This is a genomic window from Pedobacter sp. UYEF25, from assembly GCF_054061655.1.
Window position 1 is genome coordinate 1 of the sequence record NZ_JBSSEL010000018.1, and the last position, 57671, is coordinate 57671.

The 57671-nt window shown below is 38.5% G+C and carries 47 protein-coding genes and 1 tRNA gene (1 of these 48 running past the window's edge); 32 read left to right on the forward strand and 16 right to left on the reverse strand.

The features are described from left to right. The 5 genes from ACVWYG_RS15260 to ACVWYG_RS15280 all read right to left on the reverse strand — a co-directional run. Nucleotides 1–740, reverse strand: a 740-nt coding sequence (locus ACVWYG_RS15260) for a collagen-like triple helix repeat-containing protein (RefSeq protein WP_457271220.1), incomplete at its 3' end; no start/stop codon positions are given. Between the two features lie 1308 nt (nucleotides 741–2048). After that, nucleotides 2049–2567, reverse strand: coding sequence for a DUF2911 domain-containing protein (locus ACVWYG_RS15265; RefSeq protein ID WP_457271222.1), 519 nt, complete (start codon nucleotides 2565–2567; stop codon nucleotides 2049–2051). Between the two features lie 25 nt (nucleotides 2568–2592). Then, nucleotides 2593–4281: a sodium:solute symporter gene (locus ACVWYG_RS15270; protein WP_457271223.1), complete on the reverse strand. Its 1689-nt coding sequence runs from the start codon at nucleotides 4279–4281 to the stop codon at nucleotides 2593–2595. Between the two features lie 100 nt (nucleotides 4282–4381). Beyond that, nucleotides 4382–6850: a PIG-L family deacetylase gene (locus ACVWYG_RS15275; RefSeq protein WP_457271225.1), complete on the reverse strand. Its 2469-nt coding sequence runs from the start codon at nucleotides 6848–6850 to the stop codon at nucleotides 4382–4384. A 58-nt stretch (nucleotides 6851–6908) separates the two neighbouring features. Then, nucleotides 6909–7289, reverse strand: a complete 381-nt coding sequence (locus tag ACVWYG_RS15280) for an OsmC family protein (protein WP_457271227.1) — start codon at nucleotides 7287–7289, stop codon at nucleotides 6909–6911. Between the two features lie 100 nt (nucleotides 7290–7389). On the opposite strand from ACVWYG_RS15280, the gene ACVWYG_RS15285 reads away from it, so the two are divergent. After that, nucleotides 7390–7797, forward strand: a complete 408-nt coding sequence (locus tag ACVWYG_RS15285) for a YtxH domain-containing protein (protein ID WP_457271229.1) — start codon at nucleotides 7390–7392, stop codon at nucleotides 7795–7797. A gap of 247 nt (nucleotides 7798–8044) precedes the next feature. On the opposite strand, the gene obgE is transcribed toward ACVWYG_RS15285, so the two are convergent. The 4 genes from obgE to ACVWYG_RS15305 form a co-directional block, all read right to left on the reverse strand. Next, on the reverse strand, nucleotides 8045–9040 hold the full coding sequence (obgE, locus tag ACVWYG_RS15290) for a GTPase ObgE (protein WP_457271231.1): 996 nt from the start codon (nucleotides 9038–9040) through the stop codon (nucleotides 8045–8047). Between the two features lie 42 nt (nucleotides 9041–9082). Next, nucleotides 9083–9652: an adenylate kinase gene (locus ACVWYG_RS15295; RefSeq protein WP_457271233.1), complete on the reverse strand. Its 570-nt coding sequence runs from the start codon at nucleotides 9650–9652 to the stop codon at nucleotides 9083–9085. Nucleotides 9653–9722: 70 nt separating this feature from the next. Further along, nucleotides 9723–9799 (reverse strand) — tRNA-Arg (locus ACVWYG_RS15300). Between the two features lie 167 nt (nucleotides 9800–9966). Further along, a complete protein-coding gene (locus ACVWYG_RS15305; RefSeq protein WP_457271235.1) occupies nucleotides 9967–10431 on the reverse strand; it encodes a redoxin domain-containing protein in 465 nt (154 codons plus the stop codon). A 514-nt stretch (nucleotides 10432–10945) separates the two neighbouring features. Between ACVWYG_RS15305 and atpD the strand changes: the two genes are divergently transcribed. The 17 genes from atpD to ilvA all read left to right on the forward strand — a co-directional run bounded on the left by atpD (nucleotide 10946) and on the right by ilvA (nucleotide 31018). Further along, complete coding sequence (gene atpD / locus ACVWYG_RS15310; RefSeq protein ID WP_457271237.1) at nucleotides 10946–12448, forward strand: F0F1 ATP synthase subunit beta; 1503 nt, start codon at nucleotides 10946–10948, stop codon at nucleotides 12446–12448. Nucleotides 12449–12543: 95 nt separating this feature from the next. Further along, nucleotides 12544–12789, forward strand: a complete 246-nt coding sequence (atpC, locus tag ACVWYG_RS15315) for an ATP synthase F1 subunit epsilon (RefSeq protein WP_457271239.1) — start codon at nucleotides 12544–12546, stop codon at nucleotides 12787–12789. A gap of 1042 nt (nucleotides 12790–13831) precedes the next feature. Then, nucleotides 13832–14722, forward strand: a complete 891-nt coding sequence (ilvE, locus tag ACVWYG_RS15320) for a branched-chain-amino-acid transaminase (RefSeq protein WP_457271241.1) — start codon at nucleotides 13832–13834, stop codon at nucleotides 14720–14722. Between the two features lie 85 nt (nucleotides 14723–14807). Next, complete coding sequence (ilvD, locus tag ACVWYG_RS15325; RefSeq protein ID WP_457271243.1) at nucleotides 14808–16490, forward strand: dihydroxy-acid dehydratase; 1683 nt, start codon at nucleotides 14808–14810, stop codon at nucleotides 16488–16490. Between the two features lie 55 nt (nucleotides 16491–16545). Further along, on the forward strand, nucleotides 16546–17088 hold the full coding sequence (locus ACVWYG_RS15330) for an ORF6N domain-containing protein (RefSeq protein ID WP_457271245.1): 543 nt from the start codon (nucleotides 16546–16548) through the stop codon (nucleotides 17086–17088). Between the two features lie 32 nt (nucleotides 17089–17120). After that, nucleotides 17121–18866 (forward strand): biosynthetic-type acetolactate synthase large subunit, encoded by a 1746-nt coding sequence (ilvB, locus tag ACVWYG_RS15335; RefSeq protein ID WP_457271248.1) that lies wholly within the window; start codon nucleotides 17121–17123, stop codon nucleotides 18864–18866. Nucleotides 18867–19030: 164 nt separating this feature from the next. After that, nucleotides 19031–19663: an acetolactate synthase small subunit gene (gene ilvN / locus ACVWYG_RS15340; RefSeq protein ID WP_457271249.1), complete on the forward strand. Its 633-nt coding sequence runs from the start codon at nucleotides 19031–19033 to the stop codon at nucleotides 19661–19663. 111 nt (nucleotides 19664–19774) lie between these two features. Next, nucleotides 19775–20239, forward strand: coding sequence for a DinB family protein (locus ACVWYG_RS15345; protein ID WP_457271250.1), 465 nt, complete (start codon nucleotides 19775–19777; stop codon nucleotides 20237–20239). Between the two features lie 203 nt (nucleotides 20240–20442). Continuing rightward, nucleotides 20443–21924, forward strand: coding sequence for a ketol-acid reductoisomerase (gene ilvC, locus ACVWYG_RS15350; RefSeq protein WP_457271252.1), 1482 nt, complete (start codon nucleotides 20443–20445; stop codon nucleotides 21922–21924). A gap of 135 nt (nucleotides 21925–22059) precedes the next feature. Further along, entirely contained in the window at nucleotides 22060–23460 is a 1401-nt protein-coding gene (gene leuC / locus ACVWYG_RS15355) for a 3-isopropylmalate dehydratase large subunit (RefSeq protein WP_457271345.1), read from the forward strand. A 114-nt stretch (nucleotides 23461–23574) separates the two neighbouring features. Next, nucleotides 23575–23868, forward strand: coding sequence for an antibiotic biosynthesis monooxygenase family protein (locus tag ACVWYG_RS15360; protein WP_457271254.1), 294 nt, complete (start codon nucleotides 23575–23577; stop codon nucleotides 23866–23868). An 89-nt stretch (nucleotides 23869–23957) separates the two neighbouring features. Further along, nucleotides 23958–24725 (forward strand): class I SAM-dependent methyltransferase, encoded by a 768-nt coding sequence (locus ACVWYG_RS15365; protein WP_457271256.1) that lies wholly within the window; start codon nucleotides 23958–23960, stop codon nucleotides 24723–24725. 180 nt (nucleotides 24726–24905) lie between these two features. Next, nucleotides 24906–25511, forward strand: coding sequence for a 3-isopropylmalate dehydratase small subunit (gene leuD / locus ACVWYG_RS15370; protein WP_457271258.1), 606 nt, complete (start codon nucleotides 24906–24908; stop codon nucleotides 25509–25511). 4 nt (nucleotides 25512–25515) lie between these two features. Then, nucleotides 25516–27069: an ATP-binding cassette domain-containing protein gene (locus ACVWYG_RS15375; RefSeq protein WP_457271260.1), complete on the forward strand. Its 1554-nt coding sequence runs from the start codon at nucleotides 25516–25518 to the stop codon at nucleotides 27067–27069. A 12-nt stretch (nucleotides 27070–27081) separates the two neighbouring features. Beyond that, entirely contained in the window at nucleotides 27082–28182 is a 1101-nt protein-coding gene (leuB, locus tag ACVWYG_RS15380) for a 3-isopropylmalate dehydrogenase (protein WP_457271262.1), read from the forward strand. Further along, nucleotides 28179–29684, forward strand: a complete 1506-nt coding sequence (locus ACVWYG_RS15385; protein WP_457271263.1) for a 2-isopropylmalate synthase — start codon at nucleotides 28179–28181, stop codon at nucleotides 29682–29684. The genes leuB and ACVWYG_RS15385 overlap by 4 nt, the downstream gene beginning before the upstream one ends. Before the next feature lie 71 nt (nucleotides 29685–29755). Further along, nucleotides 29756–31018: a threonine ammonia-lyase IlvA gene (ilvA, locus tag ACVWYG_RS15390; protein WP_457271347.1), complete on the forward strand. Its 1263-nt coding sequence runs from the start codon at nucleotides 29756–29758 to the stop codon at nucleotides 31016–31018. A gap of 607 nt (nucleotides 31019–31625) precedes the next feature. Here ilvA and ACVWYG_RS15395 read toward each other — a convergent pair. The 3 genes from ACVWYG_RS15395 to uvrA form a co-directional block, all read right to left on the reverse strand. Continuing rightward, entirely contained in the window at nucleotides 31626–32597 is a 972-nt protein-coding gene (locus tag ACVWYG_RS15395; RefSeq protein ID WP_457271265.1) for a glycosyl hydrolase, read from the reverse strand. A 153-nt stretch (nucleotides 32598–32750) separates the two neighbouring features. Next, nucleotides 32751–33518 carry a TatD family hydrolase gene (locus ACVWYG_RS15400; protein WP_457271267.1) on the reverse strand — a complete coding sequence of 256 codons (768 nt, stop codon included), beginning with the start codon at nucleotides 33516–33518 and terminating at the stop codon, nucleotides 32751–32753. A gap of 137 nt (nucleotides 33519–33655) precedes the next feature. After that, nucleotides 33656–36496, reverse strand: coding sequence for an excinuclease ABC subunit UvrA (gene uvrA / locus ACVWYG_RS15405; RefSeq protein ID WP_457271268.1), 2841 nt, complete (start codon nucleotides 36494–36496; stop codon nucleotides 33656–33658). 282 nt (nucleotides 36497–36778) lie between these two features. On the opposite strand from uvrA, the gene ACVWYG_RS15410 reads away from it, so the two are divergent. Then, nucleotides 36779–37684: a prohibitin family protein gene (locus ACVWYG_RS15410; protein ID WP_457271269.1), complete on the forward strand. Its 906-nt coding sequence runs from the start codon at nucleotides 36779–36781 to the stop codon at nucleotides 37682–37684. A gap of 146 nt (nucleotides 37685–37830) precedes the next feature. Next, nucleotides 37831–38082 (forward strand): hypothetical protein, encoded by a 252-nt coding sequence (locus ACVWYG_RS15415; protein ID WP_457271271.1) that lies wholly within the window; start codon nucleotides 37831–37833, stop codon nucleotides 38080–38082. A gap of 96 nt (nucleotides 38083–38178) precedes the next feature. Here the strand turns inward: ACVWYG_RS15415 and ACVWYG_RS15420 are convergent, their stop codons facing one another. From ACVWYG_RS15420 to ACVWYG_RS15430, 3 genes are all read right to left on the reverse strand, one after another. Continuing rightward, the gene (locus ACVWYG_RS15420; protein WP_457271273.1) at nucleotides 38179–38361 is read right to left on the reverse strand and encodes a hypothetical protein; all 183 of its coding nucleotides are present in this window, start codon (nucleotides 38359–38361) and stop codon (nucleotides 38179–38181) included. A 149-nt stretch (nucleotides 38362–38510) separates the two neighbouring features. Continuing rightward, on the reverse strand, nucleotides 38511–38783 hold the full coding sequence (locus ACVWYG_RS15425; protein ID WP_457271274.1) for a DUF1304 domain-containing protein: 273 nt from the start codon (nucleotides 38781–38783) through the stop codon (nucleotides 38511–38513). A gap of 45 nt (nucleotides 38784–38828) precedes the next feature. Beyond that, nucleotides 38829–39518, reverse strand: a complete 690-nt coding sequence (locus tag ACVWYG_RS15430; RefSeq protein ID WP_457271277.1) for an arylesterase — start codon at nucleotides 39516–39518, stop codon at nucleotides 38829–38831. An 88-nt stretch (nucleotides 39519–39606) separates the two neighbouring features. Between ACVWYG_RS15430 and ACVWYG_RS15435 the strand changes: the two genes are divergently transcribed. The 4 genes from ACVWYG_RS15435 (at nucleotide 39607) to ACVWYG_RS15450 (ending at nucleotide 46096) form a co-directional block, all read left to right on the forward strand. Next, nucleotides 39607–40296 (forward strand): ABC transporter ATP-binding protein, encoded by a 690-nt coding sequence (locus ACVWYG_RS15435; RefSeq protein ID WP_457271279.1) that lies wholly within the window; start codon nucleotides 39607–39609, stop codon nucleotides 40294–40296. Continuing rightward, nucleotides 40289–42832: an ABC transporter permease gene (locus tag ACVWYG_RS15440; RefSeq protein ID WP_457271281.1), complete on the forward strand. Its 2544-nt coding sequence runs from the start codon at nucleotides 40289–40291 to the stop codon at nucleotides 42830–42832. Before ACVWYG_RS15435 ends, ACVWYG_RS15440 begins: the two co-directional genes overlap by 8 nt. Before the next feature lie 475 nt (nucleotides 42833–43307). Continuing rightward, nucleotides 43308–44960: a DNA repair protein RecN gene (gene recN / locus ACVWYG_RS15445; protein ID WP_457271282.1), complete on the forward strand. Its 1653-nt coding sequence runs from the start codon at nucleotides 43308–43310 to the stop codon at nucleotides 44958–44960. Nucleotides 44961–45028: 68 nt separating this feature from the next. Next, nucleotides 45029–46096 (forward strand): PA0069 family radical SAM protein, encoded by a 1068-nt coding sequence (locus ACVWYG_RS15450; RefSeq protein ID WP_457271284.1) that lies wholly within the window; start codon nucleotides 45029–45031, stop codon nucleotides 46094–46096. Between the two features lie 161 nt (nucleotides 46097–46257). Here ACVWYG_RS15450 and ACVWYG_RS15455 read toward each other — a convergent pair whose 3' ends face one another. Beyond that, nucleotides 46258–46767, reverse strand: coding sequence for a hypothetical protein (locus tag ACVWYG_RS15455; protein ID WP_457271285.1), 510 nt, complete (start codon nucleotides 46765–46767; stop codon nucleotides 46258–46260). A 129-nt stretch (nucleotides 46768–46896) separates the two neighbouring features. Here ACVWYG_RS15455 and pgi point away from each other — a divergent pair, with 129 nt between their 5' ends. The 8 genes from pgi to ACVWYG_RS15495 all read left to right on the forward strand — a co-directional run. Then, nucleotides 46897–48543, forward strand: coding sequence for a glucose-6-phosphate isomerase (pgi, locus tag ACVWYG_RS15460; RefSeq protein WP_457271287.1), 1647 nt, complete (start codon nucleotides 46897–46899; stop codon nucleotides 48541–48543). 374 nt (nucleotides 48544–48917) lie between these two features. Then, complete coding sequence (locus tag ACVWYG_RS15465; RefSeq protein ID WP_457271289.1) at nucleotides 48918–50231, forward strand: M16 family metallopeptidase; 1314 nt, start codon at nucleotides 48918–48920, stop codon at nucleotides 50229–50231. A gap of 28 nt (nucleotides 50232–50259) precedes the next feature. After that, complete coding sequence (locus ACVWYG_RS15470; RefSeq protein WP_457271291.1) at nucleotides 50260–52338, forward strand: M16 family metallopeptidase; 2079 nt, start codon at nucleotides 50260–50262, stop codon at nucleotides 52336–52338. A gap of 153 nt (nucleotides 52339–52491) precedes the next feature. Next, complete coding sequence (locus ACVWYG_RS15475; RefSeq protein WP_457271293.1) at nucleotides 52492–53022, forward strand: DUF4251 domain-containing protein; 531 nt, start codon at nucleotides 52492–52494, stop codon at nucleotides 53020–53022. Nucleotides 53023–53207: 185 nt separating this feature from the next. Then, on the forward strand, nucleotides 53208–53663 hold the full coding sequence (locus ACVWYG_RS15480) for a MarR family winged helix-turn-helix transcriptional regulator (RefSeq protein WP_457271295.1): 456 nt from the start codon (nucleotides 53208–53210) through the stop codon (nucleotides 53661–53663). Between the two features lie 30 nt (nucleotides 53664–53693). Further along, nucleotides 53694–56099, forward strand: coding sequence for a 3-hydroxyacyl-CoA dehydrogenase NAD-binding domain-containing protein (locus ACVWYG_RS15485; RefSeq protein ID WP_457271297.1), 2406 nt, complete (start codon nucleotides 53694–53696; stop codon nucleotides 56097–56099). 59 nt (nucleotides 56100–56158) lie between these two features. Then, a complete protein-coding gene (locus ACVWYG_RS15490; protein ID WP_457271299.1) occupies nucleotides 56159–56524 on the forward strand; it encodes a four helix bundle protein in 366 nt (121 codons plus the stop codon). Between the two features lie 67 nt (nucleotides 56525–56591). Continuing rightward, nucleotides 56592–57671 carry the 5' portion of an acetyl-CoA C-acyltransferase gene (locus ACVWYG_RS15495; protein ID WP_457271301.1) on the forward strand. Its footprint extends 96 nt past the window's final position, so 1080 of the gene's 1176 nt are visible here — the first part of the coding sequence; its start codon is at nucleotides 56592–56594; the stop codon falls past the right edge of the window.

A 57671-nucleotide genomic window follows, 5' to 3' on the forward strand; every position in this document is an offset into this window, starting at 1 on the left:
GGAAGCCCTGAACCAGGTTTCCCAGGTGTGCCGGTTGTACCAGGTAAGCCTTGAACACCTACCACGCCTGCATCACCCTTATCACCCTTTGGACCGTTGATTCGGGTATATGTCTGGGTAGTTGAGTTATAAACATAGGTCCCGCTGTCGTTGGTTACAATGGTAACTCCCGGACCGGGGGCGCCAGGTAATCCTGAGCCAGGTTTGCCAGGTGTACCAGTTGTACCAGGTAATCCCTCAACTCCAACCATTCCCGCATCGCCTTTATCTCCTTTAGCATTTATTAAAGTATAAGTGTTTGTTGTCGGATTAAAAATAAAAGTACCTGTATCGTTGATCACGATATTAGTTCCGAGACCAGGACCGCCCGGCGTACCGGGTAATCCCGGCATTCCTGTTTGCCCAGGTTGATTTACAACAATTATTGTTGCATTGCCGCCCTTAGCAGAAATCCATTTTGTACCATCATTATAGTAAACCCCCGCAACTACATCATTTACTGTTGCAGTATTATATACCATCATACCAGCAACGTGAGCTGTGAGTGGCGATGGATTGTTAGTCTGAACCAATGCCACGCGCGCCTGTAGTAAACCCTTATTGGCTGTTTCTAATTCCAATATAGCATCTTTATTGGGGAGCGCATCACCGGCGACTGTTCCATCTTTTACCTTCTGCTGAGCGATGGCAGCAGAGAAACTAAATAAAATACAGATTCCAAGGAGTAGAGATTTTTTCATATTTTACTATAATTTAATTTTCTTTCTTTTTTATTAAAACTTTAAAATTTACTCAGGAAGCAAAATAACTGTTGGTAAAATTTATACTGTTGTAATGTCACAGTGTGAACAGACGTGGAAGCGGTTCCTTTATTGACTTACTATTTCTACAATTATCAAGCAAAATACCCCCATGCTGTCCGATAAACAACGCAATGTACAATTAAATAAATTCCTTAAAAACAATAAATAAAAAATTATTTCGTTAATAATTTTTAACTAACTCACAATCAATTAAATAAAAAATAAATAACCCTGTATTTTATACGTACTTAATAGATAAAAATACTCCCATTTGAAGTTTTACTACACCTTTGCTCATTTTGAATGATTTTGAATTTAGCATTTTGGTCAAAAGGCAACCTCTAAATCTCCCAAAATATTATTTACTTGCATTTGCATGAGGTCTGCCTTAAATGGCCTTTCCGATTTAAAGGGTTAACGAGACTTTCGTAGTCGCTGAAAACTATTTTATGACTTCTAAATTATATGAACGGGAACCTATCATCCAGCTGACAACGAATGCCTTAATGGAACTCCTATAATTCTAAAGTATTGCTGGCATCAGTGCTAGTTTGCTAATTACAGCCAAAGGAGCTGTAATTGTTAAAATTGATTGCGAACAGGTCGATCGAGTTTTTTTCACCACACAACCGGGTCTAAATCCCCAAAAGAACAATCAATTTAATTACTATTTTATTTTTTCATGAACATCCATATTTTGTTCCTTTCCGATAACGGTGGATTAGACGATGTGATAAATACTCTCTTGCCGCCAACACTAATAATTTTATTGAGTTTTGAAATTCTACTACTGTACGCTCCCATTTAAAAGCAATTCCTTGTTATGCTAAGCGTTTTTTTGGCCTTCGGATAACTTCTACTGTTTGTAAATTAATTAAAATTTTAGCGCCCGAGAAAGTGCTGTCCATTTCTTCGAAAAAGTTCCACCTAAATCTTTCGACAACCTAGGCCAATATTTGCAACCTGTATGTATTCTTGGATAAATGTTAGACTCAATGCCAATGACACCTAATGGATAAGTTGTTAAGGATGACAATCAGGTTGCGAGATGCAGCTGAATATATGTCGGCTAAATACGTTGATCTATATTTATTTGAAGTGGATATGCATTGAGTGCTATCGCTTATAAAAAGAAAAATAAACGTCTCAATTTTTTTTATGTTAAAAAGAAAAATAAACCAGCCGTAAATTCAAAAAAAAACCATCTTCTTTTCAAGAAGATGGTCTTGTAGAAAAAAAATAAATTTATTTAATCATGACAGGAACAGAAATTTTATCCCAATTCATGGAAAAACCTTTTTTGTTAACGTTATATACTAAACGTTCTTGTGTTGCTTTCATTGCTTTTGTCTTTACATCAACGCGTATTGCATCTTCGCCTTCTTTATATTTAAAAGCCCCCCATTGTTTGGCTTCCTTATTAAAAATAGCTGTCCAAGTACCGCTTTCTTTCGGCACCAAAAAGAAACTGTAGGTTCCTGCAGGAAGCTTCTTTCCTTCGACCATAATGTCTTTACTTGTTTGAAAAGTAGTCGCTTCGTTTGCACCTGCACGCCAAACTTTATCGTAAGATTCTAACCCGCCCCATATTTTGCGACCTTTAACCGCAGGGCTACTATAGTTAATTGTTATTTCTGACCCGTTTACCATGCCTTTTGCTGTCGCAGCCGGGCTAGGTTTAGGTGCAGCGTCTTGTGCAGACGCTGTAAAAGCGATAGCTGTTACGGTGAACAACAACGCTATTGATTTAAATGCCTTTTTCATAGTGAAATTTATGCTAGTTATCTTGCTAAGATAGTATTTTAGGTTTGTAAAACAATAATCCTACGGCAGAAAACCCGCCAACTGCAGCCGCCCCAACCACGTTAAGCCATAAGAAAGAAATGATGTCGAAATTATATATTCCTATCACCGTGACTTCTGCTAAAATTGCGGAGAAAAACACCACTTGACCAGGTATACTTTTGTAGTAAAATGCAACTAAGAAAATCCCTAATATTGGACCATAAAACAAGGATCCTAGAATATTAACGGCCTCTATTAATGAGCCCATTTGTGTTGCAAACATGGCAACTCCGATAGAAAATATTCCCCAACCCAATGTGTGCAGTCTACTCAATCGCAATTCTTTTTTCTCATTTGGAGCTTCCTTAAAAAAAATCAAATGCACGTCTTTTACCGAGCAGGCGGCCAAAGAATTTAGCGCTGCCGAAATAGAGCCCCAGCTTGCCAAAAATATCACGGCAAATAACATCCCAACCATACCTACGGGCAAAGTGTTCTTTACAAAATATAAAAAAATGTAGTTTGTATCTGTTCGCTCTGCGTTGTAATTAGCCTTATTGATCGCTTCTTCAACCCTCCCATGCAAATTTGCTATGTCCTTTTCCGTTTTTTTAAAAGCCGTAACAGCATTAGGCAAGGCCGATGAATTTGTTTTTCGCTCAGCCAAAATACTTTTTGATTGCAGGTTAAATTGATTTTGCAACTTTTTATGCTCTTGCTCTAAGTGAGCAGCTTGTTCTGGCTTCGTTTCTTTTAAGTATTGATAGGATCTCTCATTAAAATAGATTGGCGCAGGTTTTAGCGTATAAAAAGCGAAAAGAAGTGCACCAATTAGCAAAATAAAAAACTGCATTGGTATTTTCACTAAACCATTAAGCAACAATCCCTTACGACCTGTTGAGGTATCTTTTGCGGTAATATAGCGTCCCACCTGACTTTGATCAGTACCAAAATAAGAAAGCGCTAAGAAAAAACCACCAATCACACCGCTCCATATGTTGTACTTATCTTTCCAGTCGAAATTTGTGGTGATTACATTTAGCTTTCCAGATTTCCCGGCTAGGTAGAGAGAATCGCTAAAAGTCGCACCATTGGGCATATTTTTAATTAGAAGATATCCGGCGAAAGCCATCACGCCAAGAATAATTAAAAACTGGAGTTTTTGCGTATGTGCAACCGCTTTTGCTCCGCCTATATAAGTGTATATCAAAAGTATTCCGCCCGTAAGCACATTGGTAATATAAATGTTCCAATCTAGCATTGTCGATAAGATGATGCTGGGTGCATAAATACTTATCCCAGTAGATAAACCCCGAGAAAACAAAAATAGTAGCGACGTGAGGACGCGGGTTTTCCGATCGAACCGACTTTCTAAAAACTCATAGGCCGTATACACTTTTAACCGCCGGAAAATGGGGATAAAAGTGATAGAGATGACAATCATTGCCAATGGCAACCCAAAATAATACTGCACAAAGCGCATCCCGTCTGTATAGGCTTGACCGGGTGCCGATAGAAAAGTAATGGCACTTGCTTGAGTGGCCATAATGCCCAAAAGCACCACATACCAAGGTAAATTGCTATCGGCTTTTAAATAAGATTCATTGCTTTTTTGCCCCCGACCAGCATAAACGCCATAGAGTACGATGCCCGCCAGAGTGAAAATAAGCACCACCCAATCTATTCCACTCATGCCCAGTGTTTAGTAAACAAGTAGTATAAAACGATTTGGATAATTAATGCCACAAAGAGAAAAAAATACCAGATGTTCCACTTAATTTCCTTTTTCGACATTATTTCCCTGCCGACAAAAAGTTAAAGAATAATCTGGCAGCACCGATGTTACCAGCTGGCAACTCTCTAAAAAACACTAACGGGGAATAGATAAATGTTCCCTTTCCAAACTTAGCGACTAAAGTACTGCCTTTTTGCTCACCCTCTCCAGTGTCGTGCATTTCGAAGAGTGTTGTGTAACGGCTATCCCAATTCTCGGGAAAGTAAGTTCCCCGTTCTTGCACCCAATCGTCAAAATCTTTAGCTGTTATTTTATTTGGGTAGTTTAACAAACGATTACCTGGATCTAAAAACGTGACTGTTGCATGCTCTTCTGTAACCCGCCCACGACCGATAGTTAATGGATACACGGCAAAATTTTGAGTGGCCATATCTTGAGTTGTGTTGTATTGCATAACCAGCGTACCTCCATTTTTTACGTAATTTTGTAGCGCAGATTGCCAATTACCATAATGCTTTTCGGTATTTACCACCCGGATGCCCGTCACTACCGCATCGTAACTAGCCAATTTTATAGGGTTTAAAATATCGCTTTCGCTCAATAAATCAACCTTTAATCCTGCCTGCCTTAAAAATTCAGGAACTAAGTCGCCCGCTCCTTTTATATAGCCTATGTTTTTGGCCGTTACTTTTAAATCACCCTTCAGTAACCAACTTTCTGCTTTCGTAAAGTATTGTAGTGTTGGCAAATGCGGATATTGAATAATTTCTTGTGTCCTATCATAATCTATCCCCCCAGCTTTAAAAACGACATGCAATTTGCTCTGATCTGCTTTTATCCTACCCAATGCAGCTGTATTAATGGTAAATGTTTCGTTAAAGATGGCAGCCGCCTCAAGCTTTATGTCTTTAAAAGTTGCTACTAACACATCTCCATCCAAAATTTCCACTTCCCCATCTGGCACATTCTCTTTTGATTTAAACTGAACATGAATTGTTAAATCTTCATTCTTTTTTGCAAAGTATACCTGCTCCATAATCTTAACATCAACTATAGGCACAATCCTTAACCCTTCTACAACGTCTCCACGAACTGGATCTAATTTTTTATAGGAAAGAGGCAACTTCACATCAAAATCGTCGCCGCCGAGGGTTAATGTAACCGTTACATTTTGTTGAGCGGGTGCTTCGGGCAAGCCAATTAATGAATCTGCCGTAACACTAAAAGTTGCTTCATTTTTTGGCGATTTTGCCAACCAATATGGCTGAGTTAAAGATGCACTTTTGGCGATTTGAATATCACGTTTGTAGGAAACCAATTCATCATTGGGTAGAGTTTGGTCAAATGCCTGTTTTTGTCCCAACCAATTGATACTTTTTAATTTAACTTTATTTGAGTCTCTAACAATAAGATTTAATTGAAAAGGATAAGTCTTTCCTGCAATTGCCTCCGGTTCATCTGTAATAACTTCGCCCATAAAACCTAGGCAACTCAATATAATTTTATCAACTGCCTTTAATTTATCATGCTTCAAATCATTATTTCTTATTGAGGCTATTTTTTTTCGCAACTCGAGTAGCCTTGGTAAAATTATTTCTGGGCGACCGAAGTCAAAATCGGCAATTATTTTCTGCAATCCTTCTCCAATTGCATCTTGTCTATTTTCTTTCCAATCCATTTCTAAGCCGTCAAACAAGGTGTGATGAGCAGGCTTACCATCAACCAATGAAAAATACTCCGTCTTTTTACCTGCTATTGATCTAGTTCCTGCACCCTGGCTTTTGTGTAGGCTTCTGCTAATGCCAGCCAATTCACCGTAGCCCAAACCCAGTAGAGGGTCGTATTGTCCAACCTCAATTTTAAGTTGCTCTTCTGATGTAGTATTTACGCTTCCAAAGTTAAATGTGTTCCATAACAACCTTGTTGATTGCCAAGGTGTAACAAATTTTAGTTGCTCGGGAAATGCGCTTGCCTCGCCGGCGAGCTTAAATGCTTTGGCCGCAACAACGGCAGATGCCGCGTGTTGGCCATGCCCAGCGGCAGCTGTTGGCGGAAAACGGCAAATAATCACATCAGGTTTAAATTTTCTAATTACCCAAACCACATCGGCAGTAAGACTGTCGACATTCCACTGATTAAAAGTATCTGTGGTATTTTTAGAAAAACCAAAATCTATCGCCCGAGTAAAAAACTGCTCGGCGCCATCTAGCTTTCTTGCTTCTAATAACTCGTGCGTTCTAATTAAACCTAGTGCTGCGCCCTGTTCAGCCCCTAACAAATTTTGCCCTCCATCTCCTCGGGTTAAAGACAAATATGCCGTTTGTACGTGTTGATTATTTATTAACCAAGCCAATAATCCAGTATTTTCATCATCTGGATGTGCCGCGATGTACAACACTTTTGGCAGATGGTTTAGTGTTTTTAGCGCGTTAAAAATATCGGCAGACTTTTCTGGCCTAACTTGTTGGGCAGAAATCGACGTGCAGTAAAAAACAATTAGGGCAACAATTAAAAGGTATTTTAACATTTAATTAATTTAGGTGGATCTCAGACTCACAGTTTTAAATGGCAAGATAAAAAATGTTTTATAAAACACGGGATACGATTGTATTCCCTTTTGTTAAAATTTTTGCAATTGGGCATTTAAGTGCTACCATTTCCAATCTCTCTTTTTGCGCTTCGGTTAGTGCGCCCCAACAAGTAATTTCTTCGTAAAAAACATCTTCGCCGTTTTCGCTATCCATACGAATGTTTACTTCAATTTTCTCAACAACCCACTCTTTTCTATCAATATACATGCGTAATGTTATCGCCAAACAGCTGCCCAAAGCAGACAATAAAAGGTTTAGCGGTGTAAAACCTTCTTCTTTTCCCCCCATATCTCGAGGTTCATCTGCTTTAATTTCCTGTGCCCCGTCTGTAATAATGCAGGTATAATGATCGTTTCTAATGTTAGCGGTTATCATGTTATTTTGTTAACTAATTTGACATTAATTCTGTTACAAACAGAAGCTAGAACTTACAAAACTTTAATATTTCTTTTTTGTTAAAGATAAAACAAACGTTATGAAATACAGAAAATTGATAGGGAATTGCCTACAGAAAAAATCAGATGACAACCTTAAAGTAGCGCTTGCATTAGTAGCTGGTATAGCAGTTGGTACTATAGTTAGTGTGTTGTTTGCGCCAAATAAAGGCGAAGATACAAGAGAAAAAATTGCCGATAAAGCTAGAGATTTACAATACGGCATTAAGGATAAGTACAACTTGGTGCGTGAAAAGGTTTTTGGTGTAGAAGCAATTGAAGAAGACATAGAGAATGAAATCCCCCATTTCGTTCAGAAAACTGCCAAAAAAGCAAAGTCAGATATAAAAGATGTAGTAGAAGTTACAAAGGAAAAACTGGCTGAAGAAAAAGATCATGTGGAGCACACGGTTGAAGAGGCTAAACATGAGCACGAAAAGAATAGCTAGTTTTTAAAGAAGAATTATTGTCAAATAAAAAACCGGGAATTTTAAGTTCTCGGTTTTTTATTAGAATTTCTTAGGGAATTTCAGCACTTTATAAATCAGATTGTAAACGACCTATAGCGCTTTTAGCATTAACAAACAAAAAAAACCACCACAGCTGCCACCTTCTACGGAAGGTGTTTTATCGGTGAATTGTAAGGTGAAGCGTCAGGTCTTCTTTGGCCTATTATTCTTTGATCTAAAAATTTCGCTATGACTCTATCGCTTTCCAGATCATATCTTTCAATTCTGTCAAACCTTTCTGCGCAACTGAAGAAATAAATAGACTTGGGACATTAGGCAAATCCAATTTCATCTCTGCAGTAAGTTCCTCATCTAACATATCAGATTTGGTGACTGCCAGAAGATGTGGCTTCTGCATCAATTCGGGATTGTACTTTTCGAGCTCGTCTTTCAGTATCTCGTACTCTTCTTTGATGCTTCTTTGCGTATCCGCAGGTACCATAAAAAGCAGTACCGAATTCCGTTCTATATGTCTTAAAAAACGGTAGCCCAAACCTTTTCCTTGCGAGGCACCTTCGATAATTCCCGGAATGTCTGCCATTACAAAAGATCGATCATCACGATACCTGACGATGCCTAGGTTCGGCACAATTGTAGTAAAAGGATAGTCAGCAATCTCGGGTTTTGCGGCGCTTACCACAGAAAGAAGGGTAGATTTACCGGCATTTGGAAATCCTACCAATCCTACATCTGCCAACACTTTCAATTCTAATACATTCCAAACTTCTTCTCCGGATTCTCCAGGTTGAGAGTACCTAGGTGTTTGCTGTGTAGGCGTTTTAAAATGAGCATTTCCCTGCCCACCGCGGCCACCTTTTGTTAATATTTGTATTTCGCCATCCGCAGTAATTTCAAAAATCACCTCACCAGTTTCAGCGTTTTTTGCAATGGTTCCTAAGGGAACTTCTAAAACTTCATCTTTTCCTTGTCTGCCTGATTTGTGCGAGCTTCCACCAGCCAAACCGTCTTCGGCAATAATGTGCTTGCGATATTTTAAATGAAGCAAAGTCCAGATATTTGCACTTCCTTTTAAGATGATGTGGCCGCCGCGTCCACCGTCGCCACCATCTGGGCCGCCCATAGCAGTTAATACATCTCGGTGCAAATGTGATGATCCCTGGCCACCCTTACCAGATCGGCAACAGATTTTAACGTAATCTACAAAATTAGAACCTTGCGACATGGAAGTGAAAAAGAAATAGGATAAAAAATTTTAAAATGTTTTCTAAAAGCTATCAATAACCGCGCAAAGATCTTTGTAAACGGTCTCAATAGAGTTCATTCCGTTAACCTTTGTTAGCTTACCTTGTTCTTCATAATAAGGCAATACATGTATCGTTTTTTCGAAGTATTCGGATATTCTCTTATGCAGTTTCTGCGCATCATCATCTGGTCGGCCACTTGTTTTATGCCTTTCAGCGATGCGTTTAGTCAACTCGGTTTGATCTACATCTAGCGCAATAACGCCGTCTATCTTGCTGCCTTTACGTTTTAAAAATAGATCTAACTCCCTTGCTTGTGGCACGGTACGGGGAAAACCATCGAAAACGAAACCAATTGCATCAGGATTTTTATCGACTTCCTCCTCTAACATAGAAATGGTAATGGCATCTGGAACAAGTTCTCCATCGGCCATCAACTTGCTTACCATTAAACCGAGTTCTGTTTCGTTGTTTACATGCGCTCTAAAAATATCGCCTGTAGACACATGAATAAGTTTGTATTTATTTATCAGATTTTCAGACTGGGTACCTTTACCCGCCCCCGGAGGGCCAAAAAGAACTAAATTAAGCATCGAACTTGTTTAGATTTTTAATTAAGAAAATAAAGCCTTGCCGCCAAGGAGCGACAAGGCTTCATAAAAATGGTGCACTTGTAGGGATTCGAACCCCAAACCTCCTCATCCGTAGTGAGGTGCTCTATCCAGTTGAGCTACAAATGCATCTAATCTATTTGAAACGCTTTCCAAGCAACTTCATCTTCTAAAAGACTCGAGACGATTATTTTTAAACCAAAAAATCGAAACGCCCCCCTGCTGACTGGATTGCAAAAGTAAGCCTTGCGATTCGATTTAGCAATTTTTATTTGAAAAAAATTTGGCTAATCTTTTTAAGCTTTCAATGCATCATCAATAGCCTTGAAATTTGGAAGATTTCCAGCGTCTTCTAAGACCTCCGAATAAGCAATTTTGCCCTGCTCATCAATTACAAAAGCAGCTCTCTTTGCAACCCCCCTTAATCCGAAAACAAACTCCTCGTACAGGCAACCGTAAGCGCTAGAAACTTCTTTATTGAAATCCGATAGCAATAAAAATTGATAATGTTGATCTTCTTTAAACTTCGCAAGAGTAAATGGAGAGTCCACAGAAATACCCAACACTTGAGCGTTGATACCTTCGTAAAAGCTAAAATTATCACGAGCCGCGCAAAGTTGCTCGGTGCAAATTCCGGTAAACGCCATCGGGAAAAAATGAATAATTACTTTCTTTCCTAAAAAACTACTTAACGAAACTTTAGCAAGTTCTGAGTTATACAAGGTAAAATTTGGGGCGGTATCGCCAATCTGTAGTGACATATTTTTATTTTAATGCAAAGATACTGTTTAATACATATAATCTAAGTATTCGGAGATTGCCAAAATCCGAAATGGTAATCAAAAATTTATTCATCTAACTCGTTTTTTTCATTGTATGGCGTTAGATTTTAGCGCATTTAGCTAATATGACGTCTTAACTTGGCTGCAAATTTATGCCCGCACCAATTTGAGAAATTGCCAAATACTGTTATTAAAAATATAAACAACATCTGATATTAAACTGAGAAAAGTTGTATTTACCAGTTGAATTACATTAAGGATGTTTAGACTTGCAGCTACCGCTCGAATGTAGTTAGAAGACTAAAATGTTAGAGGCCAAGTAAAGACAAATTTATACATCAATTTTAGTTTAATTATACCTTTGGTGCCCAGGCCAAAAAAATATAACATAAGTATTTAGAATTTAGCAAGAATAACTTAACTTTGCCATCCAATTTGAGCGCTTCTAAAGGCGCTTTGATTCGATGCTTTAATAGATTTACAACAAACAGATATGCCTAACTTAGGAAAAATTGCACAAATTATTGGCCCGGTAGTAGACGTTAGCTTTGCTGATGATGCCCACTTACCTCGTATTTTCGATGCACTTGAGGTGCAGAAAGAAAATGGACAAAAAGTAGTTTTAGAGGTTCAACAGCATTTAGGCGAAGACCGCGTAAGAGCAATCGCTATGGATTCGACGGATGGTTTGGTGCGTGGAGCTAAGGTTTTAGATACTGGATCTGCTATTAAAATGCCTATTGGCGACAAAATTAAAGGCAGGTTGTTTAATGTAGTTGGTGAAGCGATCGACGGGATAAATCAAGTAGACAACACCGATGGCAAACCGATCCACGGTTTGGCGCCTAAGTTTGAAGATCTATCTACCGAAACAGAAGTTTTGTTTACTGGAATTAAGGTAATAGATCTTTTAGCACCCTATACAAAAGGTGGTAAAATTGGTTTATTCGGCGGCGCCGGTGTTGGCAAGACTGTATTGATTATGGAACTTGTAAACAACATCGCAAAAGCTTACGCCGGTTTATCTGTTTTTGCCGGTGTTGGGGAGCGTACTCGCGAGGGTAATGATTTATTACGTGAGTTTATAGAATCTGGAGTGATAAACTACGGCGACGACTTTTTAGAGTCGATGGAAAAAGGTGGATGGGATCTCAAAGCTGTGGATATTGCAAAGTTGGCAGAAAGTAAGGCAACGCTGGTTTTTGGACAGATGAACGAGCCTCCTGGTGCTCGTGCAAGAGTTGCACTTTCTGGCTTAACAGTTGCAGAATATTTTAGAGATGGAGATGGAGAAGGTGATGGAAAAGATATCCTTTTCTTTATCGATAACATTTTTCGTTTCACGCAAGCAGGAGCCGAATTGTCCGCACTATTAGGTCGTATGCCATCCGCAGTAGGTTATCAACCAACTTTAGCTACAGAAATGGGTTTAATGCAGGAGCGTATTACTTCTACAAAACGAGGATCCATTACATCTGTACAAGCTGTTTATGTACCTGCGGATGATTTAACCGATCCTGCGCCGGCTACAACTTTTGCTCACTTAGATGCTACTACTTCATTGTCGCGTAAAATTGCCGAACTTGGTATTTACCCTGCGGTAGATCCACTTGACTCTACGTCGCGAATTTTAAGTGCAGCGGTGTTGGGCGATGAACATTACAATTGTGCGCAGAATGTAAAAGAGATTTTACAACGTTACAAAGAACTTCAAGACATTATTGCCATTTTAGGTATGGATGAATTGTCTGAAGAAGATAAATTGGTTGTTTCTAGAGCACGACGCGTACAGCGTTTCCTCTCTCAGCCTTTCTTTGTGGCAGAACAATTTACTGGACTTAAAGGAGTATTGGTTGATATTAAAGAAACCATCAAAGGCTTTACAATGATTCTTGCGGGTGAGGTAGACGAATATCCTGAAGCAGCATTTAACCTTGTTGGCAGCATAGAGGAAGCAATAGAAAAGGGTAAAAAATTATTGGCAGAAGCTAATTAAGATGTGAGAAGTTAGATCTAAGATTTTAGTTGGGATGTCTGTGTCCTAAGCTTCATATCTCATATCTCATATCTCATATCTCATATCTCATAAAAATGAATCTAGAAATACTGACCCCCGACAAAAAAATTTTTCAAGGCAGCGCCACTTCAGTTACACTTCCCGGAACGCTTGGTTCTTTCCAAATTTTAACTGATCACGCTCCAATTATTTCTACGTTGCAAGATGGTGAGGTAGTTGTAAAAACCGGCAAGGCCGAGGAAGAAGTGTTTTTTATAAAAGGCGGAGTCGTCGAAGCGCTTAACAACAAGATCGTGGTGCTGGCAGAGGCGATAGGATAAAATTAATAATATTTTTTTTAAACCTTCCAGATTAAATTCCGGGAGGTTTTTTTTAAACTTGATTTTACCTAAAATGTATTTATCGCCGCATCGTATTTATATACTAAGCGGTGCCCTGACAAAAATTTATTTATGCTCAGTTTGCGCTTTTGGAAATTAATTACATCAATGTTGCTATCTTAGAGTGGCAGCTGTGGATAAATTAACAGTATTCAATAGTGGCGGTTTTAAGTCCCAAACACTTCTATACAGAAACCTAGCTGTGCACCTTTAACGCTGTGAACTTCAATTAGATATTAAATCGATAAAGGAGTATGTCTGCCTTTCCGTCTACTCTTTATATATTTTCTTAGAAATATCACTTTCTATCAAAGGCTTTTTGATTCAGAGACAACACGGTCTGTTGCGCCAACCTTCTAGATAACGCTGACAGCAGCGGATAAGAAGCTCAGTGCGGTAAAACGCGTGACGCGACAAGTTTGATAGCGCTCGCCGCAACCTGGACGTTAAACATTCCTTTAGATCGGAATTAAGGGAATTGGAAACTATATCAACCAAATTTAACTGCTTAATTCTAGTGGTAAAAATTAAATCAAATTGGGAATTGTCGTGATGATTTAGTCATTTTCGAGCAGAAAACCTTAAAATATACAATGCTTGCATTATATATACCAAATACCGTTTTGATATTCGGTACAAATCGAAGCAAATATAAATTCTAAAAGTATATTAATAACAGAACTTTACAACTATTATACCATATAAATAACAAATAATATTCTAAAAATATATTTTTTTACTTTAATTTGTGTGTTTCTAAATCAAGTCTTAAATTGGTTTTTATAAAAGTTGATGTTATGATAACCCTATTAAACAACCGAATTTCTACCTATCAAAACCGCAACTGCAATTTTATTTTTGTCGGACTGCTGCTCGGTTTAAATATAAAACATAAGAAATAGGCGCTGAACTACTGATTTTAGAAAACAAAATAAATAAGAGCGTCCCCAAGTAGGACGCTTTTTTTTAATTTAAAAACGTAATGAATTATTACAACAACAATACAGTTATTTATTTAGACGGAAGGTTCGAAAAAGCGATCGACTCCAGTACAAGTCTTTTCGGTCAATCGCTTCATTACGGCTTTGGTGCTTTTGAGGGAATACGTTCTTACAAGACACACAACGGGAGTAGAATATTCAAAGCGGCCGCACATTTCGATCGCCTGGAACTTTCTTGTAATTTGGCAAATATTCCGTTTCCTTGGGATAAAAAAGAGCTAATAGATGCCAGCTATCAGCTACTGAAAGCAAATAAATTAAAAGACGCATACATTCGACCTTTGGTTTTTTGTGATCCAAACATGAAACTAAATCAACCGACGGGCAGCTCCATATTTATCTGTTCTTGGCATTGGGATGCATATTCTGGGAGCAATTTGCTTAAAATGGGCATATCAGAATTTGAACGGCCAAACCCTAAATCGGTTCCGATGCAAGCTAAATTATCAGGCAATTATGTGAATTCTATTTTGGCAACTACTGCTGCAAATAAAAAAGGATTCGATGAAGCATTATTGCTGGATATGAATGGATTTGTGGCAGAAGCATCCGGCGCAAATATTTTTATAGAAAAAGACGGCAAACTAATTACGCCTTCGTTAGGGAATATTTTACCAGGAATTACACGCGCAACCGTTTTAGAATTATGCGGTGTTTTGGACATTGGCTGCATAGAAAAGAAAATAACTGTCAAAGAATTAAAAGAAGCAAACAGTGCCTTCCTATGTGGAACAGCGACAGAAATTGCGGGGATCGAATCTATCGACGATTATAATTTACCACAAAAGTGGACTGAAAGCGTGGGCTATACCATTCAAAAAGCATATAAGAATCTCGTTTTAGAAAAAGTGAATTACGAAGTGATTATCTAATAGTAAAAATCAAGTTTCGAAAATCGAGTATCAAGATTTGATCCTCAGAAAATAACACGATCTTAAACATTAACCTCAAATTAAAATGGGCGAAATTAATAAATACAGTAAAACCTTTACACAAGATCCTACTCAACCTGCAGCGCAGGCAATGCTTTATGGCATTGGTTTAACTGATGCAGACATGAAGAAAGCCCAAGTAGGTATCTGCAGTATGGGTTATGATGGAAATACCTGCAATATGCATCTAAATGATCTTGCAAAAGAGGTAAAAAAAGGTGTTTGGGAAAACGACATGGTCGGTTTGGTTTTTAATACCATTGGTGTGAGTGATGGGATGAGCAACGGAACAGATGGCATGCGCTACTCCTTGGTAAGTAGAGATGTTATCGCCGACAGCATAGAAACCATTTGCGGCGGACAATACTACGATGGCGTAATTGCCATACCGGGTTGCGATAAAAATATGCCGGGTGCAATTATGGCTATGGCACGTTTAGATCGACCATCCATTATGGTTTATGGCGGTACAATAGCACCTGGACATTATAAAGGTGAAGAACTGAATATTGTCTCTGCGTTTGAGGCTTTGGGGCAAAAAATAGCGGGCAATCTTTCTGAAGAAGATTATCAAGGAATTATTAGACATACTTGTCCGGGCGCAGGCGCATGTGGTGGTATGTATACCGCAAACACCATGGCGGCGGCTATCGAGGCGCTAGGTATGAGTCTACCCTACTCCTCTTCTAATCCCGCGATAAGCGACGATAAAAAGAAAGAGTGTTTAGACGCTGGAAAATACATCAAAATCTTGCTCGAGAAAGACATCAAGCCTTCTGATGTTATGACTAGGAAAGCTTTTGAAAATGCAATCCGCGCCATTATCATTTTAGGAGGAAGTACCAATGCAGTGTTGCACCTAATAGCAATGGGGAAATCTATTGGGGTAGAAGTTACGCAAGATGATTTTCAGCGCATGAGTGATGAAACTCCTGTTTTAGCTGATTTTAAGCCGAGCGGAAAATACTTAATGCAAGATTTGCATCAATATGGCGGTATTCCGGCCGTATTAAAATATTTATTAGATGAAGGTTTGTTGCATGGCGATTGTCTAACGGTAACTGGAAAAACAATGGCCGAGAACCTGGTTGAAATAAAGTCAGTTATTGATTATGATCAGCAAATTATCCACAAGTTAGACAACCCGATCAAACCAACAGGACATCTGCAAATTCTTTATGGAAACTTAGCAGAAAAAGGTTCTGTTGCTAAAATAAGTGGAAAAGAAGGTGAGAAGTTTGAAGGTCCGGCGAGAGTGTTTGATGGTGAACATGACCTAATTGCTGGTATTTCTAGTGGTCGCGTTCAACCTGGCGATGTGATTGTGATTAAAAACTCCGGACCTATCGGTGCACCGGGAATGCCAGAAATGTTAAAGCCAACTTCAGCAATTATTGGTGCTGGTTTGGGCAAATCTGTAGCATTAATTACCGATGGTCGTTTCTCGGGTGGAACACATGGTTTCGTTGTCGGTCATATTACGCCAGAATCTTATAAAGGTGGTTTAATTGCACTGGTTGTAGACGAGGACAGAATTTTAATCGATGCTGTTAATAACATCATCAAATTAGAAGTGAGCGATGAAATCATCGCAGAGCGAAGGAAAAACTATGTGCAACCAGCATTGAAGGTAACAAAAGGCGTTTTATATAAATATGCTAAGACAGTTTCTGATGCAGCAAGTGGATGCGTTACGGATGAGTTTTAAATCCTACCGCTTTAAAAGAACTCGATATCTAATTTAAATTAGTTTACAATAATTTATGCAAATAATCAAAAGTATACAAAGCAGAATTCACGAAGTTCGAGGAGAACGCGTGATGCTTGATTTTGATTTGGCAAACTTATACGAAGTGGAAACAAAGGTTTCAAACCAAGCAGTTAAGAGAAATATAAAGCATTTCCCTGGTGATTTTATGTTTAGGCTAACTAAACAGGAATGGGAAAGTGTGCGGTCACAATTTGTGACCGCATATGAAGAATCTACACCATCATCACAGTTTGTGATGATGGATACTCCGCAAAATAGAACGGGAAAATATTTGCCCTACGCATTCACCGAACAAGGAATTGCAATGCTAAGCGGCGTACTTAAGAGCGATATCGCCATAAATATGAACATTGCTATTATGAAGACTTTTGTTGCTGTAAGAAGAATTTTTCTTCAACCTCATGAGGATAACGAACGATTAAAAGAAATAAAAGAGCGAATTGACGAACACGACATTCAACTCAATCAACTTTATGATGCCATGGATAATCTATGGAAGGACAGAAATAGAATTGGTTTTAAAATTAAAAATTAATAAAAATTTAGCAAAGACATAAGTTAAAAACTATGCAACAAGATATAATAACAGAAATAGAAGAAAGCCCACTTCCAGAAGTTGGGAGTTTTAAAGGCTCTGGCTCTCAAGCACTACTTAATGGTTTAATCTCAGAAGGTGTGACTACCATTTTTGGTTATCCCGGTGGAGCAATTATGCCAATTTATGATGCACTTTATGATTATGCGGATAGATTGGAGCATATCTTAGTTCGCCATGAACAAGGTGGAATCCATGCCGCACAAGGCTTTGCGCGTTCTAGTGGCAGAGTGGGCGTGGTATTTGCAACCAGCGGTCCTGGCGCAACTAATCTGGTAACAGGCTTAGCAGATGCACAAATAGACAGCACTCCGCTGGTTTGCATCACCGGACAAGTTTTTGCGCATTTGTTAGGTACAGATGCATTTCAAGAAACGGATGTGATCAATATTACCACTCCAGTTACTAAGTGGAACTACCAGGTTACAGATGCAAAGGAAATTCCCGAAGTGTTGGCCAAGGCTTTCTATATCGCGAAAAGCGGTAGACCAGGACCAGTGTTGGTAGACATTACGAAAAATGCTCAGATCCAGTTAGAAGAGTTTCCACCTTATCAAAAGTGTACACATATACGCAGTTATAGACCGAAACCGAAAGTTAGACCTCAATATATAGAAGAAGCAGCAAAGCTGATTAATGCAGCAGAAAAGCCATTTGTGTTGTGGGGACAAGGAATAGTTTTAGGTAGAGCTGAACACGAGTTCAAGACATTCTTAGAAAAAAGTGGTATACCGGCAGCTTGGACAATTCTTGGCGAGAGCGCTATACCAACCGATCATCCATTAAATGTTGGCATGTTAGGCATGCATGGCAATTACGGTCCGAATGTCCTTACAAATGAGTGTGACGTACTAATTGCCATTGGAATGCGTTTTGATGACCGAGTTACCGGCAGACTAGACAAATATGCAAAACAAGCGAAAGTCATTCATCTAGACATCGATCCTGCAGAAATAGATAAGAATGTAAAAGCAGATGTGGGCGTTTGGGGAGATTGTAAAGAAACGCTTCCACTATTAACTCAGCTTGTTGAAAAGAAAACCCATCAAGATTGGTTGGCCAAATTTAGAGACTACAACCAACAAGAAATAGATCAGGTAATTACTCCAGAGCTTTATCCAGCGGGAGATGAGCTAACTATGGGAGAAGTGTTGCGCAACATAAATGAAATTACAGGTGGCGATGCAATTATAGTTACCGATGTTGGTCAACACCAAATGGTTGCTTGTCGATATGCAAAATTTAATCAAACAAGGAGTAACATAACTTCTGGCGGATTAGGTACAATGGGATTTGGATTGCCAGCAGCGATAGGTGCAAAATATGGTGCGCCTGAAAGAACTGTTATTGCCATTATTGGCGATGGAGGTTTCCAAATGACGCCTCAAGAGTTGGGTACCATTATGCAATTTGGCGCAGAAGTGAAGATCATAATCTTAAACAATCGCTTTTTGGGTATGGTGCGACAGTGGCAACAACTTTTTAACGATCAGCGTTATTCATTTGTAAATATTACAAGTCCAGATTTTGTGGCATTATCTAAAGCCTATCATATTGATGCACAACTGGTAGACCAACGCGAGCAGTTGCGAACTGCACTCGAAACAATGATCAATCATAAAGGGGCTTACTTATTAGAGATTATGGTAGGAAGAGAAAATAACGTTTTCCCGATGGTGCCGCAGGGAATGAGCGTAAGTGAGATTAGACTGAAGTAAGGTTGAGGATTGGAAGGCGTAAGGCTGAAGGAAAGTCAAAGACCAAAAACCGAAGCTCCCCTCAATCGTAAACCCGTATAGTCATTGCAAACAATAAACAAAACCGTATCGTCATTGCGAGGAACGAAGCAATCTTTTGGAAAGAACAACGAAAATAAAGCACAATGGAAAACACCATTAAACATACCCCAGCCGCAAAAGATCTTGAAGAGAAGCAAGATTATAACATCATTGTCTATGCGGAAAACCGAATCGGTTTGCTAAATAGGATTGCAATTATTTTTTCTAAGAGAAAAATAAATATAGAGAGCTTAAATACTTCACCGTCCGAAATTGATGGCATTCACAGATTCAACATTGTAATCCAAGAAAGTTATGAGGTGGTGAGAAAGCTCGCTAGGCAGATAGAGAAGCAGATAGAAGTACTAAAAGTTTATTTCAATACAAACGATGAAATAATTTGGCAAGAACTCGCCCTTTATAAGGTATCAACAGATGAAATTGCTGAAAAAGTAACCGTTGAAAGATTACTTAGACAGTATGGCGCAAGTGCGGTGGTAATTAGAAAAGACTATACTGTATTTGCAGTAACTGGTCATAGAGAAGAAACAGATGCTTTAGTTAAAGCTTTAGAGCCTTATGAATTGATAGAGTTTGTGAGAAGTGCTCGGGTTGCAATTATAAAAGATAGCGCTAGTTTCCACGAAAAACTAAAAGAATTTGAAGCTGAAGAACCTGGAGAAGAGCTTGTAGAAAATGAGTTTTTAGAAAAAGGAAGCAAAATTTTTACCATGTAGTTCGCAAAGCAGAAAGCCTAGAGCTTAAGGTAGAAAGCGTAAACTACAGTAGAAAGGAACGATTAATGGAATTATACTAAACAACAAAACATCTAAGTATTAAATAACGAAATGAAAGAAATATTTGAATTTATAGTAAGCACCCGAAGCTCTTTTATTCGATTGATAGATAGTTTAACTGACGAACAATTAAATAAAATACCAGCGGGCTGCAGCAACAACATCATCTGGAATTTTGGGCATATTGTAGTCACTACAGAATTACTTTGCTACGTTCGTACAGGGGTTTTGAAAGATGCAAGCTCCATAAAATACAGCGAGTTTTACAAGAAAGATACACGTCCAACCTATACAGTTAGCGCAGAGGAAATCGCTGAGTTGAAAACTATGGCGTTGACGAGTATCGAGAAGATAAAAGAAGATTATGCAAATGGTGCATTTTCAGCAATGGTTCCATTCGCAACAGCTACCTATGGTGCAGTAATGAATAACCCAGAAGAATTATTAATTACCACAGTTGGCCACGATAATATGCACCTTGGTTATGCTTTAGCAATAAAAAAATTACTAATATAATCTGAGAAAAAAGGCAATTTAATTTATTGTGTGGCCCTAATAAAATTAACCCGAATGAGTTGGAGTGAATAAAAGTTGAAACCGAAAATGGGACTTGGAAATAGAATACCCATTAACGTTCGTTTCAAAAATTAAATAAGAATATTAACACACTGCGGTCCCAACAATAATGAGGATACGCAGAAAAAAATAAACAGAAAAAAATGTCGAATTACTTTAACACATTACCACTTAGAGAAAAATTAGATCAACTGGGCGTTTGCGAATTTATGAGCAACGACGAGTTTTTAGATGGCGTAAGTGCTTTAAAAGGAAAAAAACTAGTTATTGTTGGTTGCGGCGCGCAAGGTTTAAATCAAGGTTTAAACCTAAGAGATAGCGGCCTGGACGTTTCTTATGCATTAAGACAAGAGGCGATAGATGCTAAACGCGACTCGTGGAAAAATGCATCCGAGAACAATTTTACAGTTGGTACTTACGAGGAATTAATTCCAAGTGCAGATGTGGTGATTAACCTTACGCCAGATAAGCAGCACACACAAGTGGTAAAAACCATTATGCCATTGATGAAAAAAGGGTCTACACTTTCGTATTCTCATGGCTTTAACATTGTAGAGGAAGGCATGCAAATTCGCGAAGACATTACCGTAATTATGGTAGCGCCAAAGTGCCCCGGTAGCGAGGTTCGTGCAGAATATGTGCGTGGTTTCGGCGTACCAACACTTATCGCAGTGCATCCTGTAAACGATCCAGAACGAAAAGGTTTCGAACAGGCGAAAGCATATGCAGTTGGTACCGGCGGACATAAAGCTGGTGTTTTAAATTCCTCTTTTGTGGCGGAAGTTAAATCAGATTTAATGGGCGAACAGACCATTCTTTGTGGATTGCTTCAAACAGGTTCCATTCTTTCTTTTGATAAAATGATAGAAAAGGGAATAGACGCAGGTTACGCTTCTAAATTGGTGCAATATGGGGTTGAGGTAATCACAGAAGCCTTAAAACAAGGTGGTATTACGGCTATGATGGATCGTTTGAGCAATCCGGCGAAAGTAAAAGCTTTTGAAATTTCTGAAGAATTAAAAGACATTATGCGTCCGTTATTCCAAAAACACCAAGACGATATCATGAGCGGCGAGTTTAGCAAAACCATGATGGAAGATTGGGCCAATGGCGATAAAAACCTTTTAAAATGGCGGGCAGAAACTGGAGAAACAGCTTTTGAAAAAACTCCTGCAGGTGATGTAAAAATTAGCGAGCAAGAATATTTCGACAATTATACATTAATGGTTGCTTTTATTAGAGCAGGCGTAGAGTTGGCTTTTGAAACGATGGTACACGCAGGTATTAAACCAGAATCTGCTTACTACGAATCATTGCACGAGACGCCGCTAATTGCAAATACCATCGCACGTAAGAAACTGTTCGAAATGAACCGAGTGATTTCTGATACCGCAGAATATGGCTGTTATTTATTCGACCAAGCTTGTAAGCCACTTTTGGCCGATTTCATGAAAAATGTTGATACGGATTTGGTTGGGAAAAACTTTAATGAAGGTAAGGATGCAGGCGTAGACAATAGAAAACTAATTGAAGTAAATGATGCAATTCGTTCTCATCAAGTGGAAAAAGTTGGGGCAAAATTACGCAAAGCGATGACTGCAATGAAGGCGATTAAAACGGCTTAATCCCCCAACCCCAAAGGGGGCTTTTAGACGGATTAAATCAAATCGTAAAAGGATTAAAAAAGAATTTATTAAAGCATCATGTTAGAAGAATCATTACATAGCGAGTCTGCTCCCTCCCCTTCGGGGAGGGATGGGGTGGGGCGAACATTAGTAGAAAAAATTTGGGATGCACACGTTGTAAAAAGCGAAGAAGGATTTCCTGATATTTTATACATAGACACACACTTAATACATGAGGTAACTTCGCCGCAAGCCTTTGATGGGTTGCGTAAAAGGAGATTGTCTGTATTTCGGCCAAAACAAACCGTAGCAACAGCCGATCATAATGTGCCAACTTTAGATCAATTATTACCGATTAAGGAAGAACTTTCAAGATATCAGGTAGATATGTTGACTAAAAATTGCGCAGAATTTGGCGTTGAACTTTACGGGTTAGGTCATCCATTTCAAGGAATTGTCCATGTGATTGGCCCGGAGTTAGGCATTACCTTACCTGGAAAAACAATTGTTTGTGGCGACAGTCATACATCCACTCATGGAGCTTTCGGCGCCATTGCTTTTGGGATTGGTACCTCTCAAGTAGAACAGGTTTTTGCAACGCAATGTTTGCTGCAGCAAAAGTCGAAAACCATGAAAATTGAGGTAAATGGAAGATTGGGCAAAGGCGTTTCTGCAAAAGACATCATTCTGTATATTATCGCTAAAATATCTGCCGCCGGTGGCACAGGTTATTTTATAGAATATGCAGGCGACGCCATCGAAGCTTTAAGTATGGAAGCACGGATGACCATTTGTAATATGAGCATCGAGATGGGCGCCAAAGGTGGATTAATTGCTCCAGACCAAACTACTTTCGATTACATAAAAGGTAGAGAGTTTGCTCCTTCGGGCGAAGAGTGGAATAAATCACTAGCCTATTGGAAAACTTTGTATAGCGATGCCGATGCAACATTTGATAAAGTGTTGTCTTTTGATGCGGCCGATATTACGCCAATGATTACTTATGGCACCAACCCGGGTATGGGAATGGGTATAAGAGAAAACATTCCGGCAACGGCATCACAACCTGAGAAAGAAAAACTTTCGTACCAAAAAGCCCTAAATTATATGGGTTTTGAGGATGATTCGGCGCTAATTGGAAAACCAATCGACTATGTTTTTATCGGAAGTTGCACAAACTCTCGTATTGAAGATTTGAGAGAAGTTGCCGCATTTGTAGAAGGTAAGCGCAAAGCAGATAATGTTATCGCTTGGATTGTTCCCGGTTCAAAACAAGTAGAACAGCAAGCAAAAAAAGAAGGTTTAGACAAAATTTTTGAAGCAGCAGGTTTTCAATTGCGAGAGCCAGGCTGTAGTGCTTGTTTGGGGATGAATGAAGATAAAATCCCGGCAGGAAAGTATTGTGTATCTACCTCAAACCGAAATTTTGAGGGCAGACAAGGACAAAATGCTAGAACGCTTTTGGCTAGCCCACTTACTGCCGCAGCTGCTGCGGTGATGGGAAAGATTGTGGATATAAGAGAAGTTGCAGGTTAAGGGTGTTTGGAGTAAGGAATAAGGAGTAAAGAACAAAGACAAGTAGCCAAAATCTCCCTCGAGGAAATCGTTATTCCGAGGAACGAGGCAATCTTAACAAGAAGAAATAAGAAAATGGTATTAGAAGTAGCAACATTAACTATAAAAGAAGGATTATCTCCAGATTTTGAAAAGGCTTTTAGCGAAGCCCAAAAAATTATTTCCTCAGTGGAAGGATATATTTCTCATGAGTTGAAAAAATGCGTAGAACAAATTGACAAATATCTGCTGCTAGTACATTGGGAAACCTTGGAAGCACATACTGTAGGGTTTCGAAATTCTGCAGAATATCAGGAATGGAAGAAATTACTTCAACACTTTTACGAGCCTGCTCCCATCGTCGAACATTATATAGACGTAACCTTATAGCCCTAAGAGAGACTGTAACGGGGAGAAATAATGAAAAATAGTATTCACAAAAGAAAGTTAAACGCCCCTTCAGGGGTCTAGGGGGTAAGATGCCAGAAATAGATTGGGATAGTAAACTTTACGATAAACATCACCATTTCGTCTCTGACTATGGATCGGATGTTTTGCAATGGCTCGCGCCAAAGCCTGGCGAAAAGATTTTAGATGTAGGTTGTGGTACTGGTCAGCTGGCTGCGCAAATTGTAGAAAGTGGCGCAACAGTTCTCGGTATAGATGCATCAAAAGAGATGATTGAAAGCGCTGAAGCTTCTTACCCAAATATAAATTTTGAAGTGGTGGATGCAACTAAATTGCCCTATTCGGAAAGTTTCGACGCCATTTTTAGCAATGCCACTTTCCATTGGATAGAAAACCAAGAAGCATTAGTTGTTGGATTATTTAAAAGCTTGAAACCTGGAGGAAGACTCGTAGCAGAATTTGGTGGCAAAGGAAACATTAAAAGCATTACCGATGCAATTGATGCGGCAGCAATAAAACTAAATTTAGCTGATAAGATAGAAACTAACTTTTGGTATTTCCCATCAATTAGTAACTATGCCAATTTGTTAGAATCAAATGGATTTGAAGTGGAGCAAATGTGGCTGTTCGATCGGCCCACGCCATTAAAAGGCGAACAAGGCATATACAATTGGATTAACCAATTTGCACAACATGCATTTAAAAATCTAGAAGAAGAACAAGCTGAAGCTATTAAAAACTTAGCTGTAGAAATATTAAAACCCAATTACTTCATAAACGGAGAATGGATAGCAGATTATAGAAGGCTGAGGTTGAAAGCGATTAAGAGCAAAGAATAAGGAGCAAAGACCAAAGACTAACGCTTCCCTCAATCGTCATTGCAAGGCGCGCTTCGTCATTGCGAGGCACGAAGCAATCTCTCTGAGACCATTTAGGAGCAACAACGGGTAAAGTCTATCAATTAGAATAAAAATAATAAAGTACAAGCGAATAGCTAATTCGCAATTTAAAATATTGAGATGAAAAAGTTTACCACATTAACATCGGCCGTTGTGCCATTAAACATAGAAAATATAGATACAGATCAGATTATCCCTGCGCGGTTTTTAAAAGCAACAACGCGTGAAGGTTTTGGAGAAAATCTATTTCGAGATTGGCGATTTAACAACGACAATACTCCGAAGGCAGACTTTGTACTAAACGACCCAACTTACAGCGGAAAAATTTTAGTTGCCGGAAAAAACTTTGGTTGTGGCAGTAGCAGAGAACATGCAGCTTGGGCGATACAAGACGCAGGATTTGATGTGGTTATTAGCAGTTTTTTTGCCGATATTTTTAAAGGAAATGCTTTGAACAATGGTTTGCTACCTATCCAAGTTACAGAAGATTTTTTAACTCAAATTTTCGAGGTTATAAATGGAGATGCAGATGCTCAATTAAAAGTTGATTTAGATAATCAAACGCTTACAATTGTTAAAACCGACGAGCAAGAGACTTTTGAGATTAATACCTATAAAAAGTCTTGTTTGATAAACGGCTACGATGACATCGATTTTATTTTAAATCAAAAAGAATTAATAGAGGCGTACGAAAATACCCCGACCCCTAGAGGGAGTTTAAACTGAAAAAATGCTTAACCCGATTCCCATTCGCGATAGAAATTCAACATCCCCTTCATCGGGCTGGAAAGTTTTTATCCAGCACTTAAACCTAAGTTACCATCAACAGCCGGTACTAAGAGATTTGAGCTGGACGATAAAGCGCGGAGAAAACTGGGTATTAACAGGCATCAGCGGAAGCGGAAAAACAGCTTTGGCAAAAACTATTGTAACCCAAGTAAATAAGATAGAAGAAGTAAAAATCAACTTCGATTTGTATTCCCAACTTCCAGCCAAAGCGATATATGTTGAAAGCTGGTATCAGTTTAAAAACTTAGAGGGAGTTGCCAATTTCTATTACCAACAGCGCTACAATAGCAACCAAAGCAAAGAAATTTCTACCGTTCCCGCAGAATTGCTGAGTTACGGAAAAGAACACGCATTGTTCTTCGACCAAGTAGAACCAATTTTAGATGCTTTGGGATTTTCCTCCTTAGGAAATGCCCAATTAATTGAATTGTCTAGCGGCGAACACAAGAAACTACAGCTTGTAAAGGCCCTTTGGCTAAAACCGCAGTTACTTATTATCGACCAACCGTACACAGGTTTGGATGCAATAAGTCGAAAAAATCTTAATGATTTGCTGGATGAAACCGCAAAAAAAGGGGTTCAATTAATCATAATTTGTAACGACAGTGAACTGCCGAATACGATAACTCATTTCGCAGAAATTATAGACGGTAAGTTGGTTGAGGTTGATTCAGTTCGGAACTCCTCGAAAATCTCTACAAAAAGTTTGAGTGAAATTCCTTCTTTTTTAAAAACGCCTCCTGTCTATGCATCAAAAGGCATCGTAGAGATGGTTGATGTGAACATCAGCTATGGCGAAAAGCAGGTTTTAAAAAACGTAAACTGGAAGATAGAAGCAGGCGAGAAATGGCTTCTGCAAGGTGCCAACGGATCAGGTAAATCTACTTTATTGAGCTTGATCAGCGGCGATCATCCACAAGCTTATGCGAACGACCTTTCTTTATTTGGCAGCAAAAGAGGAAGTGGAGAAAGTATTTGGGAGATAAAACAACACATCGGATTAATATCTCCAGAATTTCATTGGTATTTTGATACAACTGCAACAGTTTGGGAAAGCGTTGCGTCTGGCTTTTATGATAGCGTTGGCCTTTATCAACAGCTGCCCTATACAAAAAAAACGCAGGTAGATGAATTATTAGAATATTTTGGATTAAAAGGTCAGAAAAACAAGACACTAAGTTCGCTTCCACTAGGCAAACAACGTTTGGTATTATTGGCAAGAACAATTATTAAAAATCCTGAATTGTTAATTTTAGACGAACCTTGTCAAGGGTTAGATGCTCAGCAAACTCAAGATTTTAATCAGTTGATAGACGAGCTAAGTGCAAACGGAATGACACTAATTTATGTAGGGCATTTTGAAACCGCATTGCCAAAATGCATTGAAAAACGAATAGTATTAGAAAATGGCGAAGTAATACTCATAGAAAATATAGTAAAAACAGATGAGGGCGTTCACAACTTTAAGTACGTTGAGAACATTGAAAGCATATAAATCTTTAAGATTATGAAAAAAAATATTTTAGTGATTCCGGGTGATGGAATTGGACCAGAAGTAACCACTTGGGGAAAAGCGGTGTTAGAACATATTGCTGAAGCATTTGACCATCAATTCACGTTTGACGAAGCTCTGATGGGTCATGCGGCAATAGAAAAAACCGGGAATCCACTACCAGAAGAGACGTTAGAGAAAGCAAGAAAAACGGACGGCATATTATTTGGCGCCGTTGGTCATGCCTTATATGACGATAATCCTAGCCTTAAAGTTAGGCCAGAGCAAGGCCTTCTAAAAATCAGAAAGGAACTTGGTCTTTTTGCAAATCTACGTCCAATTTTGCTTTTTGATGAATTGCTTCATGCATCAAGTATTAAGCCAGCCATTTTAAAAGGAACTGATATTTTGTTTTTTAGGGAGTTAACTGGCGATGTTTATTTTGGCGACAAAAAGCGGGAAGACGATGGAAAAACAGCTTCAGATTTGATGATTTATCACCAATATGAAATAGAACGCATCGCACACAAAGCATACAAAGCAGCACAGCAAAGAAGCAAAAAACTTTGTTCAGTTGATAAGGCAAATGTGTTAGAAAGCTCTAGATTATGGAGAGAAACTGTTCAAGAAATCTCTAAACAATACCCAGATGTAGAGACGGAGCATATCTTTATAGACAACATGGCGATGCAACTTATAAAAAACCCCAATCGTTTTGATGTGGTGCTTACCTCAAATCTGTTCGGCGATATTTTAACAGATGAAGCGTCTCAAATTGCCGGTTCTATGGGTATGTTGGCCTCGGCATCAATTGGAGAAAGTATTGGTTTTTTCGAACCCATCCACGGCTCTGCTCACGATATTGCGGGCAAAGATTTAGCGAATCCTTTGGCTTCTATCCTATCTGCAGCCCTAATGCTAGATATTGGTTTTGGGCTACAAGAAGAAGCAAAATTGATTGTAGATACCATAAATGACGTGCTTGAGGAAGGTTTTAGAACAAATGATATTGCCGACCCAAACACCAATCGCTATAAAGTTTTAGGCACTGCCGAAATGGGTAAAACCGTTCTTAAATTTTTATCAACCAGAATAGCTAATAAAGAAAAATCATGATCCACGACCCAAATAGAGTATATATTTTCGACACTACATTAAGAGACGGCGAACAAGTTCCTGGTTGCCAATTAGACACCAACCAGAAAATAGAAATAGCCAAAGAGTTAGAACTTCTTGGCGTCGATATTATCGAAGCTGGTTTTCCAATTTCTAGTCCGGGTGATTTTCAGAGTGTGGTAGAACTTTCTAAAGCAATTAAAGAACCTACCATCTGTGCATTAACTCGTGCCATAAAAGGCGATATTGATGTAGCTGCAGATTCTCTAAAATATGCAAAACACCCTCGAATTCATACAGGGATTGGTGCATCAGACATGCACATAAAGTATAAATTTAACAGCACTAGAGAGAAAATATTAGAACGGGCGGTTGAGGCCGTAAGATATGCTAAGACCTTTGTCGAGGATATCGAATTCTATGCGGAAGATGCTGGCAGGGCAGACAATGCTTATTTGGCACAGATGATAGAAGCGGTTATCGCTGCTGGTGCGACTGTGGTAAACATTCCAGATACCAATGGGTATTGTTTACCAGAAGAATACGGCGCAAAGATTAAGTATCTAAAAGAACACGTTAGAAATATCGACCAAGCGATTATTTCGGTTCATTGCCACAACGATTTAGGTTTGGCCACAGCGAACAGCATAGCTGGTGCAATTAACGGTGCTAGACAGATTGAATGTACTATAAATGGCATCGGAGAACGCGCTGGAAATACTGCTTTGGAAGAAGTTGCCATGGTTATAAAAACTCACAATTTGGGTTTGCACACCAACATCAACAGCAAGCAATTTACCCATATTAGTGGCATGGTTAGCCGGATGATGCGTATGCCAGTTCAGCCAAACAAAGCGATAATTGGTAAAAATGCATTTGCGCACAGCTCTGGAATTCACCAAGATGGTTTTTTAAAACACAGAGAGAATTATGAAATCATCAATCCAGAAGATGTTGGCCTAGCAAGTGCCGATATCATTTTAACTGCCCGTAGCGGCAGACATGCCTTGAAACACCATTTACAGCGATTAGGTTATGATAACGATAAAATTCGCCTTGATGAAGTATATGAGCGCTTTTTGATTTTGGCTGATGAGAAATTAGACATCACAGATGATGATTTACTTTCCTTAATGAGTGATGGAGAAGCATCTTCTATAAAAAACGGCTACAATCTAAGTTATTTACAAGTTATTTGTGGTGATGAGAACACTGCAAATGCCACTGTAAAATTAGAAGTAGATGGGAAATTAAGCGAAGCAACTGCCAAGGGAAATGGGCCAGTTGATGCGACTGTAAACGCCATTAAAACCCTTACCCATCAAAATGTTAAGATTACAGAATTTGCTATCCAGTCGATGCATAAAGGCAGCGATGATATCAGCAAGGTAAATATGCGTTTAGATTACGAGGGTAAATCTTTTATCGGCTACGGATTCAGCACAGACATTGTAAAGGCATCGGCAAACGCCTACTTAGATGCGGTTAATAAATTTTTATAAGAATTAAGTCGACAATCAACGTGGAAAACATTAAGAACATTACTTTCGAAACTTATAGAAAAATTGAGGGGATTGACCAAGAAGTTGGGTCTACGGTACCTCATAAACTTCAATTCGAAGAAGCCTATCAAAGACTTAAAGGAATTGTAAAACGAACTCCATTAGAATTTAATGCAGTGTTATCAGCAGAATATAATGCCAATATTTATATAAAACGCGAGGATTTACAAATTGTGCGCTCCTATAAATTGCGCGGAGCTTACAACAAAATTAGCACGCTTTCTGAAGCAGAATTAAAAAATGGAGTGGTATGTGCTAGCGCGGGAAATCATGCGCAAGGTTTTGCCTTTTCTTGCAAAAAACTAAATATTAAAGGCGTAATCTACATGCCAGAAATTACCCCTAAGCAAAAGGTAAAACAAACCTATATGTTTGGTGGCGATAATGTGGAGGTTATTATGGTGGGTGATACTTTCGATGACTGTTTGAAGGAAGCTTTGGCCTACAGCAAAGAAAATTCGGTTACATTTATTCCGCCCTTTGATGATGAGAAAATCATTGAGGGTCAAGGTACTGTTGGCGTAGAAATCTATCAAGACTTACCAAATGTTGATGTCGTGATTCTTCCTGTTGGAGGTGGCGGACTAGCCTCTGGAGTTGGTGCTTATTTGAAAACCATAAAGCCAGAAATTTTGATGGTTGGCGTAGAACCTTTAGGAGCGCCATCTATGCTTACCGCGATGGAAAAAGGTGGTCCGTATACGCTTGACCAGATAGATAGATTTGTAGATGGCGCAGCAGTAAAACGCATTGGCCATATCACCTACCAGTACTGTAGAGATTATTTAGACCAAATGCATCTTATCCCGGAGGGAAAAATTTGTACTACTATTCTAAAATTATACAACGAAGACGCCATAGTCGTAGAGCCGGCAGGTGCTCTAGCAGTAGCTGCATTGGGTCAGTTGAAGGAGAGTATTGTTGGGAAGAATGTGGTTTGCATTGTTAGTGGTGGCAATAACGACATTGAGCGAATGCAAGAGATAAAGGAAAAATCTCTCTTATTTGAAGGTCTGAAACATTATTTTATTGTCCGCTTTCCACAACGACCAGGCGCTCTAAAACTATTTGTAAACGAGGTTCTCGGACCAAAAGATGATATTACCCGTTTCGAATTCATTAAGAAGACAAACAAAGAAAACGGTCCAGCCTTGGTTGGAATTGAACTTACGAACAAAGAAGATTTTGCAAGCCTTGTGCAACGCATGAAAGATTTTAAATTTGAAGCAATAGATTTAAATGAGGATCAAACTTTGTTTGAGTATTTGGTGTAAATATAACAGATTCCTATAACTAGAAATTTATCTTGCGTCACTTTTCGAACGTACTTTATTTTCTTGGCGACTCGCTAGCGCTAACGATCGAAACGATATCCTTTTTTTGTCTTTTAGACTAAAAAAGATTAAGTGTAGAGCGTGTAAAAGCGCTCAAATAAAAATCAAGGTTTTTACTAAATTTAGAAGAAACAATCTAAACAGTTTACTGATTATAAAATGTTCATTTCAAATTCTTTAATCTTAAATAACGCTGATTTACTGAACGTTAGCGAAAGCCAATAATCATTTTATTCAGAACATATTTTCTCTATACCTTTAAAGACGAAATTTCTTCAGTCACTTAGCATAAATAAAACAGTTGCATTGGTTAAGAATTGCAAGTAACACAGATCTTTACAACGCTAATGTACTCCTTTCGCTTAACTGTGATACGCAATAAGCCAAGAAATTTAACCTTGGTTTCGAAATCCAAAAAAAGAAAGGTGTTCTTGCGGGAAGATGGACTATATGGGGAGATTATGACTTATCAATGAATTCTTAGGTTCATTCTTAATTTCTGTGAAATACTAAAACTAGGTTATAAAATGTTTTATGCCGAAATAGGTTACTTCTGATTGGCCTCTGCCGCTCGCTCTTTTAATCTCAGCAAGGCTTTCGGAGTTTTATCAAGCGAAGTTAGAATTCCTCCATCTTCCAAATTAAAATAGCATACATATCTGCACCCGTATTTATTAGTCTGTATCCAATCATAAATTACATCAATATATTCTGGAAAATCGCCAATGCCATGACTTTCAGATTTTTGCAGTCCTTTTTTTGCAACATTAGCCCATTCTCCCAGGCAGACAGGTTTTTTATGTGCATTGGCAAATTTAGTTTGCCACTCTAACATGTATGGGTCTTTTAATATTCTGTGGACCATCTGCGCTGCTGAGGGATCAGCATCGCCCCAAACCATTCCATAAGTATCAGAACCAATAATATCGACTACGTCATCACCAGGATAAAAGGGCTCTGGATTTGGAACGCCTGCATTGGTACACCATACAATTTCTAAGATCTGGCCTTTGACCGCGGCCTGCTTAAAACCCTTTCGAATGAGTGGAATTGCTCTTCGCCAAGCAGCAATGAACAATTTATTATCCTGTTTTACAGGATACATATTAAATTCCCACCAAATACGGGCAAAAACAGTTTTTGAACAATAATGAGCAAGCGCAGCACCAAGCGATAGATAGGTACTATCTTGTTCGCCATAAATTGCCGCCTTAAGCAATTCATTTAGATCCTGACCACTATCGTGAGGAATAAGCGGGACGCCAACATCTGTAGCACGATCGAAATGGTCTCGCCTCCACTTTGGATTGCCACTTTCCGGTACCATAAGCCAGTTGCCATTCTTGAGATCAGCCCAACTAGATCTTCCCATCCAAGTTCCATAAACATCTTGACGGATGCCGTAGTTTTCTATGCTTTTACCAGAATTGCCGGTGAGTGTTTTAAATTTAGTTTGCCCGCAAAGATCCACTGAATTAATGTAGACAAGTAATAAACAAAGTACAAATTTAATGCTCATCGACTAAATTTAAATAAATGGGAAATTTACGTTCTGCGTAGATAAAAAGTCTGCCAAATTTCAAAAAATGGCAAGTAAATATCATTTTCTCAAGATAGCTAAATTCTACACATATTCATGAATTCTGCAAATCTACAACCCAGAGAAAGTGCCTTAAACTCCAAAGATTTTCTTAGAATTGTCTGTAGTAATTTTAGCGACTTCCTCCATCGATAACTTATAAATATCTGCTAGTTTTTGTGCAATGTAAATCAAATAACTGCTCTCGTTGGGCTTCCCCCTAAAAGGAACCGGTGACAAATAGGGACTATCTGTTTCTAAAACTAAGCTATTAATAGAAAGCTGCGCTAAAATTAAGTCTAATCCAGCTTTTTTATAGGTAACTACTCCACCAATACCTAAATAAAAATTTAAGTCAATCGCTTGTTTTGCTTGTGCTAAGTCGCCAGTAAAACAATGAAAAATACCTCTTAACTTTTCGCTTCGTTCGCTCTCCAACACCTCAAAAACTTCGTCGAATGCTGCTCTACAATGTATAACGATAGGCAAACTTAAATCTCTAGCCCACGCAATTTGTCTACGAAACGCGTCTTGCTGTTGAATAAGTGTAGTTTTATCCCAATGCAAATCGATGCCAATCTCTCCTATTGCGTAAATCTTCCGATTAGAAATAGTCGCATAAATATCGTCTAAATGGCTATGATAATCTTCTTTTACATCGCATGGATGAAGCCCCGCCATCGCAAAACAATGCTTCGGATATTTTTTCACCATATCATCAATCATCGCAATTGAAGCTACATCTACGTTTGGCAAAAACAATCGCTCTATGCCATTTTCTAAACAACGATTTATTAGTCCCGCTTGTTTCTCTGGCTCTTGTTCGTAATAAATATGGGTGTGGGTGTCGGTCAGTTGCATGGTTAGTTAAGTTACGTGTTGCGTGTTATAAGTTACGAGTTTGGTTGCAAGTTGTTTATTCGTCTAATTATTAGATGTGAGAAATTTGGATACGCCTGATCTTTGCTCCTTGCTCTTTGTTCTTTGCTCCAAAACCGTCAACCTTGAACCTCTTTCATCAAAAATTTCCCTGTCAGGCTTATCGGATTTTCCATCAATCCTTCTGGAGTACCTTCAAATAGAATTCTTCCACCGCCGGCGCCACCTTCTTCACCAAGATCGATTACCCAATCAGCAACTTTTACCACATCTAAATTATGTTCGATAACCAAAACGGTATTTCCCTTTTCAACCAACTCATTTAACACACCGAGCAACACGTTTATATCCTCAAAATGTAGTCCAGTGGTAGGTTCATCTAAAATGTAAAAAGTTTGCCCGGTATCTTTTTTACTTAATTCGGTTGCAAGTTTTACGCGTTGTGCCTCTCCTCCAGATAAAGTAACAGAAGACTGACCAAGTGTAATATACCCCAAGCCGACATCGTTTAACGTTTTAATTTTACGATAAATGGTTGGGATGTTTTCGAAAAACACGCATGCTTCCTCAACGCTCATATCCAGCACATCGCTAATAGACTTCCCGCGGAAGCGAACTTCTAATGTTTCTCTATTATACCTGCGCCCACCGCATTCTTCACAAGGCACCTGCACATCTGGTAAGAAATTCATTTCTATCAATCGCAAACCCGCGCCTTTGCAGGTCTCGCACCTACCGCCTTTTACGTTAAAAGAAAAACGACCAGGCTTGTAACCCCTTATTTTTGCTTCTGGAAGCTGAACAAATAAATTTCGGATGTCTGAAAAAACACCTGTATAGGTGGATGGATTTGACCTTGGAGTGCGTCCAATTGGTGCTTGATCTATTTCGATAACCTTATCTATATGCTTTAGCCCACTTATCTTTTCATAAGGCAAAGGATGTTTTTTAGCCCTAAAAAAGTGATGATTTAAAATTGGATAAAGCGTTTCTGTAATCAAACTAGATTTTCCACTACCTGAAACTCCTGTAACAGCTATAAATTTTCCAAGCGGGAAGTCTACGGAAATATCTTTTAAATTATTTCCTGTCGCTTTCATAAGAGACAATTTCATTCCGTTGCCTTTTCTCCTAACTAAAGGCATTGCGATACTTTTTTTTCCATTTAAGTAAGCGGCTGTTAAAGTATCTGCTTTTAAAATATGTGATGGCGTTCCTTGAGCCACAATCTCTCCTCCATGAATTCCTGCACCCGGGCCTACATCAATGACCCAATCTGCCTCCAAAATCATTTCTTTATCATGCTCAACAACTAAAACTGTATTGCCCAAATCTCGCAAGTGTTTCAGGGCCTTTATCAGCCTTTCGTTATCTCGCTGGTGCAAACCAATGCTTGGCTCATCTAAAATGTACATTACATTCATCAGTTGAGAACCAATTTGGGTAGCAAGCCTAATTCTTTGGGCTTCACCTCCAGAAAGTGTTCGAGAGGTTCTATCAAGCGTAAGATAATTTAACCCTACATCGGTCAAAAAACCAATTCGGGCTTTTATTTCTTTTAAGATTTCTTTAGCGATGGTATTTTGTCTATCGTTCAGGCGCTCATCAAGATCTTTAAACCACGCCTTTAAATGATTGATATCCATCGAAGCCAAATCGAAAATGTTCATTCCATCAATTTTGAAATGTAGACTTTCTTCCTTGAGCCTGGCACCAGTACAAACAGGACAAGTCTGCAGTTTTCTAAATGCTTCTAAATCGTCTCCTCCATCACCGCGTTTTTCATTCTGCTCCTCGATCATCTTAATAATCCCATCGAAGGTAATGTTATAATTCTGAACGTTCCATTTATTGTATTCTACAGCAACCTTTATAAGCTCTTCACTCCCGTTTAAAAGAATATCAATTGCTTCTTCACTCAACTTTTCGATCGGAACGGAAAGTGAGAAGCCATATTTTTTTGCTACCGCTTTAATAACCTGAAACATCCAAACATCTCTATATTCGCCAAGTGGCGCTAACCCACCATTTACAATACTTAATTTTGGGTTTGGAATAACCGAATCTTTGTCGACCACGAATACATAACCGAGTCCGTTGCAACGCTCGCAAGCGCCGTAAGGAGAATTAAAAGAAAAGCTATTTGGTTGAGGCTCATCATAAGAAACCCCGGTAGTAGGACACATTAAAAACTTACTAAAATGTGCCACATTATTGTCTTTATCGCTAATTTTTATAACACCTTTCCCCATTTTCATAGCAATTTGTATGGAGTCTGATAAGCGCTTCTTATTGTCTTTCTCTATAATCAACCGATCTATGACCACTTCTATATCGTGTATTTTATACCTGTCGACTTGCATTTTTGCAGCGATGTCTTTCACCTCACCATTTACCCTTACCTTTACATAACCTTGTTTTCTAATCTGCTCAAAAAGCTCCCTATAATGCCCCTTCCTACCTTTTACAACAGGCGCTAAAATATTCACTGCAACACCATCGAATTTGTTAAAAATAGTCTGTAAAATTTGGCCTTCGCTCATGCGCTCCATCTTCTCTCCAGTATTGTAAGAATAAGCATCAGCAACACGCGCAAAAAGAAGACGCATAAAATCGTAAATTTCGGTAATGGTCCCGACAGTAGAACGCGGGTTTTTACTGGTGGTTTTCTGTTCGATGGCAATAACCGGACTCAACCCTGAAACTTTATCTACATCCGGACGTTCCATCCCGCCCATAAATTGTCTACTATATGCGCTAAATGTTTCCATATAGCGACGCTGACCTTCGGCATAAATGGTATCGAAAGCTAAAGAAGATTTGCCGCTACCACTTAATCCGGTAACTACAACCATCTGATTTCTCGGAAATTTTACATCTATATCTTTTAAATTATGTACCCTTGCACCATAAACTTCTACATCTTTTTGCTCGCCAAGGTCGACAGATTTTTTGCTCATATTTTAAGGAAAATTGAAGGAGGTTTTCAACAAAATCTGCCGAAAATTCCAGTTTGCAAAATTGCTAAAAATTTTATCAAAAAAAAAGTAAGCAAACGGCATGATTAACTGTGGTTTGTAAAAAAATCAAACCAAATATTAAGTCGGGTTTGCAGCACTAATAAAAGGCATACCGAAAACTTAAGCAATAAAAGTGCAGCGTCATATTTACAGGTTTAAGGGCAACCAGGCACGTCCCTTGAAAAAAAAATGTATATTTAAAATTAATCAAAACAAAAAAATATGTTTTTAATTGTACTCGGAATTTTAATTGTAGTTGTTGGATTTGCAATCTCTAAACAAGATAACCAAGTGGCAGCTTATGGCAATATTATAAAAATAGTAGGTATTCTTATCGTCGTTGTAGGCGGTCTTACCTCTATGTTTAAAGTGGTTGATGCAGGAGAAGTTGGTGTCAAAACCATTTTTGGAAAAGTAGACAATGATGTGCTTTATAGCGGATTAAACGTTATAAATCCGATAGCAGAAGTTACCCCATTCGACGTGAAGACGCAAAATTACACCATGAGTGGTGTTAATGATGAAGGATCAAAGTCTGGTGATGACGCACTAAGGGTGCTATCCGCTGACGGACTAGAGGTTGTAATAGATTTATCAGTTCTTTTTAGAGTAAAGGGAAGCTCTGCTCCGTTAATTTTAAAAAATATCGGTACAGATTATCTTGCCAAAATTGTGCGCCCAATCGCCAGAACAGCGATTAGAGACAATGCAGTAGCGTATGATGCGGTAGCACTTTATTCCAGCAAAAGAGACGAATTTCAATCCAGAATATTTTCTACAATAGAAAAAGCATTTAATAGCAGAGGACTGGAATTACAATCTTTATTGATCAGAAACATTACACTGCCTGCATCGGTAAAAGCAAGTATAGAATCAAAGATAAATGCTGAACAAGACGCCCAAAAAATGACGTTTGTACTTCAAAAAGAGCGACAAGAGGCAGAACGAAAAAGAGTAGAAGCACAGGGTATAGCAGACTATCAGAAGATTCTTTCAACCGGGTTGAGCGATAAGCAACTTCAATACGAAGCAATTTTAACGCAAAGAGAAATTGCAACATCGCCAAATACAAAAATAATAATTATGGGCAATGGAAAAGGAGCTCCAATAATTTTGGGTGATAAGTAGGGCGGAGATCAGATTTGAGCGGTGAGATTTAAGGTACAAAGCGGTTAGTAAAATTATTGCTTATTCAAAACCAGAAATTACAGTGGAGCGCATTCAGATTTAAAAAGAGGATATTGCTGAGTATTTGAAAAAAAAATCAAATTTAAATGATATTTAAAGAAACAAATGATTTAAGCGATGAAGAATTATTTAAATTAAAAAAGATATTAAATTCAGTGCTTTTAGTTTTAATCATAATAATTCTTGCATCGTACACTATAATATTCTTGGCAGGGAAAAGCTCCCATATTTACGGAACTTTTCTTATCCCTGTGATTTTGTTTTCACCTTTATATTTTAATTTTAGGCGTTTAATTGACATTAAAAGCGAAATAAATCTAAAAGAACTAGATTTATAAAATAGAAAGCAGAGGAGATAATATTTGAACTGCTACGCGCCTATTTTGCGGTGGCGATTTGCGTTTTGTCTTTGCTCTTTAATCTTTACCCCTCGATTATCTTCTCACCTCAATCACCCTTCCGGTAATTAGCGAAAATTTAAAGATGCTGTAAAGGCCATCGTCGGCATAATCAATTTTTTCCACTAGGCCGGTTTTGCTAAAAGTATCGGTAACCATGTTGCCAATCTTTATTTCGCGCAATGCGGATAAGGGTAATTCGTCGTTTATTCTTATCATATGTGGGAGTTTCGGGTTTATGCGATGCACTTTTAACACTTAGCTTGATAAAAAATGCGCTGTTAACTGTTTACTAACACAGCAATTATAGCAATAATAGCGGGAACGGCCTGGACAAAAAATATTTTGCGAGATGCAGAAAACGCGCCTTAAATTCCGGCAATCATTATGCAACAAAGAAAAAACAGCGCAATGTTATTAGACCAAACCTTGTCTTCGATAAAAAAGCTCCAAATTAAGCCGGCAGCTAGGAAACCATTATAAAGTCCTTGGTTTGCAGCTAGCCCCTTGGTAGGCTTAAACAAGTTTTCCGGCAACGCTTTAAAGGTCTTTTTCCCAATGGTTTCCCAAGCAAACATTTCGAAATAAAGGATGTATAAGTGCGCTAATGCAATTGTCGCAATCAATATTTTCTGTATCATCTTTAAAGTTAAAATGAGAAATTATGAAATGCTAATTATAATTGTTTAAAGCATTTCTTTTAATACGATCCAAACATTTTCTGCCAGTATTTTATCTCCTTGTGCTGTTGGATGAATCCCATCCTGCTGGTTAAGCTTTGGATTGCCAGCCACGCCTTCCAATAAAAACGGAATTAATTTCATCTTGTTTTTTTCCGCCAACGCAGGAAAAATGGCTGCAAAATCTGCGGTATATTTCTTACCTAAATTAGGCGGCATTTGCATCCCGGCCATCACCAGTTTAACATTCTTGTTCTTTGCCTTTACACGATCAATGATTTCTTGCAAGTTTTTCTTTGTGTCCTTTAAAGGCAACCCCCGAAGACCATCATTTGCTCCAAGCTCTAGCACAAAAATAGCAACTGGTTGCTTTTTTAAAAACCAATCTATCCGTTCTAGCCCCGCAGCCGATGTTTCTCCACTCAAACCACCATTTATAACCTTGTAGGCCAAATGCAAAGAATCAATTTTATTTTGTATTAGGTCGGGGTAAGCTTCCGTAGGATCCAACCCATAACCTGCTGTTAAACTTGTACCAAAAAAAAGAACATTCTCCTTTAACTCACCAGATACCTTAGTCGCTTTTGTGGTTGCCGAATCTGTGGCATCAGCTTGATCACTTTGATTTTGCTGATTTTGACATGACAGCAACAAAGCAAAACAAACAATTAATAATGGAGTATGGTTTCGTAACATAGTTTAACAAAATTCGTCAATTAGAATTGTTATCTTAACAGGAATTAAAAAAATAAGTTTTAAACGGCAATCAAAACCATTTCTAATATTGGACTCTATATTAAGCGTAGAAAACGTAAGCAAAGTTTATCAAAGTGCTGGCAAATCGCTAATCGTTTTAAAAGACATCAATTTTGCAATATCAAAAGGTTCGACAGCAGCTATAACCGGGCCTTCTGGAAGCGGGAAAACAACTTTATTAGGGCTTTGTGCGGGTTTAGACAGAACAAGCAGTGGTAGCGTGGTGCTGAACGGAATTGCTTTAGAAAATTTATCAGAGGATAAACGTGCGGCACTCAGGAATCAATATGTGGGATTTATTTTTCAGAATTTTCAACTTTTGCCAACACTAACCGCCTTAGAAAACGTAATGGTACCTATGGAATTGCGCGGTTCGAAGAATCCAAAATCCAAAGCAATGGATCTGCTGGATAAAGTTGGTCTGGCAGACAGGAGCCACCATTATCCCGTCCAATTATCAGGCGGAGAACAACAAAGGATTTCTTTAGCAAGGGCATTTTCAAATCAGCCGGCCATTCTTTTTGCAGATGAACCAACAGGAAATTTAGACGATGAAACGAGTGAGAAAATAACCCAATTGCTTTTCGATTTGAACACAGATGCAGGCACTACGCTAATTATTGTAACGCATGATTTAGAACTTGCAGGAAGAACTCAACGCATTATAAAAATTAAAGGCGGCGCAGTAATGGCTGATGATATGGTGACTCATGCATAACGAAAAACTAACATCTTCTAGTACGAGTATTGCTTGGTTATTTAAAATGGCATGGCGAGATAGTAGAAAAAATCGCTCGCGATTGTTGCTATTTATTTCTTCGATTGTCTTAGGAATTGCGGCTTTGGTTGCAGTATATTCTTTTAAAGATAACCTTCAAAAAGACATAGACAATCAGGCCAAAGAACTTACCGGTGCAGATCTAACTTTAGAAAGCAGGCAAGGCATTAGCAAGCCCATGCGAAAAACGTTAGATAGTCTCGGCGACGAGCGTTCTGAAGAGCGTACTTTTCCATCTATGATCTACTTTCAAAAAAGTGGTGGCAGCAGGTTGATCCAAATGAAGGCTTTGCAAGGTGAATATCCTTATTACGGGAAAATTGCAACCATACCAGCAAATGCCACAGCTACTTTTAGAAACAAACAAGACGTATTGGTAGATCAGACATTAATGCTCGAATTTAAAGCTAGCGTGGGCGATTCTGTGAAAATTGGAGATCTAAATTTTAAAATTGCCGGCATTATGGAAAGTTCTCCCGGACAAACTGGCATTAGCTCCTCTATCGCGCCAATTGTATACATGCCCTTGCAATATTTAGATGCTACCAATCTTGTAAAAACAGGTAGCAGAATAAGTTATAAGTTTTATTACAAATACAATGATGCAAATGGCGCAGAAACAGAACTAAAAAAGTTAGAGCCGAAACTTCAGAAAGAAGACTTCAATTCAGAAACGGTCGCTTCAAAGAAGGAGAGCACAGGCAGATCTTTTGAAAATTTAAGCCGGTTTCTGTCGCTCTCAGGTTTTATCGCATTACTCCTCGGCTGCATTGGCGTTGGAAGCTCGGTTTATGTATACATTCAAGAGAAGCTTGGTGCAGTTGCCATTTTAAGGTGTTTAGGATTAAAAGCTAGAGATGCATTCTTTATTTACCTAATTCAAATCGGATTTTATGGCTTAATGGCTGCGTTTTTGGGCGCAATTCTAGGATCGGCCATACAATTTCTGCTGCCCCTAGTTTTAAAAGACTTTCTTCCTATAGAAATAAACGTCAGCATCTCATGGAGCGCTATCGCTCAAGGAATATTACTTGGCTTTATAATTTCTATCTTATTTGCGTTACCAGCATTGCTTTCTGTCAGAAAAATTTCTCCACTTAATGCGATAAGATCCTCCTTTGAGGGAGCGGGTAAAAAGCCAAAAGATTGGCTAATTTACCTCGTTTATGTGTTGATGATGGGTTTTATTTTTCTTTTTACTTATCTTCAAATGCAAAGCTGGACACAAACCGCAGCTTTCACAATTTCCATCGCAGTAGCTTTTATTTTGCTCTACTTGCTTTCCAAATTTTTAATGTTTTTGGTTAAAAAATTATTACCGCAGCGCATTGCCTACGTTTGGCGACAAGGTTTCGCAAATCTCTACCGCCCAAATAATCAGACATTAATGCTCACGGTTGCAATTGGGTTATCTACCACTTTTATTTGTACGCTGTATTTCGTTCAGGCCATGTTGATTGAAAAAGTTAAGATAAGCGGCGGCAGTAGTCAACCAAATATGGTACTATTTGACATTCAGACAAGCCAGTTAGATGGAGTTGAAAAACTAGCCAATGCCTACAACCTACCTATCATGAGCAAAGTTCCTGTCATTACCATGCGGATCGAAAAAATAAATGGTAAAACAGCAAAATCAGACAGTACAAATAAACGTGCTTATCGAAATGAAATTAGATCAACTTATCAAGAAAGTTTAACAGAAGCAGAAACAATTTCGGCTGGCAAATGGGTGGGACGTGTCGATTCGACCCAAACCGTAATTATATCTTTAGAAGAACGTTATGCAAAAAGTATTGGGGTTAAATTAAAAGACACCATTGTTTTTGATGTTCAGGGTTTAACGATTCCTACAGTTGTGGGTAGCTTAAGAGCAGTTAATTGGACCAGGTTCCAAACCAATTTTCGAGTAGTATTTCCTGCAGGGGTTCTAGAAGATGCACCGAAGTTCAACGTCATAACCACCAGAGTGCCGTCTCCTGACGTGTCTGCTAAGTTTCAGGGGAATATGGTCAAAAACTTTCCAAATGTGTCTGTTATTGATCTAAATCTTGCGCTGAAATTATTAGATGATCTTTTCGACAAAATCTCGTTTGTCATTCGGTTTATGGCAGGATTTAGTATGGCTACAGGATGGATTGTGCTCGTTTCTGCTGTTTTAACTAGTAAAAGTCAGCGAATTAAAGAGAGTATTCTGTTGCGAACGCTTGGCGCAAGCAGGAAGCAAATTACCGGTATTAATGCCATAGAGTATTTATTTTTGGGTCTATTTGCCGCTGCCGCAGGATTAATTCTTGCTTTCGCAGGAAGTTGGGCTTTGGCAAAATTTGTATTTAGCAGTGATTTTATTCCTCCAATTTGGGCGACGCTCATCCTGTTTGGCTCTGTGTTAGCAATGGTTGTATTAACTGGTGTTTTGGGAAGTAGAAATATTTTAAATCAACCTCCGCTGAAAATCTTAAGACAAGAGACGAACTAGAAATAAGTAAAAGTCGGTTGTCAGTCTGAGCTTGTCGAAGACCTTTTTCCTCAGATCGTGTCCTTAAGAAAACGAAATGTGCTGTTAGTTTTAGATTTTTTGGGGCGCCTGGGCACGCCATCCACTATATCTTTTGCCACGCAAAAAAGTGGAGCAAAAGGATGCCGTTCCTGTCGTTGGCGCTCGCATGGCGGCATGTGGCGTGCGTTAGCGATTACAGTGAAAATACTTTTTTTTGCGAGGAACGAGCTCTTAAAAAAAAGATTGAAACGTAAAGCGCGGGCCCTTGGGCAACGCCCAAATTTTAATTAAATTTTATTACTTTCTTCCTTTTTATAACTACGCTAATTATTGGAACTCATCATTGGAATTCAAATCCGTCGTTAGTTCAGGATGACATTTTAAAATAAGACTTTATAAAATTACTTTATGCAATTAAAATGGCTAATCTTTATTTATTAATTTAGCGCCGTCTATGCTACAGAAACTTTCTATTCGTAATTACGCATTAATAGATTCGCTCGATATCGTTTTTGAGCGCGGCTTAAACATCATTACAGGTGAAACAGGCGCAGGTAAATCTATCATTTTGGGCGCGCTTTCGCTGATACTGGGACAACGCGCAGAAAGCAAATATTTTTTCAATCAAGAAAAAAAGTGCATTATAGAAGGAACCTTTGCTTTACAAGATCATGCGCTAAAAAATCTTTTTGAAGAAAGCGATTTAGACTTCTTTGCAGAAAACTTATTAAGACGAGAAATATCTATCGATGGCAAGTCTAGATCTTTTATAAACGACACGCCGGTTAACCTGGCCATTTTGAAGCAGATAGGCGAAAAACTGATCGACATTCATTCTCAACAAGCTACACAGGAATTAAATGATCCAGCATTTCACCTCGTAATGGTGGATGCACTCGCAAAGCACAGTCCCTTACTCTCAGATTATCGAACGAAGTACAAACAACTTCGCCGATATTTAACAAGCCTGAACAGCGTTATCAGTGAAGCAAATGAAGCAAAATTAAAACAGGATTACGAGCAATTTCAATTTGACGAATTGGCCCAAGCAAATCTTAAAATAGGCGAACAAGAAGAATTAGAGCTGATTTTGGAAAAGTTAAGTCATGTAGAAGCGATTAAAAAAGGGCTTTTTTCCGCCTTGGAGTTTTTAGATGGCACAGAGCAATCTACCTTAAATTTGTTGAAAGAAAGCACATCGCAACTCCAACACATTGAGAAATTTGACCCCGCAATAGCCTCCTTTGCTGACCGCCTAAGGTCTGCTACGATAGAAATTAAGGACGTTGTGGATGAAGTTTCCAATCTAAGCGAAAATACTGCTTACCATCCCGATCAGTTAGAAACTACCACTCAAAGACTGGACGTCTTCTACACCCTCCAACAAAAACATAGGGTATTGAACAATCAAGCATTGTTAGAAATTCAAGCTCAACTTCAAAAAAATTTAGATCAATTGCTTTCTTTTGATGTGGAAATAGACCGGTTAAATAAAGAAATTGATCAATTAAAAATACAATTGTTAGCGAAAGCGAAACAATTAAGTAGCAATAGAAAAGCAGCAATTAAAATTGTCGAACTGCAAACCGCATCTACTTTACAGCAAGTCGGGATGCAAAATGCTGTTCTTAAAATAGAACAAAATGTACTGCTTGAATTGGGTAAAGATGGATTAGACAACATTAGTCTTTTATTTAGCGCAAATGCTGGTCAAGCTTTAGCGCCCATAAATAAAGTAGCTTCTGGCGGTGAGCTTTCTAGATTGATGCTCGCCATAAAATCTCTTTTAGCGCAGCACACCTCCTTGCCTACCATAATTTTTGATGAAATTGATACCGGAATTTCTGGAGAAACTGCATTAAAAGTGGGCGAGGTGATCTCCCAGTTGGGCGAAAACATGCAAGTGATCTCAATTACGCATCTACCACAAATTGCTGCCAAAGGTAAGTCGCACTTTTTCGTGCATAAAAATGAAGAAAAAGATAAAACCACTACCGGCATCAGACGACTGTCGGAAAACGAACGTGTAGAAGTTATCGCAGAAATGCTAAGTGGAAAAAACCCCGGCGAATCTGCCATGCAGAATGCAAGGGAGCTTCTTGGGTAACCATTCCAATTACATTGTAGATCGCTTCAACCACTTTTAAATTACTAATATTTTTAGTATTTTTGTTGATGGATGAGTCGGCAGAAAACGGTTATTTTAAAGGAAGAGGCGCGCAAATTAATCCTCATAATAAGTTTGTAAACAATATTTATCTTAAAGAACACGTAGAAGGAATAGACGAATGGGAAGAAGCAGACAAAAAAACGTCATTTATTTTCGAAAATTCTAAGTCGATTGTAAATAAGGTAGCTAGTCCAGATGTTGGAATGGCTTACTCTCTAAATCCTTATCAAGGTTGCGAACACGGATGTACGTATTGTTACGCCCGCAATGCGCATCAATATTGGGGTTATAGCGCAGGTTTAGATTTTGAACGAAAAATTATCGTAAAAAAAGAAGCACCACAACTTTTTAAAAAATTTTTAGAACGGAAAGACTGGGATGCAGCAACCATTTCCCTCTCCGGAAATACAGATTGTTATCAGCCGGCAGAAAGAAAATTTAAAATTACACGTCAGCTGTTGGAAATTGCACTGGCATATAAACAACCTATCGGGATGATTACAAAAAATTCGCTCATTCTAAGAGATAAAGATTTGCTTCAAGAAATGTCAAAACTAAATTTATGTATGGTTTATGTTTCCATTAACAGCCTGAACGAGGATTTGAGGCAGAAAATGGAACCTCGAACGGCCACTTCTAAACAACGGTTAAAGGTGGTAGAAGAATTGTCTAAAGAAGGAATTCCAGTTGGTGTAATGGTTGCACCTTTAGTGCCTGGACTGAGCGACCATGAAATTCCTGCAGTTTTAAAAGCTGTAGCAAATGCAGGAGCAGTGCGAGCGGGCTACACAATTGTTAGATTAAATGGCGCAGTAGCCGAATTATTTGAAGACTGGTTGAGAAAAAATTTCCCAGATCGGTTTGATAAGGTTTGGAATTCCATAAAAAGCTGCCATGGAGGAAACGTTAACGATAGTCGTTTTGGAGATAGAATTAAGGGCGACGGTAACATTGCAAAGCTGATCAGCGAAAATTTCAAGCTGCATTGCCGACTAAACAATTTGAACGTTAAAGAAGTTAATTTAGACCATAGTTTATTTAAAGTGCCTCGAGCACAAACGAGTTTGTTCTAACCTATTAATTACCAATCATTTTTCAATGATAAACGACAATTCCTTGATATAGAAAAGCCGGTAGCTCGTTGCAGAAAAATAAAGACTTGTTTCGAATACAAGAAAGCAGCAACCTTATTTAGATTGCTGCCCTTTAATATTATATTTTTTTTTGAGGACCGCTAAAACAAACCTTTCAATTTGTCCATCATATCTCCACTGCTTTGTTGTTTATTACCATCATTTCCAGAACCATTAAACATGCCCATCACGCTCCCAAGATCTAACCCGCCATCTCCAGAACCGCCAGTAAGGCTCCCTAAGATATCTTTTATGTTGAAGGAACTGTCCGACGGATCGGCAGTTTTCTTAGTTAGTTTAGCAATAATCATTGGAATGACCGAGGCAGCGATGGTTTTCGCTGTATTCGCATTAATTCCCATGCCAGCTAATTTATCTGTAAAGCTACCTGCCGCTTGCTGCGCAACGGGCGAATTTTCTGCGTTACCATTATTAAACACATTTGCCAATTCGGAGGCATTACCAGAAGCGAGCTTATCTTTCAGCGTATCAAAAATAGATGTCGATGCCGCATGAATAACTTCGTCATTCTTTTCGTTCGGAATTTCATTGTTGTTTACAACGCTCTCTTGCACATTGTCGCGCACGAGTTGAATTAAATTTTCTAACATTTTAATTGTTTTATTGTTAATTTACCGATGTTAATTTAATAAACGGAAGGCCATTGTAGTAGATGCCTTCCGCTAGTTAAAATGTTTAATTGTAATAATTGTTTTGTCAACGATAAATAAAAATAAAATATGTTACCTAAAATAAATTTTACCAAAACACAAGCCTACAAAAAGTTAAAAAATCACTTTGCAGAAATCGAACAAAAAGATGTTAAAGATTTATTTGCTTCTGATTCTAAACGTTTCGAAAACTTTTCGACCGCTTTCGAAGATATCCTATTAGACTACAGCAAAAATAGAATCGATGAGGAGACTTTTTCGTTGTTAATGCAACTCGCTAAAGAATGTAAATTAGATGAAGCGATAAAAGCGATGTACGATGGTGAGAAAATAAATGAAACCGAAGATCGTGCTGTGCTCCATGTAGCTTTACGAAATATGGGCAACACTCCAATTTATGCAGACGGGAAAGACGTTATGCCAGAGGTTAATGCAGTATTGGCCAAGATGGAAAAGTTTAGCAATCGGGTAATTAATGGCGAATGGAAAGGTTTTTCTGGCGAGGCAATTACTGATATTGTAAATATTGGAATTGGTGGGTCTGATTTAGGACCGGTAATGGTTACGGAGGCACTAAAGCATTACAAGAACCACTTAAATATGCATTTTGTATCTAACGTAGATAGTACGGATTTGGTAGAGAAACTAAAAAACCTTCGGGCAGATACAACATTATTCCTCATTGCTTCTAAAACATTTACTACCCAAGAAACCATGACCAACGCGCATTCCGCACGCAATTGGCTGTTGGCACATGGAGGCAAACAAGAGGATGTAGAGAAACATTTTGTGGCGCTTTCTACCAATGAGAAAGCAGTAAAAGAGTTTGGCATCAACACAGACAATATGTTCGAGTTTTGGGACTGGGTTGGCGGAAGATACTCGCTCTGGAGCGCCATTGGGCTTTCTATTTCTCTAAGTTTAGGGTTTGATAACTTTAAGAAACTCCTTGAAGGAGCTCACGCAACAGATAATCATTTTAAATCTACTCCTTTTGAAAAAAACATTCCGGTAATTTTAGGAATGATAGGCATCTGGTACATAAATTTTTTCGATGCAGAAACCGAAGTTATTCTTCCTTATGATCAATATCTGCATCGCTTTGCTGCCTATTTTCAACAAGGAGATATGGAAAGTAACGGAAAACATGTAGACAGAAATGGCAATGTAGTCGATTATGAAACTGGTCCGGTTATTTGGGGCGAACCTGGTACAAACGGCCAACATGCATTTTATCAATTAATTCATCAGGGAACGCGCATTATTCCTGCAGATTTTATTGCTCCGGCACAATGCTTAAATCCTCTTGGTGAGCATCATGAAATTCTCCTTTCCAATTATTTTGCTCAGACGGAAGCATTAATGAATGGAAAAAGTAAAGAAGAAGTATCGGAGGAATTAGAAAAAGACGGTAAAACAGCGCAAGAAATAGAGAAATTAGCACCCTTTAAAGTATTCGAAGGAAATAGACCTACAAACTCCATCTTATTAAAAACAATTACGCCACATAGTTTAGGAAGTCTTATTGCTATGTATGAACATAAAATCTTCACTCAGGGAATTATTTGGAATATATTTAGTTTCGATCAATGGGGAGTGGAACTCGGCAAACAACTGGCTAAAAAAATTCTTCCAGAATTAAAGGGACAAGACAAAGTTACGAGTCATGATGGCTCTACCAATGGCTTAATTAATGCTTATAAAGCTTGGAGATAAATAAAACAGAATATTTGATTTAAAAGATGCTTCAAAAACATGAAGCATCTTTTTTTTAAGCTATTGTACAATTAAATGATAGGCGACAATAAAATTAACTTAAACTCGCACAGGTTTCAGTTTCTTACAAAGCCCTAAACCTGATTGGAGAGACAGATTACACCGTTAGCGAGACGATAGAGAGAAGCGGGTCTAAATGCATTTCTTGCAGTGGCAATCACCCTACAAAAACTTTATGGTAAATATTCTTAATCGCAGAAGGGTTGCAATTAATTGGATTATCTAGCGATGACATTTAAATTTTAAGATAAATTATTTATTTTGCTCGACGCTTCTAAAAACCTAATTTAACAACTTTAAAAAACTTATTTAAAATGAAAAAAAGAACACTCTTAGCATTGTTCATTACCGGCTTTTGGTTACCTACATTAGCACAAAAAGTGCAATTTAATGAATATGATCTCAGCAACGGTCTGCACGTCGTTCTACATGAAGATAAAACTGCGCCGGTGGTAGCCGTTTCGGTTATGTACCATGTTGGATCTAAAGATGAGGATGAGAACAGAACAGGATTCGCCCATTTTTTTGAACACCTTCTTTTCGAGGGAACAGAAAACATTAAACGTGGAGAGTTTATGAAGTTGGTATCGAGCAACGGAGGTCAAAATAATGCCAATACCACACAAGACAGGACTTTTTACTATGAGCTTTTCCCTTCTAACCAGTTGGCGCTTGGCCTTTGGCTTGAAAGTGAACGCATGTTGCATCCGGTTATTAATGAGGTTGGCGTTAAGACGCAAAATGAAGTTGTGAAAGAAGAAAAGCGTCTTAGAATCGACAATGCGCCTTATGGCAAGTTTGCCGAAAAGATTTTCGAAGATCTTTTTCAAAATTATCCATATAGTTGGCAACCCATCGGTTCTATGGCCAATTTAGATGCTGCGAAACTCGAAGAGTTTAAAGCCTTCTTTAAAAAATATTACATCCCGAATAATGCAGTACTAACAATTGCCGGAGATATAGATTTAGCAGAGACAAAAAAATTGGTAGCTGCTTATTTTGACGCCATTCCGAAAGGAGCCGATCTTATCCGCAAACAATATGATTTGAAGCCAATTACCAAAGAAATTATAGACACTGCATATGATGCCAATATTCAAATTCCCGCAGTTTTCGCCGCTTACCGCGTTCCAGGAATGCGAAGTAAAGACACGAAGGTATTGGGCATGGTTAGCAATCTACTATCTGGAGGGGGTAGCTCTAGACTTAAAGCAAAGATGGTCGATGAAAAGAAAACCGCTTTACAAGTTGCTGCTTTCAATTACACTTTAGAGAATTACGGTGCCTACATTACATTAGCACTCCCCAACAACAATACGCCTTTAAACGATTTGCTTAAAGACATAGACGAAGAAGTAAAAAAACTTCAAACAGATCTTATCAGCGAAGAAGACTATCAGAAACTCGAAAACCAGTTTGAGAACAGTTATGTAAGTAAAAATAGCACAATGTTGGGCGTTGCAGAGAATCTGGCAGATGGATATACTTTTCATAAAAAAAACACTAACGATGTGAATGAGGAGCTCGCCTCGGTAAAATCTATCACAAGAGAAGAAATTAGAGCGGTAGCTAAAAAATATTTAAATCCCAATCAACGTGTTGTACTCTATTATTTACCGAAGAAATAACCGATTACGATTTTATAAAATGAGTAAAATGAAAAAAATAGTCATGATAGTTGTTGCAGCTTTGGGTGCACAAACGCTCTCAGCACAAATTATAGATAGAACGCACCCGCCCGCAGCTGGACCAGCGCCAACAATTACGATCGGAGATCCTACTGTGTATAAGTTACCTAATGGAATTACTGTTCTTGTAGTAGAAAACCATAAACTGCCAAAAATTACGGCCACTTACAGCATAGATGCTGGACCGATTAAAGAAGCGGATAAGGCAGGCATAAATGGTTTGATGGGTGGAATGTTGAATGAAGGAACAATTAGCAAAACGAAGGTGCAGTTTGATGAGGCTGTAGACAAAGTTGGTGCAGAAGTCAGTTTAAATTCAGGTGGAGGTTTTGCATCTGCCTTAACTAGGTATTTCCCAACTGCTTTTATGTTGATGGCCGATGGATTGCGCAATCCTATTTTTTCAGAAGAATCGTTCAAGAAGTTAAAGTCTCAAACCCTAACTGGACTAAAATCTAGTGAACGAAGCGCATCGGCGATTTCCGCTCGGGTAGTAAATGCGCTTTCGTATGGAAAAGACAACCCATATGGCGAATTCGAAACTGAAAAATCCATCAACAATATAAGTTTGGCAGATGTAAAGGCTGAATATAAAAAATATGTCACCCCATCCAGAGGTTATTTAACTTTTGTTGGAGATATAAAACCAAGTGACGCAAAAGCACTGGCTGAGAAAGCTTTTGGCGATTGGAAAGGTGAAGCGTTAAAATTCCCTATTTTAAAGCCCGTTGCGAATCTGTCAAAAACCGAAGTTGATGTAATTGACTTAAGCAATGCCGTGCAGGCTGAAATTACAGTTACCAACCTTATAAACTTGCCTTTAAGCAGCCCAGACTACTTCGCTGTACTGTTGGCAAACAATATTTTGGGAGGTGGCGCAGAAGCAAGGTTATTTAAAAACCTACGTGAGAAACATGGTTTTACTTACGGTGCGTACTCAAACACTGGAGCAGGCAGATTTCAAACTAAATTTACCGCGAGTGCAGCAGTAAGAAACGAAAAAGTAGATAGCGCCGTGGTAGAGTTTTTAAAGGAGATAAATAACATACGTACTGAAAAAGTTTCTACCGAAGAATTACAAAACTCCAAAAACCTGTATAGCGGTTCTTTTGCTTTGGGTTTGGAAAATCCGGCTTTAACCGCAGCTTTCGCAAGCAACATCCTGCTAAATGATTTACCAAAAGATTTTTATAGAACTTATCTTCAAAAAATGAATGCGGTTACGGCAGATGATGTTATGCGCGTTGCGAAAAAGTACTTTAACCATACCGACACTCGGGTTGTAATTGTAGGCAAAGCTGAAACATTTGTCGAAGGGCTAAACAAAAACGGTTTTAGTGTTAGCATGTTCGATAATTACGCTAACCCTGTTACTGCCGCTTCAAATAGTACTGCACCTGCTTTAGCTCCGATGCAAATTATAGGCAATTATATAAAAGCGCTGGGCGGAGAAGCGGCTATTAAAAAAATCACTTCTGTGGTACAGAAGGGAGAAATGGCATTGCAAGGGCAAAAATTGGCTATAGACATTAAAAGTATGGCGCCAAACCTAACTAGCGTAGAAGTTACCATGGGCGGCCAAACGGCAATGAAAGAGGCGTTTAACGGAAATACCGGTTATACACTACAAATGGGACAAAAAAGTGAAATGAGCGGCGAAGATTTAATAGCTAAAAAAGAGGAAAAAGGCATTGTAAAGCAGCTTTATTATTCAACAGATGGAACAAAATTAGAGGCGGCAGGGACTGTAAAAATTGGCGATGCAGATGCCTATAAATTGATTGTTACCTCACCATCTGGACTGAAAAAAACCGAATACTACGATGTAAAAACCGGGTTGCTTTTAAAAGATGAAAAAACTTCTAAAAAAGGATCCGTAGAAATAACTCAGTCGACTGAGTATAAAGACTACAGAAAAGTTGGCGATGTATTATTTCCTTATAACATGATGCAATCTGTTCAAACTCCACAAGGCGCCCAAGACTTTACCATCACCATTACCGATGTTAAAACTAATACAGTTTTAAAAGCTGAAGATTTTAACTAAAATTACCTTTATCACAGATCCTGAAGCCGCTGCAATTTGTAGTGGCTTTTTTTTATGAATTTTTTCGTAACTTGATCACTGTAATCAATTTCTGCCTTATGGAATTTGATGAACCTGCGCATCATTGATGTGTAATTATATAAAATCCGGTGTATGAAAGTCATTAAATTTTGCTTTACAACGTGCCTGCTACTGCTCGTTTCTTTGGCTTATGGTCAAACAGATAAAGCGACTACAAAAAGAATCGTAGAAGAAAAAAATTACACATTTGTAGCAAACTCTGCAAATCCGTTATCAACTGCAGATATCGCAAAGGTATTAAGTAATATCCCCGGCAATCTTGGTGGTAGCGTTATAAATTTAACCGGATCCGGTTACATACTTAGCGTAAGTCCAGACAGTTTAATAGCTCATCTTCCGTATTTTGGGCGTGCTTATCAAGCGCCAATAAACCCATCAGAAGGCGGAATAAATTTCAATTCCAAGAAATTTTCCTATGTTAAAAGTGCAGGAAGAAAAGGCAGTTATAACATTAAAATTGATACACAAGACGGCAAAGGCGAAAGCTATCGTTTAGTGTTAAGTATTTCTCAAAACGGATATGCAACGTTAGTTGCAAATAGCACCTACAGGCAAGCCATTACTTTCCAAGGTTTTTTACGGGAGCCGAAGAAAAATAATTGAAAAGTGGAAGCGCTGAAGTTCACAGTTTGATTGTCTGAATATTCCTGGTTTGCCTACCCATGATATTTAACCGTTCAATGTCACCTCTTAAAATCTAGGCTTGCTTCTGCGTATTTTTATTAAAAGTTAATATTGACAATTCGAGTTTCTTTCATTAGCTTTGTTATGCAAGCATAATAAATACAATGAAACATCAACAGACAATTGATTACCACATTAAATTCGCGTGGCAGAACATTTTCAATCGATACAATCAACTTGCTGCAAATTTCGGGATCACCCAAGCCATTGGTTATATGCTTATAAACATAAATGATGACGAAGGTACAGCCGTTTCCAATCTAGCTTTTCTATTGGGCATTAAAGCAACGAGCCTTTCTCGCATGTTAAAAAATATGGAGGAAAGCGGTTTAATTTATCGTGAAATATCTAGCGCAGATAAAAGATCTGTGAGCGTGAAACTAACCCAATTGGGAAAAGAGAAAAAGCAATTGGCTAAAGGTGTGGTTAGAAATTTTAATGAATATCTTGATGAACACTTTACTAAGAAAGAGAAACAGCAGTTTATAAACTTGCTCATAAAATTAAATGAGCTAACAGTTGATTACAAAGAAGTAGAAAATTTAGAAAAAGGTCGATAGCAAGCAGAACTAAATTAAATAGATCCATTTATGGAAAGACACATTAAAAAAGTTGCGGTTTTAGGTTCGGGAATAATGGGTTCTAGAATTGCCTGTCATTTTGCAAATATCGGCGCAGCAGTATTACTTTTAGACATTGCTCCTAAAGATCTTAGCGCAGAAGAACAAGCTAAAGGCTTAACTTTAGAAAATCCATTAGTTAAAAATCGCATTGTAAATTTAGCGCTGCAAACTGCTGCAAAAAGTAACCCCTCTCCTGTTTACACAAAAAGTGTGTTACAGAATATTACAACTGGGAATTTCCAAGATGATATGTCGCAGATTAAGGCATGCGATTGGATAATCGAAGTGGTGGTAGAAAATCTGGATATTAAAAAGAAGGTTTTTGATCAGGTTGAGCAATTTCGTACGCAAGGAACATTGATTACATCCAACACGTCTGGCATCCCGATTCATTTAATGGCCGAAGGACGGTCTGAAGATTTTAGAGCGAATTTCTGCGGAACACATTTTTTCAATCCGCCGCGCTATTTAAAACTTTTAGAGATAATTCCTACTAAAGAAACCTCCAAAGATGTAATTACTTTTCTGATGCAGTATGGCGATAAATTTTTAGGTAAAACGACGGTTTTGTGTAAAGATACGCCTGCTTTTATTGCAAATCGGGTTGGCGTTTATTCGATTATGGCTTTGCTCCACTTGGTAGAAAAATTAGATTTAACCGTAGAAGAAATAGATAAATATACCGGCCCCGCTATGGGTCGACCAAAATCTGCAACCTTCAGAACTTCTGATGTGGTTGGTTTAGATACCATGATCAAGGTTGCTAAAGGCTTATCTGATAATTTGCCAGACGACAAAGCGCATGTGCTTTTTGAGTTGCCAGATTTTGTTAAAAAATTAGAAGAACACAATTGGCTGGGCGATAAAACAAAGCAAGGCTTCTATAAAAAAACCAAATCTGCAGAAGGTAAAACAGAAATACATGCGCTCGATTTAAAAACATGGGAATATAAACCTGTGCAAAAGATTAAGTCCGCTACGTTAGAAATGACTAAATCTATCGAAAATGTACGCCAACGGATGCCTATTTTCGCAAAGGGTAAAGATAAAGCTGGCGAGCTATTTAGACATTCATCATTCGGTTTGTTTGAATATGTATCAGACCGAATTCCAGAAATTTCCGATGAGTTGTATCGAATAGACGATGCCATGCGCGCGGGTTTTGGCTGGGAACTTGGACCCTTTGAAATGTGGGATGCCATTGGCGTTAAAGAAGCTATCGAAGGCATGCAAGAATATGGAAATACGCCAGCAAATTGGGTAAAAGAAATGCTAGATGCAGGGCATAACTCCTTCTATAAAATCGAAGCCGGAGTAAAAAAATACTATGACATCCCAACTAAAACTTACTTAGCTGTTCCTGGAACAGAGGAATTTATCATTTTAGATAACCTTAGAGAGAATAAAACCCTTTGGAAAAACTCTGGCGTTTCTATTATAGACCTTGGCGATGGAATTCTTAATGTAGAATTTCACACAAAAATGAATACGATTGGCGGTGATGTGATTGCGGGAATAAACAAAGCCATTGATATGGCAGAAAAAGATTACCGTGGTGTAGTTATTGGCAACGATGGCGCCAACTTCTCTGCGGGTGCAAATGTTGGGATGATTTTTATGATGGCTGTTGAGCAAGAATGGGACGAATTAAATATGGCCGTTAGGGCGTTTCAAAATACTTCCATGCGGATTAGATATTCCTCTATTCCAGTAGTTGTGGCACCGTTCAACCTAACTTTAGGTGGAGGTTGTGAGTTTAGTCTGCACGCAGATCACGTTCAACTTTCAGCAGAGACTTATATGGGTTTGGTAGAATTTGGCGTAGGTGTTATTCCAGGCGGTGGAGGAACTAAAGAATTTGCTTTACGCGCTTCTGATGAATTGAAAGATGATCAAATTGCACAGAATACGTTAAAAGATCGCTTTTTAACTATTGGAATGGCGAAAGTTTCCACCTCAGGCTACGAAGCTTTGGAATTGGGCTATCTGCAAAAAGATAAGTTTAGCATTTCGATGAATCGGAATCGTCTTCTCGCAGATGCAAAAGCGAAGGCAATTGAATTGGCAGATGCAGGTTACACCAAACCAATACAGCGTAAAGACATTATGGTTTTGGGTAAACAAGGTTTAGGAATTGTCTATGCAGGTGCAAATAGCATGTACGCCGGACATTATATTTCTGAGCACGATAAAAAAATCTCAGAAAAACTAGGTTACGTAATGTGCGGCGGCGATTTGTCTTCTCCAACACTAGTTACAGAACAATACTTGCTTGATTTAGAAAGAGAAGCTTTTTTATCGCTTTGCGGAGAACGGAAAACGTTGGAAAGAATACAGTCGATAGTTACGAAAGGTAAACCGTTGAGAAACTAGAGAGAGTTTAGATGTGAGATATGAGATATGAGACATGCAGCTACTAATTTGCCCTACACATGAACAAATTAAAAGATATAAAAATTTGGAATAAGGCTATGGATTTGACAGTTGAGGTTTACGATGTAACTTCAACATTCCCAAAAGATGAACGTTTTGGGTTGATAAGTCAAATTAGAAGAGCCGCTGTTTCAATTCCCTCGAATATTGCTGAGGGTGCGGGTCGAAATTCTCTAAAGGAATTCAATAACTTTTTAGGAATAGCAAATGGGTCTTGCTTTGAATTACAAACTCAATTACTAATAGCGAATAAATTATTAATGTTAAATTCTAAAGATTTGGAATCTCTGCTAACTCAAATTGATGAATTACAGAAAATGACTTATGGCTTTCAGAAAATGTTACAGCAAAAAATAGAAAAATAAATTCACGATTTGAGTTGCAGTTTTGAGGGTTCTCAAATCTAATGTCTCAAATCTCAAATCTCCAAAAATGGAAGCATACATAATAGCAGGATATAGAACAGCAGTTGGAAAAGCGCCTCGAGGTGTATTTCGTTTTACACGAGCCGATGATTTGGCTGCAGAAGTAATCGATGCGTTGGTAAAATCTGTACCTAACTTAGACAAAGAGCAAATCGATGATGTAATTGTCGGGAACGCTACTCCAGAGGCTGAGCAAGGCTTAAATATTGGCAGGATGATTTCACTGATGGGATTGAATACCGATAAAGTGCCGGGCGTTACCGTAAATAGATATTGTGCTTCTGGACTAGAAACCATCGCGACTGCTGTTGCAAAAATTAAAGCAGGCATGGCGGATTGTATTATTGCAGGTGGCGTAGAAGTTATGAGTGGTATGCCTTTCGGCGGATGGAAACTGGTTCCGAATGCAGAAGTTGCAAAGAACAATCCCGAATGGTATTGGGGAATGGGATTAACGGCAGAAGCTGTAGCAAATGAATATAAAGTAAGTAGAGAAGACCAAGATGAATTTGCATTCAAATCACATCAAAAAGCTTTGCATGCGATAGAAAATGGTCATTTAAAAGATGGCGTTTTACCAATTACGGTAGAAGAAAATTACTTAGATGAAAATCTCAAAAAGAAAACACGTTCTTATGTAGTCGATACAGATGAAGGACCTAGAGCAGATACCTCAATAGAGAAATTGGCAAAGCTCAGACCTGTGTTTGATGCTATGGGAACGGTTACTGCAGGAAATTCATCTCAAACATCAGATGGTGCAGCTTTTGTGCTGGTAGTTTCTGAAAAGAAAATGAAAGAACTAAATGCAGAACCTATCGCAAGGTTAGTGAGCTATAGCGTTGCCGGCGTTCCGCCACGGGTTATGGGCATCGGTCCAATCGAAGCCATTCCGAAAGCGCTAAAGCAAGCAGGGCTAAAACAATCCGACATGGATTTAATTGAGCTTAACGAAGCTTTCGCATCTCAATCTTTAGCCGTAATCAGAACATTAGACTTAAATCCAGATTTAATAAATGTAAATGGTGGTGCGATTGCACTTGGCCACCCACTTGGTTGTACCGGTGCAAAATTAACGGTACAAATA

Bases quoted from the DNA above. Each gene is read 5' to 3' on its own strand.
- ACVWYG_RS15265 (WP_457271222.1), bottom strand. From the start codon at position 2,567: ATGAAAAAGGCATTTAAATCAATAGCGTTGTTGTTCACCGTAACAGCT.
- ACVWYG_RS15270 (WP_457271223.1), bottom strand. From the start codon at position 4,281: ATGAGTGGAATAGATTGGGTGGTGCTTATTTTCACTCTGGCGGGCATC.
- ACVWYG_RS15275 (WP_457271225.1), bottom strand. From the start codon at position 6,850: ATGTTAAAATACCTTTTAATTGTTGCCCTAATTGTTTTTTACTGCACG.
- ACVWYG_RS15280 (WP_457271227.1), bottom strand. From the start codon at position 7,289: ATGATAACCGCTAACATTAGAAACGATCATTATACCTGCATTATTACA.
- ACVWYG_RS15285 (WP_457271229.1), top strand. From the start codon at position 7,390: ATGAAATACAGAAAATTGATAGGGAATTGCCTACAGAAAAAATCAGAT.
- obgE (WP_457271231.1), bottom strand. From the start codon at position 9,040: ATGTCGCAAGGTTCTAATTTTGTAGATTACGTTAAAATCTGTTGCCGA.
- ACVWYG_RS15295 (WP_457271233.1), bottom strand. From the start codon at position 9,652: ATGCTTAATTTAGTTCTTTTTGGCCCTCCGGGGGCGGGTAAAGGTACC.
- ACVWYG_RS15305 (WP_457271235.1), bottom strand. From the start codon at position 10,431: ATGTCACTACAGATTGGCGATACCGCCCCAAATTTTACCTTGTATAAC.
- atpD (WP_457271237.1), top strand. From the start codon at position 10,946: ATGCCTAACTTAGGAAAAATTGCACAAATTATTGGCCCGGTAGTAGAC.
- atpC (WP_457271239.1), top strand. From the start codon at position 12,544: ATGAATCTAGAAATACTGACCCCCGACAAAAAAATTTTTCAAGGCAGC.
- ilvE (WP_457271241.1), top strand. From the start codon at position 13,832: ATGAATTATTACAACAACAATACAGTTATTTATTTAGACGGAAGGTTC.
- ilvD (WP_457271243.1), top strand. From the start codon at position 14,808: ATGGGCGAAATTAATAAATACAGTAAAACCTTTACACAAGATCCTACT.
- ACVWYG_RS15330 (WP_457271245.1), top strand. From the start codon at position 16,546: ATGCAAATAATCAAAAGTATACAAAGCAGAATTCACGAAGTTCGAGGA.
- ilvB (WP_457271248.1), top strand. From the start codon at position 17,121: ATGCAACAAGATATAATAACAGAAATAGAAGAAAGCCCACTTCCAGAA.
- ilvN (WP_457271249.1), top strand. From the start codon at position 19,031: ATGGAAAACACCATTAAACATACCCCAGCCGCAAAAGATCTTGAAGAG.
- ACVWYG_RS15345 (WP_457271250.1), top strand. From the start codon at position 19,775: ATGAAAGAAATATTTGAATTTATAGTAAGCACCCGAAGCTCTTTTATT.
- ilvC (WP_457271252.1), top strand. From the start codon at position 20,443: ATGTCGAATTACTTTAACACATTACCACTTAGAGAAAAATTAGATCAA.
- ACVWYG_RS15360 (WP_457271254.1), top strand. From the start codon at position 23,575: ATGGTATTAGAAGTAGCAACATTAACTATAAAAGAAGGATTATCTCCA.
- ACVWYG_RS15365 (WP_457271256.1), top strand. From the start codon at position 23,958: ATGCCAGAAATAGATTGGGATAGTAAACTTTACGATAAACATCACCAT.
- leuD (WP_457271258.1), top strand. From the start codon at position 24,906: ATGAAAAAGTTTACCACATTAACATCGGCCGTTGTGCCATTAAACATA.
- ACVWYG_RS15375 (WP_457271260.1), top strand. From the start codon at position 25,516: ATGCTTAACCCGATTCCCATTCGCGATAGAAATTCAACATCCCCTTCA.
- leuB (WP_457271262.1), top strand. From the start codon at position 27,082: ATGAAAAAAAATATTTTAGTGATTCCGGGTGATGGAATTGGACCAGAA.
- ACVWYG_RS15385 (WP_457271263.1), top strand. From the start codon at position 28,179: ATGATCCACGACCCAAATAGAGTATATATTTTCGACACTACATTAAGA.
- ACVWYG_RS15395 (WP_457271265.1), bottom strand. From the start codon at position 32,597: ATGAGCATTAAATTTGTACTTTGTTTATTACTTGTCTACATTAATTCA.
- ACVWYG_RS15400 (WP_457271267.1), bottom strand. From the start codon at position 33,518: ATGCAACTGACCGACACCCACACCCATATTTATTACGAACAAGAGCCA.
- uvrA (WP_457271268.1), bottom strand. From the start codon at position 36,496: ATGAGCAAAAAATCTGTCGACCTTGGCGAGCAAAAAGATGTAGAAGTT.
- ACVWYG_RS15410 (WP_457271269.1), top strand. From the start codon at position 36,779: ATGTTTTTAATTGTACTCGGAATTTTAATTGTAGTTGTTGGATTTGCA.
- ACVWYG_RS15415 (WP_457271271.1), top strand. From the start codon at position 37,831: ATGATATTTAAAGAAACAAATGATTTAAGCGATGAAGAATTATTTAAA.
- ACVWYG_RS15420 (WP_457271273.1), bottom strand. From the start codon at position 38,361: ATGATAAGAATAAACGACGAATTACCCTTATCCGCATTGCGCGAAATA.
- ACVWYG_RS15425 (WP_457271274.1), bottom strand. From the start codon at position 38,783: ATGATACAGAAAATATTGATTGCGACAATTGCATTAGCGCACTTATAC.
- ACVWYG_RS15430 (WP_457271277.1), bottom strand. From the start codon at position 39,518: ATGTTACGAAACCATACTCCATTATTAATTGTTTGTTTTGCTTTGTTG.
- ACVWYG_RS15440 (WP_457271281.1), top strand. From the start codon at position 40,289: ATGCATAACGAAAAACTAACATCTTCTAGTACGAGTATTGCTTGGTTA.
- recN (WP_457271282.1), top strand. From the start codon at position 43,308: ATGCTACAGAAACTTTCTATTCGTAATTACGCATTAATAGATTCGCTC.
- ACVWYG_RS15450 (WP_457271284.1), top strand. From the start codon at position 45,029: ATGGATGAGTCGGCAGAAAACGGTTATTTTAAAGGAAGAGGCGCGCAA.
- ACVWYG_RS15455 (WP_457271285.1), bottom strand. From the start codon at position 46,767: ATGTTAGAAAATTTAATTCAACTCGTGCGCGACAATGTGCAAGAGAGC.
- pgi (WP_457271287.1), top strand. From the start codon at position 46,897: ATGTTACCTAAAATAAATTTTACCAAAACACAAGCCTACAAAAAGTTA.
- ACVWYG_RS15465 (WP_457271289.1), top strand. From the start codon at position 48,918: ATGAAAAAAAGAACACTCTTAGCATTGTTCATTACCGGCTTTTGGTTA.
- ACVWYG_RS15470 (WP_457271291.1), top strand. From the start codon at position 50,260: ATGAAAAAAATAGTCATGATAGTTGTTGCAGCTTTGGGTGCACAAACG.
- ACVWYG_RS15475 (WP_457271293.1), top strand. From the start codon at position 52,492: ATGAAAGTCATTAAATTTTGCTTTACAACGTGCCTGCTACTGCTCGTT.
- ACVWYG_RS15480 (WP_457271295.1), top strand. From the start codon at position 53,208: ATGAAACATCAACAGACAATTGATTACCACATTAAATTCGCGTGGCAG.
- ACVWYG_RS15485 (WP_457271297.1), top strand. From the start codon at position 53,694: ATGGAAAGACACATTAAAAAAGTTGCGGTTTTAGGTTCGGGAATAATG.
- ACVWYG_RS15490 (WP_457271299.1), top strand. From the start codon at position 56,159: ATGAACAAATTAAAAGATATAAAAATTTGGAATAAGGCTATGGATTTG.